The 55,928-nt window shown below is 56.4% G+C and carries 56 protein-coding genes and 1 tRNA gene (1 of these 57 running past the window's edge); 33 read left to right on the top strand and 24 right to left on the bottom strand.

All coding sequences use genetic code 11. The annotated features are described in order from the left end of the window. The 3 genes in view from ACR0B8_RS05475 to ACR0B8_RS05465 are tightly spaced (each overlapping or abutting the next) and all read right to left on the bottom strand, a layout consistent with a single transcriptional unit that may run on beyond the window. Positions 1–516, bottom strand: partial view of a lipocalin-like domain-containing protein gene (locus ACR0B8_RS05475; protein WP_170358588.1) — the 5' portion only. The gene continues 525 nt to the left of window position 1, outside the view; the window shows 516 of its 1,041 coding nt (coding positions 1–516); its start codon is at positions 514–516; its stop codon lies beyond the left edge, outside the window. Then, a complete protein-coding gene (locus ACR0B8_RS05470) occupies positions 506–2,920 on the bottom strand; it encodes an FtsX-like permease family protein (protein ID WP_480658200.1) in 2,415 nt (804 codons plus the stop codon). The genes ACR0B8_RS05475 and ACR0B8_RS05470 overlap by 11 nt, the downstream gene beginning before the upstream one ends. Further along, positions 2,917–3,564 carry an ABC transporter ATP-binding protein gene (locus ACR0B8_RS05465; protein WP_226688416.1) on the bottom strand — a complete coding sequence of 216 codons (648 nt, stop codon included), beginning with the start codon at positions 3,562–3,564 and terminating at the stop codon, positions 2,917–2,919. Before ACR0B8_RS05465 ends, ACR0B8_RS05470 begins: the two co-directional genes overlap by 4 nt. A gap of 151 nt (positions 3,565–3,715) precedes the next feature. On the opposite strand from ACR0B8_RS05465, the gene ACR0B8_RS05460 reads away from it, so the two are divergent. Beyond that, positions 3,716–4,150 (top strand): ion channel, encoded by a 435-nt coding sequence (locus tag ACR0B8_RS05460; protein ID WP_170348790.1) that lies wholly within the window; start codon positions 3,716–3,718, stop codon positions 4,148–4,150. On the opposite strand, the gene cls is transcribed toward ACR0B8_RS05460, so the two are convergent. The 3 genes from cls to ACR0B8_RS05445 all read right to left on the bottom strand — a co-directional run bounded on the left by cls (position 4,147) and on the right by ACR0B8_RS05445 (position 8,237). Next, positions 4,147–5,559, bottom strand: a complete 1,413-nt coding sequence (gene cls, locus ACR0B8_RS05455) for a cardiolipin synthase (protein WP_226688417.1) — start codon at positions 5,557–5,559, stop codon at positions 4,147–4,149. The genes ACR0B8_RS05460 and cls overlap by 4 nt on opposite strands. A gap of 23 nt (positions 5,560–5,582) precedes the next feature. After that, complete coding sequence (locus ACR0B8_RS05450; RefSeq protein WP_226688418.1) at positions 5,583–6,557, bottom strand: HAD family hydrolase; 975 nt, start codon at positions 6,555–6,557, stop codon at positions 5,583–5,585. A gap of 69 nt (positions 6,558–6,626) precedes the next feature. Next, positions 6,627–8,237 (bottom strand): arylsulfatase, encoded by a 1,611-nt coding sequence (locus ACR0B8_RS05445; RefSeq protein WP_174820415.1) that lies wholly within the window; start codon positions 8,235–8,237, stop codon positions 6,627–6,629. Positions 8,238–8,456: 219 nt separating this feature from the next. On the opposite strand from ACR0B8_RS05445, the gene ACR0B8_RS05440 reads away from it, so the two are divergent. After that, a complete protein-coding gene (locus tag ACR0B8_RS05440) occupies positions 8,457–9,116 on the top strand; it encodes a Crp/Fnr family transcriptional regulator (protein ID WP_480658202.1) in 660 nt (219 codons plus the stop codon). A 3-nt stretch (positions 9,117–9,119) separates the two neighbouring features. Here the strand turns inward: ACR0B8_RS05440 and ACR0B8_RS05435 are convergent, their stop codons facing one another. The 8 genes from ACR0B8_RS05435 to ACR0B8_RS05400 form a co-directional block, all read right to left on the bottom strand. Continuing rightward, complete coding sequence (locus ACR0B8_RS05435; protein WP_480658204.1) at positions 9,120–10,349, bottom strand: hypothetical protein; 1,230 nt, start codon at positions 10,347–10,349, stop codon at positions 9,120–9,122. Next, on the bottom strand, positions 10,346–11,851 hold the full coding sequence (locus ACR0B8_RS05430) for a VWA domain-containing protein (protein ID WP_226688421.1): 1,506 nt from the start codon (positions 11,849–11,851) through the stop codon (positions 10,346–10,348). Before ACR0B8_RS05430 ends, ACR0B8_RS05435 begins: the two co-directional genes overlap by 4 nt. Continuing rightward, complete coding sequence (locus tag ACR0B8_RS05425) at positions 11,848–12,831, bottom strand: vWA domain-containing protein (RefSeq protein ID WP_480658206.1); 984 nt, start codon at positions 12,829–12,831, stop codon at positions 11,848–11,850. The genes ACR0B8_RS05430 and ACR0B8_RS05425 overlap by 4 nt, the downstream gene beginning before the upstream one ends. Beyond that, complete coding sequence (locus tag ACR0B8_RS05420; protein WP_480658208.1) at positions 12,828–13,304, bottom strand: DUF4381 domain-containing protein; 477 nt, start codon at positions 13,302–13,304, stop codon at positions 12,828–12,830. Before ACR0B8_RS05420 ends, ACR0B8_RS05425 begins: the two co-directional genes overlap by 4 nt. Beyond that, positions 13,301–14,248, bottom strand: coding sequence for a DUF58 domain-containing protein (locus ACR0B8_RS05415; protein WP_226688424.1), 948 nt, complete (start codon positions 14,246–14,248; stop codon positions 13,301–13,303). Before ACR0B8_RS05415 ends, ACR0B8_RS05420 begins: the two co-directional genes overlap by 4 nt. Before the next feature lie 18 nt (positions 14,249–14,266). Continuing rightward, a complete protein-coding gene (locus ACR0B8_RS05410; protein ID WP_170358568.1) occupies positions 14,267–15,244 on the bottom strand; it encodes an AAA family ATPase in 978 nt (325 codons plus the stop codon). Between the two features lie 119 nt (positions 15,245–15,363). Next, positions 15,364–16,473 (bottom strand): acetoin utilization protein AcuC, encoded by a 1,110-nt coding sequence (locus ACR0B8_RS05405; protein WP_170358566.1) that lies wholly within the window; start codon positions 16,471–16,473, stop codon positions 15,364–15,366. Positions 16,474–16,476: 3 nt separating this feature from the next. Next, positions 16,477–17,562: an AI-2E family transporter gene (locus tag ACR0B8_RS05400; protein ID WP_170348779.1), complete on the bottom strand. Its 1,086-nt coding sequence runs from the start codon at positions 17,560–17,562 to the stop codon at positions 16,477–16,479. 156 nt (positions 17,563–17,718) lie between these two features. Between ACR0B8_RS05400 and ACR0B8_RS05395 the strand changes: the two genes are divergently transcribed. The 3 genes from ACR0B8_RS05395 (at position 17,719) to ACR0B8_RS05385 (ending at position 20,769) form a co-directional block, all read left to right on the top strand. Next, positions 17,719–18,585 (top strand): YihY/virulence factor BrkB family protein, encoded by an 867-nt coding sequence (locus ACR0B8_RS05395; RefSeq protein ID WP_170358564.1) that lies wholly within the window; start codon positions 17,719–17,721, stop codon positions 18,583–18,585. Further along, entirely contained in the window at positions 18,582–20,483 is a 1,902-nt protein-coding gene (locus tag ACR0B8_RS05390) for a multiheme c-type cytochrome (RefSeq protein WP_480658211.1), read from the top strand. Before ACR0B8_RS05395 ends, ACR0B8_RS05390 begins: the two co-directional genes overlap by 4 nt. A 97-nt stretch (positions 20,484–20,580) precedes the next feature. Beyond that, complete coding sequence (locus ACR0B8_RS05385; RefSeq protein WP_170348776.1) at positions 20,581–20,769, top strand: hypothetical protein; 189 nt, start codon at positions 20,581–20,583, stop codon at positions 20,767–20,769. A gap of 1 nt (position 20,770) precedes the next feature. On the opposite strand, the gene ACR0B8_RS05380 is transcribed toward ACR0B8_RS05385, so the two are convergent. Together ACR0B8_RS05380 and ACR0B8_RS05375 are read right to left on the bottom strand one after the other, a co-directional pair. Continuing rightward, complete coding sequence (locus tag ACR0B8_RS05380; protein WP_170348775.1) at positions 20,771–21,487, bottom strand: RlmE family RNA methyltransferase; 717 nt, start codon at positions 21,485–21,487, stop codon at positions 20,771–20,773. Next, positions 21,487–22,599, bottom strand: a complete 1,113-nt coding sequence (locus ACR0B8_RS05375) for a Ppx/GppA phosphatase family protein (protein WP_170358558.1) — start codon at positions 22,597–22,599, stop codon at positions 21,487–21,489. Before ACR0B8_RS05375 ends, ACR0B8_RS05380 begins: the two co-directional genes overlap by 1 nt. 241 nt (positions 22,600–22,840) lie before the next feature. Between ACR0B8_RS05375 and ACR0B8_RS05370 the strand changes: the two genes are divergently transcribed. From ACR0B8_RS05370 to ACR0B8_RS05270, 21 genes are all read left to right on the top strand, one after another. Next, a complete protein-coding gene (locus ACR0B8_RS05370) occupies positions 22,841–23,137 on the top strand; it encodes a virulence factor (protein ID WP_170324990.1) in 297 nt (98 codons plus the stop codon). Between the two features lie 26 nt (positions 23,138–23,163). Then, the gene (locus ACR0B8_RS05365; protein WP_170409947.1) at positions 23,164–24,090 is read left to right on the top strand and encodes a methylenetetrahydrofolate reductase; all 927 of its coding nucleotides are present in this window, start codon (positions 23,164–23,166) and stop codon (positions 24,088–24,090) included. 9 nt (positions 24,091–24,099) lie between these two features. After that, entirely contained in the window at positions 24,100–25,164 is a 1,065-nt protein-coding gene (locus ACR0B8_RS05360) for a methyltetrahydrofolate cobalamin methyltransferase (protein WP_170348771.1), read from the top strand. A gap of 130 nt (positions 25,165–25,294) precedes the next feature. Then, complete coding sequence (locus ACR0B8_RS05355) at positions 25,295–26,122, top strand: polyphosphate kinase 2 family protein (RefSeq protein WP_226688426.1); 828 nt, start codon at positions 25,295–25,297, stop codon at positions 26,120–26,122. A 65-nt stretch (positions 26,123–26,187) separates the two neighbouring features. Then, a tRNA-Gly gene (locus ACR0B8_RS05350) sits at positions 26,188–26,261 on the top strand. Between the two features lie 129 nt (positions 26,262–26,390). Beyond that, a complete protein-coding gene (locus ACR0B8_RS05345) occupies positions 26,391–26,747 on the top strand; it encodes a hypothetical protein (RefSeq protein ID WP_480658214.1) in 357 nt (118 codons plus the stop codon). After that, on the top strand, positions 26,735–27,805 hold the full coding sequence (locus ACR0B8_RS05340; protein ID WP_480658215.1) for a tyrosine-type recombinase/integrase: 1,071 nt from the start codon (positions 26,735–26,737) through the stop codon (positions 27,803–27,805). The genes ACR0B8_RS05345 and ACR0B8_RS05340 overlap by 13 nt, the downstream gene beginning before the upstream one ends. A 175-nt stretch (positions 27,806–27,980) precedes the next feature. Beyond that, positions 27,981–28,178 carry a hypothetical protein gene (locus ACR0B8_RS05335; RefSeq protein ID WP_480658217.1) on the top strand — a complete coding sequence of 66 codons (198 nt, stop codon included), beginning with the start codon at positions 27,981–27,983 and terminating at the stop codon, positions 28,176–28,178. After that, positions 28,171–28,464: a helix-turn-helix domain-containing protein gene (locus ACR0B8_RS05330; protein ID WP_480658218.1), complete on the top strand. Its 294-nt coding sequence runs from the start codon at positions 28,171–28,173 to the stop codon at positions 28,462–28,464. The genes ACR0B8_RS05335 and ACR0B8_RS05330 overlap by 8 nt, the downstream gene beginning before the upstream one ends. A 158-nt stretch (positions 28,465–28,622) precedes the next feature. Next, complete coding sequence (locus ACR0B8_RS05325; RefSeq protein WP_480658220.1) at positions 28,623–30,986, top strand: VapE domain-containing protein; 2,364 nt, start codon at positions 28,623–28,625, stop codon at positions 30,984–30,986. A gap of 766 nt (positions 30,987–31,752) precedes the next feature. Further along, on the top strand, positions 31,753–32,250 hold the full coding sequence (locus ACR0B8_RS05320) for a hypothetical protein (protein ID WP_480658222.1): 498 nt from the start codon (positions 31,753–31,755) through the stop codon (positions 32,248–32,250). Beyond that, complete coding sequence (locus tag ACR0B8_RS05315; RefSeq protein WP_480658224.1) at positions 32,237–32,581, top strand: hypothetical protein; 345 nt, start codon at positions 32,237–32,239, stop codon at positions 32,579–32,581. The genes ACR0B8_RS05320 and ACR0B8_RS05315 overlap by 14 nt, the downstream gene beginning before the upstream one ends. A gap of 190 nt (positions 32,582–32,771) precedes the next feature. After that, on the top strand, positions 32,772–33,347 hold the full coding sequence (locus tag ACR0B8_RS05310) for a hypothetical protein (RefSeq protein WP_480658226.1): 576 nt from the start codon (positions 32,772–32,774) through the stop codon (positions 33,345–33,347). Between the two features lie 120 nt (positions 33,348–33,467). Next, complete coding sequence (locus ACR0B8_RS05305) at positions 33,468–34,022, top strand: hypothetical protein (RefSeq protein WP_480658228.1); 555 nt, start codon at positions 33,468–33,470, stop codon at positions 34,020–34,022. Next, positions 34,019–34,309 (top strand): hypothetical protein, encoded by a 291-nt coding sequence (locus ACR0B8_RS05300; RefSeq protein ID WP_480658230.1) that lies wholly within the window; start codon positions 34,019–34,021, stop codon positions 34,307–34,309. The genes ACR0B8_RS05305 and ACR0B8_RS05300 overlap by 4 nt, the downstream gene beginning before the upstream one ends. Further along, positions 34,306–34,563: a hypothetical protein gene (locus ACR0B8_RS05295; RefSeq protein ID WP_480658232.1), complete on the top strand. Its 258-nt coding sequence runs from the start codon at positions 34,306–34,308 to the stop codon at positions 34,561–34,563. The genes ACR0B8_RS05300 and ACR0B8_RS05295 overlap by 4 nt, the downstream gene beginning before the upstream one ends. Beyond that, positions 34,556–35,875, top strand: a complete 1,320-nt coding sequence (locus ACR0B8_RS05290; RefSeq protein WP_480658234.1) for a phage major capsid protein — start codon at positions 34,556–34,558, stop codon at positions 35,873–35,875. Before ACR0B8_RS05295 ends, ACR0B8_RS05290 begins: the two co-directional genes overlap by 8 nt. Then, positions 35,875–36,084, top strand: coding sequence for a hypothetical protein (locus tag ACR0B8_RS05285; protein WP_480658236.1), 210 nt, complete (start codon positions 35,875–35,877; stop codon positions 36,082–36,084). Before ACR0B8_RS05290 ends, ACR0B8_RS05285 begins: the two co-directional genes overlap by 1 nt. After that, entirely contained in the window at positions 36,081–36,410 is a 330-nt protein-coding gene (locus ACR0B8_RS05280; protein WP_480658238.1) for a hypothetical protein, read from the top strand. The genes ACR0B8_RS05285 and ACR0B8_RS05280 overlap by 4 nt, the downstream gene beginning before the upstream one ends. Continuing rightward, positions 36,410–36,586: a hypothetical protein gene (locus ACR0B8_RS05275; protein ID WP_480658240.1), complete on the top strand. Its 177-nt coding sequence runs from the start codon at positions 36,410–36,412 to the stop codon at positions 36,584–36,586. The genes ACR0B8_RS05280 and ACR0B8_RS05275 overlap by 1 nt, the downstream gene beginning before the upstream one ends. Further along, positions 36,579–36,911: a hypothetical protein gene (locus ACR0B8_RS05270; RefSeq protein ID WP_480658242.1), complete on the top strand. Its 333-nt coding sequence runs from the start codon at positions 36,579–36,581 to the stop codon at positions 36,909–36,911. Before ACR0B8_RS05275 ends, ACR0B8_RS05270 begins: the two co-directional genes overlap by 8 nt. 66 nt (positions 36,912–36,977) lie before the next feature. On the opposite strand, the gene ACR0B8_RS05265 is transcribed toward ACR0B8_RS05270, so the two are convergent. From ACR0B8_RS05265 to ACR0B8_RS05240, 6 genes are all read right to left on the bottom strand, one after another. Beyond that, complete coding sequence (locus ACR0B8_RS05265; RefSeq protein WP_480658243.1) at positions 36,978–37,181, bottom strand: hypothetical protein; 204 nt, start codon at positions 37,179–37,181, stop codon at positions 36,978–36,980. Between the two features lie 25 nt (positions 37,182–37,206). After that, on the bottom strand, positions 37,207–37,782 hold the full coding sequence (locus ACR0B8_RS05260; RefSeq protein ID WP_480658245.1) for a super-infection exclusion protein B: 576 nt from the start codon (positions 37,780–37,782) through the stop codon (positions 37,207–37,209). 179 nt (positions 37,783–37,961) lie between these two features. Beyond that, entirely contained in the window at positions 37,962–39,320 is a 1,359-nt protein-coding gene (locus tag ACR0B8_RS05255) for a hypothetical protein (RefSeq protein ID WP_480658247.1), read from the bottom strand. Positions 39,321–39,427: 107 nt separating this feature from the next. Beyond that, positions 39,428–39,841 (bottom strand): thermonuclease family protein, encoded by a 414-nt coding sequence (locus tag ACR0B8_RS05250; RefSeq protein ID WP_480658249.1) that lies wholly within the window; start codon positions 39,839–39,841, stop codon positions 39,428–39,430. 884 nt (positions 39,842–40,725) lie between these two features. Further along, the gene (locus ACR0B8_RS05245) at positions 40,726–41,583 is read right to left on the bottom strand and encodes a class I SAM-dependent methyltransferase (protein ID WP_170394160.1); all 858 of its coding nucleotides are present in this window, start codon (positions 41,581–41,583) and stop codon (positions 40,726–40,728) included. Positions 41,584–41,607: 24 nt separating this feature from the next. After that, positions 41,608–43,653, bottom strand: a complete 2,046-nt coding sequence (locus ACR0B8_RS05240) for an ASKHA domain-containing protein (protein ID WP_170394158.1) — start codon at positions 43,651–43,653, stop codon at positions 41,608–41,610. 216 nt (positions 43,654–43,869) lie between these two features. Here ACR0B8_RS05240 and guaB point away from each other — a divergent pair, with 216 nt between their 5' ends. From guaB to ACR0B8_RS05225, 3 genes are all read left to right on the top strand, one after another. Continuing rightward, positions 43,870–45,318 (top strand): IMP dehydrogenase, encoded by a 1,449-nt coding sequence (guaB, locus tag ACR0B8_RS05235; RefSeq protein WP_226688427.1) that lies wholly within the window; start codon positions 43,870–43,872, stop codon positions 45,316–45,318. A gap of 95 nt (positions 45,319–45,413) precedes the next feature. Beyond that, complete coding sequence (locus ACR0B8_RS05230) at positions 45,414–46,571, top strand: RsmB/NOP family class I SAM-dependent RNA methyltransferase (protein ID WP_226688428.1); 1,158 nt, start codon at positions 45,414–45,416, stop codon at positions 46,569–46,571. Between the two features lie 104 nt (positions 46,572–46,675). After that, positions 46,676–48,967 carry an ATP-binding protein gene (locus tag ACR0B8_RS05225; RefSeq protein ID WP_480658254.1) on the top strand — a complete coding sequence of 764 codons (2,292 nt, stop codon included), beginning with the start codon at positions 46,676–46,678 and terminating at the stop codon, positions 48,965–48,967. Between the two features lie 5 nt (positions 48,968–48,972). On the opposite strand, the gene ACR0B8_RS05220 is transcribed toward ACR0B8_RS05225, so the two are convergent. Continuing rightward, positions 48,973–49,566, bottom strand: coding sequence for a sulfotransferase family 2 domain-containing protein (locus tag ACR0B8_RS05220; RefSeq protein WP_226688430.1), 594 nt, complete (start codon positions 49,564–49,566; stop codon positions 48,973–48,975). Positions 49,567–49,758: 192 nt separating this feature from the next. Here ACR0B8_RS05220 and recA point away from each other — a divergent pair, with 192 nt between their 5' ends. From recA to ACR0B8_RS05200, 4 genes are all read left to right on the top strand, one after another. Then, positions 49,759–50,826, top strand: coding sequence for a recombinase RecA (gene recA / locus ACR0B8_RS05215; protein ID WP_170358541.1), 1,068 nt, complete (start codon positions 49,759–49,761; stop codon positions 50,824–50,826). Positions 50,827–51,006: 180 nt separating this feature from the next. Beyond that, on the top strand, positions 51,007–53,679 hold the full coding sequence (gene alaS / locus ACR0B8_RS05210) for an alanine--tRNA ligase (RefSeq protein ID WP_226688431.1): 2,673 nt from the start codon (positions 51,007–51,009) through the stop codon (positions 53,677–53,679). A gap of 1 nt (position 53,680) precedes the next feature. After that, on the top strand, positions 53,681–53,968 hold the full coding sequence (locus ACR0B8_RS05205) for a DUF1330 domain-containing protein (RefSeq protein ID WP_170348761.1): 288 nt from the start codon (positions 53,681–53,683) through the stop codon (positions 53,966–53,968). Between the two features lie 357 nt (positions 53,969–54,325). Beyond that, complete coding sequence (locus ACR0B8_RS05200; RefSeq protein ID WP_226688432.1) at positions 54,326–54,949, top strand: transglutaminase-like cysteine peptidase; 624 nt, start codon at positions 54,326–54,328, stop codon at positions 54,947–54,949. Positions 54,950–55,086: 137 nt separating this feature from the next. Here ACR0B8_RS05200 and ACR0B8_RS05195 read toward each other — a convergent pair. Then, positions 55,087–55,928: hypothetical protein (locus tag ACR0B8_RS05195; RefSeq protein ID WP_480686148.1), on the bottom strand; the 842-nt coding region annotated here is incomplete at its 5' end.

Raw genomic sequence — 55,928 nt, 5'->3', positions numbered from 1 at the left:
GTGAAACACCAGTGGACCTTGAGTTGTCAGGGTTAGGTCATAGGAAAATTCGGCGCCGCTCGCGGACAAGGACAAGGCGCGGGGATCAGGCCCGCGCATATGCCATTCGTCGATCCAGGCCTCGAATGGTTCGGCAGTCACCCCAGCCTGACCTATGCCGCCACGCGACAGGCGTTCGGCAAAATAATGCGCTTCCTCAGTCGTCACAGCAGCATGTCCCAACCACAGTTGAGGGCTTTGCCAACCTTCGGCCTCGGTCGGTTTCAGGGCGGATCGGAACAAGGTCCATTGAATGCCGTAGTCGCGCCCGTCTTCTCCGGTCAGGTTGGCAGTCAGATACCACCACTCGATCCGAAAGGACGGGTGCGGGCCGTGATCCCGCGGAAATTCGAACTGGTAGCCAGGCTTGGGGATGTCGAACCCGTCGGCTGACCCGCCCAGCCCGGCATAACCCTGCGCGTGCAAGGCAGAGGGCAGCAATAGGATCAGGACAAACAGCCAAGCTTTAACGTTCATTGGCAAATACCTTCAGAAGGTCGGCGGGTGGCAAACGCATCAAGCGCAATGCGGGCAAGGCTGCGGCGGCAAAGGCGGCAAACAGGGTCAGCACAAACAGATAGACCCAATCAGCAGGAAACAGAAACATCGGCAGTCGCCAGCCAAAAGCCTGTACGTTGATCACCACCAACAGCGCCCAGGCCAGAACCAACCCAAGTGGCAAGGCAAGCACGGCCGTCAACGCCGCCAGCAGCACACTGCGCAACACCTCTAGCCGTGCCAGGTGCGCGCGTGTCAGCCCCAACGCCCAAACCGGGGCAACCTGCGGCAGCCTCTGCGTCCACAATGTCAGCAAACTGGTCAGGATGGCAAATCCCGCCACCCCCAGTGTCAGTACGTTCAGTGCGGAAGTCACCACAAAGGTCTTGTCAAAGATCGCCAGCGATTGCGCTTTCATGGCGGCCTGTTGCACGACGGCCCGCCGAGGTAGGTCAAACTGGTCTCGCAACGCCTGCGTTACTTCGGTGGCGCGCTCGGGTGCAAGGCGGATACCGAACCGGCGGGTGTCAGCCCCCGGAGCAACTTGGTCAAGCTGCGGCATTGATACGATCGCCTGACCGGTCGGATTGCCGTAGTCCGAATAAACACCTGCCACGGTCAGCGCCTGCCCTGCATTCAGGGTCAGCGTATCCCCAGGCCATAAACCCGCACGGCGGGCGAGCTGTTCGTTGATTAAAACGGCCTCACCCGTCAGGACGCGATCCCAGACATCATCTGACGAGGCAATCAGAGGCCAGTGATCGCGGTAAGTCTGGTGGTCCACAATTCCGTATAAGAACAACGGCCCGGTCTCGTGGATCAGTTCAACGCTGCGGATTGGCAACACGGCGTCCACCTGCGGGCCTAGCCATTGGGCAATCTGTTGACCTTGTTGGTTGTCAGTGGCGGTCACGTAAACCTCGGACGTCAGGCGTTGATCCAACCAGCCAACAAAGGTGAGGCGAAAGCTTGAAACCATGGTTCCGACACCAATATTCGCGGCCAAAGCCAGCAGCAGTGCCATCAAAGCCAAAGACAGACCCGGTAATTGCGCCTGCATATCGGCCCAGACCCATTGTGCGATCGGCCCTCGGGCGCGCCGATGAAAACCCGACAGGGCGAGGGACAGAAGATAGGGCAGAGTCAGTGCCGCTCCGGTGAGAATGCCGCCGACCATCACAAACCCGGCAACCAACCCGTTAAAGGCAAGCCCTATGCCAAAGCCACCCCCGATCAGGGCCAGACCGATCAGGCCTGCGCTGCGTTGTCCCAAGGCTGAACCACGCCAAGCTTGAACTCCGGAACCAGTCAGCAAGGGCATGCGCGCCAATCGATACAAGGCGTGGCCACTGGCAAACATTGTGCCCGCTAATGCCATCGCCAACCCCGCCAGCGCCCATTGCGGTTGCAAGGACATTTGCCCGTCGACAGGTGCGCCGTAAAGCCCGCGCAAAGTGGCCGCGACGTCGGGCAGCAGCGCTCCGGCGAGAAAGAACCCAAGGATCAGGCCCAAGGTGCCGCCGATCAGGGCCAACGCGGTCAATTCAGCCATGATCACCCAGATCAAACGCCGCATTGAGACACCCAGAGCCCGTAGGGTGCGGATCATCGCCCTCCGTTGCGCAAAGGCCAGCCCGACGGTGCCATGAACAATAAAAAGACCGACGGCAAAGGACAGCAGTCCAAATGCGGTCAGGTTCAGGTGAAAACTATCTGTCAGACTGGCTGCATCCAACTGCGCCGAAGCTGCGATCCGTTCAAGTTCAGGTGCGATCTCGGATAGCGGAGGCACGCCAAGCGGCTGATCGGGCAGCACTATCATGCGCGAGATCTGCCCGGATTTGTCCAGAAGTGTCTCGGCAGCGCCGATATCGGTCAGGATCAGATCAGGCGGAACCGTGTCAGAGGTTAGAATCGGCGGCAGACCGCTTTGCCCGCGCAGCACCTGTGCAAGATCAGGCGCAGCCAGTAAGCGGCCCGGTGCGGTCAGCATGTCGGCCGGGTCGGGGGGCGTTTCGCTTTGCTCAATCTGGGTCACGGCGGGCAGGGCCGGGTAGGCGACCATGTCAACGCCCATCACCTGTACCGTGCGTCCCGAAATCTGCAGGGGGCCTTCCAAAACAGCTGCCACTTGCCAACCTGCACGGCGCAGCGCGACATAACGCTCAACCGGGATCGGGCCGGACGGGTCGCGCAGCTCATCAAACAGACCCAGCGCAAGCTGATCATTGGCCTGTTGATAGCTGGCGCGCGCCTCGGCATTGATGGCCTGCACCGCCGACCACAACCCGGTCGCCAACGCGATTCCAATCAACAGCGTTGCCAGTTGCAGCCAGTGACGTCGCCAATGCGACAGCAATGCCTGTATGATTGCCCCAGTCATGCGATATGGCCACCGGTCAGATGCGCCCGCCGATCCAGACGCGCCGCGATGTCTGGCGAGTGCGTAACTAACAGTAAGGCGGCACCTGTCTCGGCAACTAGCGAAAGCATCAAATCCAGCACGGTCGCGCTGGCGGTTTCGTCCAGATTGCCGGTTGGTTCATCCGCCAGCAACAGCTTTGGCCGGAGGGCCATGGCGCGGCCGATGGCTACGCGCTGTTGTTGACCGCCTGACAGGTTTTCAGGATAGCGCGTCAGCAAGTCGGACAAACCAAGCCGTTCAGCCAGTTGCGCGGTCCAGTCAGTGTCTTCACGGTTCGCCAATCGGGCGTGAAATGAGAGGTTCTGAGCGACCGTCAGCGATGGAATCAGATTGAATTGCTGAAACACCAACGACACGCTCTCACGGCGCACTGCGGCCCGACCACGGTCATCCAGCGAAGAAAGGGCGGTGCCGTCCAGCGTAATCTCACCGCCGTCAAAGCTGTCCAAAGCGGCAGCAAGGTTCAAAAGCGTGCTTTTGCCACTGCCGCTTTCACCGGTCAGAGCCAGCGTCTGACCTTGATCCAGCGTAAGCGACACATCCCGCAACACCGGCCGCCCGCCGGGATAGGATTTCTGGACCTTGTCGATATTCAGCAGCATGCAAACCCCTTGGACAGTGCCTGTCACAATGTGCAACGCCACCCCACAGAGTCCAGCGTCCGGGCGCAATCTTTTGCGATTGTCACAGCCTTGTTCTTTTTTGGTTAAGTCGCCATTGTGTCAGAACTTCTCCGGGCCGGGATACGAGTTTATGACACTAGCGCAGCAGATTGTTTGGGGCAGTATCTATCTGGGGATTTGCTTCCTAATCGAAATCATCCTTTTGACGTGGTGTACGCAGGTCATCCGGCACGCGGTACCCCGGCTTGAGAACACGAAACGGTTTCTTGCCATCGCCGGTCCCATCTGTATCGCGCTAGCATTCATCGTTGCAATTCACACGTTTCAAGTCTGGTTGTGGGCGATCGTCTGGGTGTTGGGGGATGTTCTGCCTGACTGGAATTCGGCCTTGTATTTCTCGTTGGTGACCTTCACCACCCTGGGGTACGGCGACATTGTGTTGGGTGAGCCACTGCGCATATTTGGCGCGTTTGCCTCGGTCACAGGTTTGCTGGCGTTTGGCCTGTCGACGGCCTTTATGGTTGCGCTGATGACCCAGGTTTTCAAAGAAGAGTTGATGTCCTAGAGGATGGGCGCGAACAAGCGCGCAAGTGGTGAGCCGAACCGAATATAGCCGGGTTGTTCGGGCAGTTTGCGGGTCAATTCATAACTGTTTTCAAAATCGTCGCGCAGCATTTTGTCCACTGCCTCAGCCGCGCGTTGGTCGAAAAACAGTGCCATGGCTTCGAAATTCAGCCGGAATGATCGGTTGTCCAGATTGGTCGTTCCCACAGCAGCCAGCGTGTCATCGACCACGAATGCCTTTTGATGCATGAACCCTTCGGTATACCGAAACACGCGCGCACCGCAGTCGCGGATTTCGTCGAAATAAGCGAAGGCAGCCAGCCAGGGCAGGCGGTGGTCAATCACCTCGGGTACAAGGATGCGCACATCGACACCTCGAAGGGCAGCGTGCTGCAGGGCCGTCATGACGTCGATATCAGGCACAAAATAGGGTGAAGCGATCCATATCCTTTCCTTGGCTGCGGTGATGGCCGAGAAAAACATCATCGCACCAGTTTCCGTGTCGTCCCCCGGACCGGTGGCGACCAGCAGGGCATTCATGTCCTGTTCGGATTCTGATCCGGCCCAGTTGAGCTGATCAATCAGATCTTCTTCGTGGGCCCAGTGCCAATCCTCGACAAAGATCAACTGTAATTGGCGGACGATATGGCCGGTCATTTTCAGATGTGTGTCGCGCCAATGGCCGAAATGTTTGCTCTGGCCTAGATACTCGACCCCTACATTGTGACCGCCAATAAAGCCCGTTTCACCATCAATGATTACGGTCTTGCGGTGGTTGCGATAGTTCAGCTGAAAGCGATATTGCGGTCCGCGCCGGTCGCGCGGGTTGGCAATCTCGATCCCGGCGGCGCGCAAGGTGTCAAGGTAGGCGGTTGGCAGACCATAACTGCCCACGGAATCGGTCATAAAGCGGACCGAGACACCACGCTCGGCTGCGGCAATCAGTTTGGACTGCAGCTGTTTGCCCAGGTCGTCATCGCGGACAATGTAGAACTGGATCAGGATATAATTTTGCGCGGCGTCGATTGCCTCGAAAATGGCATCGAACGTGGCCTTGCCGTCGATCAGCAAATTGGCACCGTTTCCACGCGATACTGGCAGATGCGCCAGAACCTCGAATGGCCGTGCGTTGAACGGCATCGAGCCGGGCTCGGGCATTGAAAAATCTGCAAAGCTTTTGATGCCTTCGACGACGCGTTCGCTGTGTTTTCGCGCAATGCGATACCCGCGAAATCGGTGGTGGCCCAAAAACAAATACATGGGTACGCCGAGCATCGGGGCTGAGATCAGAAACACCACCCAGCCAACCGCGCCCTGCGGTGTTCGGGCGGTCTGCGCCGCCCGTATGGCAAAGACCACAGCCGTCACGTACAGGACGAGGACGGCAGCGGAAACAAGTAATGTCCACATGAGGTTATCGTTCTCTGAGTGCCTTATTCCGACCCAGTGTAGATGCGATTCCAGTCTTGCGCCATATCCACGATGACCCAGCCCATATCGGGGCCTTTGTCCAACCCGTCGACCAGTTTTCCGATCGGGCTTTCACGGTCATAGGCCCATTCTCTTTCAGCGTCGGTGTGATGGATCAGGACGCCCAAACGCGGTCCGTGCCCGGCGGTTGTCCACTCGAGCATGGCAAAGTCCCCGTCCGAATTTCCACCGGCCAGAATGGGGCGCCTGCCAAGGGTGCGTTCGATATTGATCGGCTTGCCTTCCTTGTCGTCTATAAAAGCAATGCCGGGTGCCTTGATGATCGTGGGTTTGCCTTCGGCCGTTTCATAAGTGGTGGCAGTATAGGTGCCCAGTACCTGCTCTGGCGGCACGCCATAGGCGTCCTCGGCAAACACGCGCATGAAATGCAGCCCGCCGCCCGAAACGATGTAAGTGCGGAACCCTTCATCCCTGAGATAGCGTAGCAGTTCCACCATTGGCTGATAAGTCATCTGGTCATAGGGCAGCCCGGTATCGGGGTGACGCGCGGTGTCCAGCCATTTGGTGACCGAGGCCTGAAACTCTTCGACGCTGACCCCGGAATGCGAGGCATTCAGGACTTCGATCAAGGCCTCATGGCCGCCTTCCGCGATGGCCTCCATATCCCCCTTGGCCGCAGCTTCCAGTGTTGGGCTGGTCAGGATCGAAGGATCAACCGCGGCCATTTCGGCAAGGCGGTCCATGGCGAAGGTCAGTTGGAAATACACCGGCTGTTCCGCCCAAAGCGTCCCGTCATTATCGAACACGGCGATCCGGTCTGCTGGTGTCACGTAATCGGGATTGTCCGGATCGGTGACGGCGTCAACAAAAGCAACAATCTGATCCTTCGACGCAGAGGTTCCCCAACTGGGCAGCGGGTCGGCCAGGGCAATCGACGGGGCCATGAAAACGGCAGCAGCGAGAAGGGCGGTCTTCATGAGAAATTCCTTTTTCTTCAACGTGAAAAGGGCCGCCGTTGAACCGGCGACCCTAAGCTTGCGAGGGGCTTAGTTGTTGGTCGGCGTGACCAGTTTCTCCATCACCTGATCCAGATTAAAGCTTGCCGCTTTCTGGCGTGGCGGGAACTCCTGGAAGGTTTCCAAGAAAGACCCGACATATTGCTGTGCTGGCACCAGGAAATAAGCCCGGTCCAACAGCCAGTCATAGTAGGTGTTGGAGGTCCGATACGCGCGCTCATACGGATCACGGCGCAGGTTCACAATTAGCGGAATACGCAGTTCAGTCCAAGGCTCGATCCAGGCGCGCAGGGTGGCCCAGGCCTTCTGCTCTAGGAAGATCAACTTCCAATCGTCAAAACGCAGCGCGGTCAGGTCACCGTCATCCGAGAAATAGAAAATTTCACGTCGAGGGCTTTCCGTGGCCTCACCAGTCAGCAAAGGCAGGATGTTGTAGCCGTCCAGATGCACCTTGTAATCTCGGCCCATGCCGGAGGAGCTATAGCCAGCCTTCAGCTTTTCCTTGATCTCTGGATCACCAGCGACGGCCAGATAGGTCGGCAGCCAGTCCATGTGATGCACGATCTCATTGGTGACCGATCCAGCCTCGATCTGACCGGGCCAGCGCACCATCGATGGAACGCGCCATCCGCCTTCCCAATTGGTGTTCTTTTCGCCCCAGAACGGTGTCATGGCAGCATCCGGCCATGTGTTCATGTGCGGTCCGTTGTCGGTGGAATAGTGGACGATCGTGTTGTCTGCGATTCCAAGCTCATCCAGCAGGTCCAGCAACTGCCCTACATGCATGTCATGTTCAATCATGCCCGCAGTGTATTCGTCTGCAACGCCACCAATGATATCGTTCGCTTGCGCGCGCATCTCATCCTTGACGTGGGTGCGGAAATGCATCCGAGTGCCGTTCCACCAGACATAGAAGGGCTGGCCTTGCTCATGGGCTCGCTTGATGAAGTCAATTGCAGCGGCAACGGTCTCTTCGTCTACCGTCTCCATGCGCTTGCGGGTCAGGGGGCCGGTGTCTTCTATGGTGCCGTCCGCCTTGGATTTGATTACACCGCGCGGGCCATACGCTTCGCGGAAGGTGCGCCCATCGGCCAGAACCGCGTCGCCGGGATAGTCTTCATTTTCCGGTTCTTCCTCGGCATTCAGGTGATACAGGTTTCCGAAAAATTCATCAAATCCGTGATTTGTCGGAAGATGCTCATCCTTGTCACCCAGGTGGTTTTTACCAAATTGACCAGTGGCATAGCCGTGGTCCTTCAACAAGCCCGCGATGGTTGGATCTTCGACCTGCATACCCAGATCGGCACCCGGCAATCCAACCTTGGACAACCCGGTCCGGAATACTGATTGCCCCATGATATAGGATGACCGGCCCGCGGTGCAGGATTGCTCGCCATAATAGTCGGTGAAGATCATCCCTTCCTTGGCGACGCGATCGATATTGGGCGTCTGATACCCCATTAAACCCATCGTGTAGGCCGAAATATTGGACTGTCCAATATCGTCCCCCCAGATGACCAGGATGTTGGGTTTCTGTTCCTGCGCCCAGGCGGGAATTGCCAACGCTACGGCGAATGTAGCCACAGCAACCCGGCGCAAGCCTCTGCGCCAACTGTATGCAATCGAACGTGGTGGTGACATGATGTACTCCTGATTTGAAAGGGTCGAAAAAACCCGGAGGTGAAAATTAGTTGGAGGCTGGCTGTTTCAGCCAATAAGCTGCCAAGAAATGGTCGATTTCTGAACGGCGTTACATCACCCGTAGGGGAATCGAGCGTGCTCAGGTTAGGCGATCAATGAGATTGAAAACTCATCATATGATGATATTGAAAAATTCTAATGTTTGACAAAGCGAATAATATGAAACTCTTGCAGGGCGGAGGCTGGTTCAGCAGACGTTCGGCCGCATTTCAGCGTGATTTGTTGGAGTGCGGGGTCCCGAAAACCTATGAAGCCTGGGAAACGCTGTATCACCATGGCGATCCGTCCAACGGGGTCTTTGCTGTCCTCAGCGGTGGGGTGCAGATCACCGCTCCGGCGGATGACGGGCAGGAATTCGTTCTGCATCGCGAAGGCGCGGGGTTTTGGGTCGGGGATCTGGCGTTGTTTGCGGATGAAACGCGACTGGTCAGTGTCGTAACGACGCAAGAGACGCACGCATTGTATTTCCCAAATGGTCGCGTGACCAAGTTGGTTCAGTCCAAGCCTGACTACCTCCGGGACTTTTACGCGCTGACCCACGAGAATATGCAAACCGCCCTTCGGATCATGGCAAACCTGGCGGTCACGGGCAGCGAAAAGAGGTTAGTTCTTAGGCTGCTGCATCTGGATGAAGGCACCTCGAAATGTGATGGATGGATCGTCGTGTCACAGGAAGAATTGGCCGAGATGATCGCTGTGTCACAACCTACTTTGCATCGCAGCCTGCACCGCCTTGCTGATTTGGACTTGATTGAACTCGGTTATGGACGGGTGCGGTTGAAGAACAGACAGGCGCTGATCGCGAACTGCCAGACCTAAGCGTTAAGGGTTCAGCGGTGGAAGCGGTTGAGCCTGCGATTGTGGTGTTTCTGCAAGTTCCTTCATGGCCGAAATTGCAGCGGACCAATCCGGTGTTTTCTGATTGGTATCAGATGCATACCGTGCACAGCCAATCCTTGCCAACTGTGCCTCAAGTTCCCGATACCCTTGTGGATCACTGCTGCGAGTTTTCCAGGTTTCCAGCGCTGAATAAGCTGCGGACAAATCATGGGCCTTTAGCGCGCGTTGCAATTCCGCCAGAGCAAATGCAGGCGATGCGCGATATGCTTGGTGCCGCGCGTCTTTCCAAGTGCGAAAGCGCGGTGCGCACCAACGCAAAGTCGCCCAAATAACAATTGCCGCCAATCCCAACCAAAGCGCATATTCAACCATCCTGTCCGTCGTCAGAGGGTTCGACCTAGGCGCGGTGAGCGTCAGATCCACGCCCGGTACTTCCACGGTTTCGACCGCGTCAGTTGACAGATTGAACCACTGAAAAGACACGGGCGGCAGCTGCGCTTGGCCGCCATCTTGGGCAAGGTACACTACCTCTTCGACCCGTTGGCCGGACAGAATACCTCGATCCTCGGTTTCAGTTAAGCGTGGGTCCTTGGGGTAAGGGCGCAGCAGAGGTTCTTGATATTCAGGAATAAGTTTCGGAATAAGGATCGGGCTGGTGCCGGTGATACGTGCTGTTAACCGCCGTGTAATCGCATCTCCGGCCTGCATCTCAGTCACGCCCTCAACCTCTTGCTCCAATTCAAAACCCGTCGCGATGATCAGAGGGTTCAGATTGGCTGCACCGTCTGGGACAACAGCATTGATTGCGATCGGTGAAAGCGGGACCGAGACTTGTATTGGAGCATTCGTTTCAGGGTCGGCAAACGTCACCTTTATGTCGGTGACGCCAAGGCTGATTTGCCCGGCAAGCAGAGGGTAAATGCGATAGCTGCGCTGAACCCCGGACCAGGTTTCACCGTTCACGGGCTCACTGACGGGACCTGATGCGCGTTCAGGAAGCCGGACCAACAGGTTTTCCTGTTCCAGTGACGGGAAGACGGGAGGAGACGGCATGAACGTAGGAACCAGTACCTTGATGCGCACGATCCCCGGTTGCCCCACGATCACGTCTTCGGTCGGCGTCTCCACCGTCACTTGAGGTTGGATTGCAGTTGTTCCTTGCGAAAGCACTGCGCTGGGTAACAAAAGCAGCAGGAGGAGAAGGCGCTTCATTGCGTTCGCTCCTTATTTTCCAGCAAGAACCGATTGCGCAGAAAGTCCTGCATGTCTGTGTCGATGGCGCTGATCCATTGATCCGCGGAAAGAGGCTGGCTGCCGTCGGTTTGGGTTTGAATGGTTGTGTTTTCGCCCCGACCTGCGTCGTTGTCGAATACAGTGTCATCCGCGCCGATACCTGCCTCTTCACCGGTATCAGATTGTTCGCGAGTGGTTTCAACATAGTCCAAAATGGCTGTGGCAACTTCAAGATTATGTTGCGCATCCGGCCAGTTAGGGCGACGCACTAACGCAGTTTCAAAGGCCGAAATAGCTGGTCTGTATTCCCGGTTTCGGATGCGTGCCATTCCCTCGGCGAAGGCTGCTTCAGGTGTTTTAAGTTCCGCAAAGATCGCCGCGGCCTCGGGGTATTGGCCTGTTTTTAGACGAGCGTAACCTTCGTGATATGGGTCTTCGAACAACTCTGCCGCATCAGCAAAGCGCTTTTGGTTCATGGCGATCTGGCCTTGTTGGTCGGGGGTCAGGAACCAATCGCGCCATCCGTCGGCATTGGCCGGGCCAAACGGTTGAACAAGGAATAGCCCCAGCATGGCCCACCGAATGACCCAACCCCGCCTGAACCAAAGAAGGGACAACAGCGCAGCTGGCCAGGCCAGAATCCACCCTCGGTCTTGCCAATCAAGCCGGTCCTCGTCATCCAAAGCATCGACATAAGCTGTCTGTATTTGCCTCAGCAGTCGCGTGACATCCCGGTCATCAGTTGAAAACGGGACCACTTCGGCGTTTTTCAGGGTGTTGAGCTGAACGATTTCCTGGCTGTCAGGCAACATTGTCAGAAAAAACATCTGCGATGACGCGGTTTCGAATTCTGGAATCTGCGAGGGGTCTAGATCATCCAGAACAAACAGCACTGCGCCTGGTGTCTGACTTTCATCCAAGATGCTTTGCGCCAGTACTAAAGCGTCTCCTGCGGCATCTCCGGACTTTGGCATCACGGCAGGGGTCAGGCCCTCCAGCAATGGACGCAAGATGTTCGCATCCTCGGTCAGGGGTGCAACCCGGTGCGATGAGCCTGCATAGGCAATCAAAGCGGTCTGTGCGCCAGCCCGTGCGTTGATGATATCGGTGATCTTGAATTTCGCCCGTTGCAGCCGCGACGGGGTCAGATCGGTCTCTTCCATGCTGTCGGTAACTTTCAAGGCAATCACCAGGGGGGCCGTATCCGCGATCAGGGGGTTGGCCGCCCGCGTCCAGGTCGGACCAGCAGCGGCCAGCGTGAGTAGAACGGCGACGGTCATGGCAACGTCGATCGGATAGATCCGGCGGTTTGCTTCGGCACCTAACAAAAGTGCTTTAGCCAAATGTGGAGCTATACCAGCAGGCAGGTCAGATAGCCCCTTGCGTTTCGGGCGGATCGCCCACCACAGCCCTGCGATTGGGATTAGGAATAGAAGGTAAATTATTCTGAAAAAATGAAATTCAGTCACAGCGTCGATCATGTCGCTCTCCTGTGACGTTGTGCGAAATGAAAGCCGGTCGAACTGCAAAGAAAAACGATCAACGCCATCAGCAACGGGTAATGCGTCAGGCTTTCGCGTGGGCGGTAGCTTTGGGTTTCGACAATTCTGGGGTTTTGTTCATCAATTCGCTGGTATGTGTCGCTCAGCGCGGCCTGATCGTTGGCAAAGAAATACTGGCCACCAGTACGATCCGCGATGGCTTGCAGCGCGTCCAGATCCACACGGTCTTCGCCAGTGGCGTCAGGATCACCAACGCCGATGGTATAAATGACCACACCATTATCCGCAGCGATGGCTGCAGCGTTGGCGGGCGTCATGCGGCTGGACGTATCCGCGCCGTCGCTGAGTACAATCATCAAACGCTGATCTACCTCGCTTGAGTCAAAGGTACGTATTCCAAGCCCGATCGCATCACCCAAAGCCGTATTCGGACCCGCCATGCCGACTTGAGTTTGATCCAGGAACCCATTCAAACTATTAAGATCTTCGGTAAATGGTGCCTGTACGAAGGCGCGGGTACCAAAGATAATAAGCGCCATCCGGTCTCCCTGACGCTCGGCAATAAATGCGCGCAACACGTCTTTGACAGCAGCAAGGCGCTGCTTGGGCGCCCCATCTGTGGATTGGAAATCGCGCTGATCCATCGACCCTGAGATGTCGAGAGCCAACACAACGTCCCGCGCAGATTTTTCGACGACAATAGGATCAGCCAGTTTTTCAGGACGAGCAAGGGCTGTAACAAGCAGCAGCCAGATCAAGGTTGCCACGAATGCTTGCAGCATTGACCGCTGTGAGATCATAGACCCCGATTGCGGATCAGCCCCTGCAGCCTTGGCGACATGGCGGAAAAACGGGATGCGAATTGCGCTGGTCTGTTCGCGATGCGGTGGAACAAACCAATAGACCAACAGCGGCAAGGGCAACATCAGAAAAACCCAGGGCGCGGCGAATGAAATCATCTGCGCCCTCCTTCAGGTTTGTGGCTTTGTATCCAGACCCGTGCCATATGTGACAGTTCCGGACTTGATGGGCTTATTCTGTAGGGCCCTTCGAGTAGTAGGCGAGATGTCGGAGAGGAAACTGGCATTTTTTCAGCAGTTTGCTGTAGAAAGTTTAGCCACTCTTGCCCATGCAAACTGGCAACCTTCGCGCGTGGATATGCAACAAGTGCCGTACGGCGTAAAATCTCTGCGACTTTTGCAGGGTCATCGTTCGCGGCTTGTAGATCGGCAAGTGCGGCGCGTCGGTATGCGTTGGATCGCTGATGTCCGCGAAACAAATGAAGTCCCACAACAATGACTGCCACTACAATGACTGCAAGAGCCAGCCAACCCCAGGTCTGCGGTGTCATTGGAATTGGTTCGGGCACGGGCGCGGGCACCAGCATGTCGAGCAGCTCGACGAGGGATTTGCCGTCCACCTCGACGCTCATGTCCGTCCTCCGGTATGGCCGAACAATTTCAGCAATTGATCAAGGGCCGGCTCGGACGTTGTCAGCGGGACAATCGGGAAGCCATAGCGCCGTGACCAGAGTTGCAATTGCGCCAACCTATTATCCATTGCAGCCTTGATACGGCTGGACAGGTCCGGGTCGGAACTGTCGAGCTCGATTTGTTTCGTCCCATCCGAAACTGTCATCTTCAAGCCTGCGGTCAGTTGATGCGCACTAGGGTCGGAAATATTGAACAGAATAAGGTCGTTGGATTGCGCTAAGCGGCTCAGCAGGCGTTCTGATGCCCTGTCCAGACCATCGAAATCCGAAAACACACAGATCAACGCGTTGGTATGTGCAATACCGACTGCCTGTCTCAGCACGTCATTCAGCGCGATGGTCGGTTTGGGACGCAAGGACGCGTTCAAATCGCCATTCAACGCAGCGACCGACGATAAGAACCGCGTTAAGGCAGCAGCGCGGCGTTGCGGGCGGTGTTCGGCCAGATCAGTGTCGCCGAAGACGATGCCGCCGACACGGTCACCTTGCGACAGGACGCGATGGGCCGCAATCGCGGCGGCCTCGGCGGCGATGACTGATTTCATATACACTTCGGTACCGAAAAACATCGAAACGCGTTGATCAACCAGCAGCAGGGCAGGGCGATCCCGTTCTTCGGTATAGACCCTAACATGAGGTTTTCCGGTGCGCGCCGTCACTTTCCAGTCGATAGTCCTTATGTCATCGCCGGGGAGATAGCCGCGCAATTCTTCGAAATTCAGACCGCGCCCTCGCAGCCGCGACGCATGACGGCCATTCAGGATTGAACGCGCAGGTTGTCTCGGCAAAAGGCTGAGCGCGCGCGACTTCGCGCCAAGCCGCAACAGGTGTTGGGCATCCACATGAATGCGTGGGTCATTAGGATATGTGGCGGTCTGGGCCACGAACTTCTCTCCGATCAATCAGGGCAGCGCCACTAGGCGCAGGATTTCCGTTATCACGTCATCCGGTGTTTTGGCGCTTCCTTGCGCTTCAAAGCTAAGCGTGATGCGGTGGCGGAACACGTCGTGGGCAACGGCGCGAATATCCGCGGGGTCCACATAATCGCGTTCATTCATCCAGGCATGCGCGCGTCCGCACTTGTCCAGCGCAAGCGAGGCGCGCGGACTGGCGCCAATTTCAATCCAACTGGCCAACTCATCGCTGAACTTCTCGGGTGTGCGGGTCGCCTGCACCAAATCAGCCATGTATCGATCCATTGCGTCGGACACATGAATTTGCCCTATCTCGAGCCGTGCCTGAAAAACGGCGTCTTGCGGGATCGGGGTTCGGGTCTTTCTGAAAACGCCGGTCCCGGCGGCGACCTCTTCACCGCGCACCAGCCGTATAACCTCTACCTCGTCTTCGACCGGGGGGTAGGTGATCTGAACGTGCATCAGGAACCGATCCATCTGCGCTTCGGGCAGGGGATAAGTGCCCTCTTGCTCAATCGGGTTTTGCGTAGCCATCACGATGAACAAAGGCTCCATTTTGTGTGTGGTGCCTGAAACGGTGACTTGCCGTTCCTCCATCGCCTCCAACAGCGCGGCTTGGACTTTGGCAGGCGCGCGGTTGATTTCATCGGCCAGCACGATGTTGGCAAAGATCGGGCCAGGATCGAACCGGAACGTGCCGCCGTCACTGGTTTGTTGGAATACTTCGGTGCCGGTTACGTCGGATGGCAGCAGATCTGGTGTGAATTGAATCCGGCTGAATTCTGCATCAAGATTGCGCGCCATGGCTTTGACCGCACGAGTTTTTGCCAGACCCGGCAGACCTTCGATCAATAGGTTTCCGTTCGCCAGCAATCCAATTAGCAGCCGGTCAATTACCTCGACTTGCCCGATAATTGACTTGCCCATGCGAGCTTTGAGATCATTTATCTGATTAAGTGCATTCATTTATTTGGTCCAATCGTGGCCAGATGTCAGAAAAAGACATATCAGGTCTGCGCCGAAGCGGAATGGTCAGGAATATTTAATAATGATCGAAGGTTAGCAGCGTTATCGCCACCAATCCACTATGAAATCCGGGCCGCTAATTGTTGCAGGTCGTTCTGCAATTCGGGGCGAATATCGCCGTGGTTCGGCGTGTCGCACAAGGTTTCGAACCAGTGTCGCGGAGGGCGTTTTCCAGCCGCGCGGCTCCAGGTCAGGTCACCCAGCACCGATCGCGCTTTGGCATTCAGTGTCTCGGGTATGTCGATCTTGTTCAGGGTCGCCCAAACGCCGCTCCACAGCCGTGCGACGGACCAGGGGTTATATCCGCCGCCGCCCAGGACCAACAGTCGGGGCGCCATTTCGCGCAGGTTGGCAACAGCCCGCCAGTGGGCGTTGTTCGTTAAAGTCAGACGCGACAGCGGGTCCTCGGCCACGGCATCCGCGCCGCATTGCATTACGATGGCCTGTGGTCGAAATGATGCGGTCGCGGGTAGGATAAGTTGATCAAGAATGGCATCGAATTCGTCATCATTGAGATTTCGCCCAACTGGAAGGTTGAACGCGGCCCCACCTGCGTTGTCGGTCAAAGTTCCGCTGAACGGCCAACGCCGCGCTTCGTGAACCGAGATCACGCGAACCTTAGTTGAACCGTGAAAGGCGGCCTCGACCCCGTCGCAATGATGCGCATCGATATCAACATAGACAATCCGGTCGAGGCCGTTCTTCAGCAAGGTCAGGATCGCCAAAACCGGGTCGTTCAGATAACAAAACCCGTTGGCGCGGTTCGGCAGGCCGTGATGTGTGCCGCCGGCCGGGCTGTAGATGATGCCTCCATCACGGATCAGCTCTGCGCCCAACATTGACCCACCAGCGGCGGTGGCGGGACGTCTATACATTTCTGTGAATACTGGGTTCGACAATGTGCCCAGCGCGTATTTCGCCCGCGTTTCATCTGATACGGCCTGATCCCGCTCAGCCTGTTGCAACGCTTCGATATAATCGGGTGTATGAAATGCGTGAAGTGCAGCAGGTTTTGCGCACGGGCTGACGCGATAGTTCGAACTCGTCAACCACCCTAGCGCCCGGCACAGATCCATTACAGTAGACACGCGCGGAATGGCCAGCGGGTGTTTTGAACCATAGGTCGAGCTGCGATAGATCTCGGATCCGATGAACAGGGGCGCAGGCATCGTCTAGCTAGCGACACCATGGCGGATGTCTTCCCCCAGCCTTCCGTCCAGAGACATCAGGATCGCAATCGGACGCAGGGCCGGAATATGGCTAAAGACGATCAGGATGCAAACGGTGAGCGGCACGCTGAGGAACGCCCCGATCAAACCCCAGATCGTGGTCCAGAACATCAGCGCCAGAATGACCAGAAAAGTGGACATGTTCAGCGAACGTCCCAGCAGCGCGGGGTCCAGAAAGTTGCCGATCAGGAATTGAAGCGTGCCGCAGCCCAAGATGATCATCAGGAATGGTCCGATGCTTTCAAACTGCACTAACGCGATCAGGGATGGGAAGATCACCGCGATGATCGAGCCGATGGACGGGATGAAGTTCAGCGCGAAGGTCAGGACGGCCCAGGTCTCGGCGAATTCCAGTCCAAGTATCTTGAAGACTGAGTAGCTGATGCTTGCTGTGATCAGGCTGATCAGTGTTTTCACCCCGACATAGCGTTGCAGGCTGAACGAGATCGCATCCAGAATGGCAGCGAATTCGATACCCGTTTTGGGATCGCCCGCGGCCAGTTGAATCTTTTTGCGAAAGGCCAATCGTTCGGCCATCAGGAAGGCGACATAAAGGCTGATCAGGAAAAACTGGTTCAGCAGGGATGTAGCGCTGCCCAACAGAACGCGCGCGATATAAGACATGTCGATGTTGATCAGGTTGTCGCGGATAAATGTGGTCACGTCATTGCCAACCCAACCGGTGACGCGGTTGACCGTCTCGTCGAATTGGTTTTCGTAAGTGCCGATCGTGCGGGCGAATTGGGTGGCCTGACTGCCCAAAATATACATGATCACGAACAACCCGGCCAAAACGACGGTGACACCGGCCACATTGGCCAACCACACCGGCATGCGGGTCAGTGCGATGATCCGGTCGCTCAGTGCGATGATCAGGACATTGACCAGCAAGGCCATTGTCAGCGGGATCAGAAACGCGGAACCAGCGTATAGCCCCAGCACCAGCAGCGTTGCCACAATCGACACGTCGCGCACAACGGAAAGCTTCAGCTTTGTCGGTGTTGTGGTTTCGTCATTGTCCAGTGTCATAGCTTGGCCTGTCTCGGGAACTGTCCTTAGCGCGTATAGCGATCCTGCACAGCAGAGCCGGATTATGCAATGCGTCCAAACCTTTGTCTGAGATTATTTGGGTAGTTCGCGGGATTGCCGGTTCTTTGGGTGCCACAGGCAGGTTAGGCTTTGGGAATGAACGCGCGTGTGATTCCTTATTTGAGCCGACCGGTTCGGGCACTTTGGGTGGCTATTGTCCGCTTTGACGCCAAGAACGGCTTCGTCATGAGCAGCCATGTCGCCATGTCTCTAATGTTGGCGCTTTTTCCGTTTGCCCTGTTTACCGTGGCTTTGGCAGGTTCACTGTCACAGGATTACGTCACTGACGAATTGATCGAGCTGATTTTTGGTGCCTGGCCAAAAGATGTGGCCGGGCCGATTGTGGCTGAACTGCGCTCGGTCCTGACGGAATCTGGTTCAGGGGTAATCACTTTGGGCGGTTTGCTGGCGGTGTTTTTTGCCTCAAACGGGGTATTGGCCGTGCGCAAGGCCATGAATCAAGCCTATCACGACCACGACAGCTGGCCGTTTTGGAAAACGCGGCTGTTATGTCTGGTGCTGGTGATTGTTGGTGGTCTTACAATCATGATCATAGCGGCGGTCGAAGTGGTTCTGCCAGTCTATACGCAGTTGGTGTCCGAGAAGACGGATGTGAACGTGTCCGATTGGTTGTCGGTGGATCGTCTGCGCTGGACTTTCACGGTAGCCGTTCCCGCAGGTGTTGTTGTCCTGGCACATCTGGTCTTGCCAACGGGACGGCACAAGCTGCGCCAGATTCTGCCGGGCGTTGTGCTGACGCTTGCCCTTTGGGCTGCGGGAGGTTGGGGGTTTTCGGTTTATATCGCGCAGTTCGCCTCGTACAGCGCCACTTACGCAGGTTTGGCCGGGGCGATGGCCGCGCTGATCTTTCTGTATCTGTGTGCCGCGATGCTGATCCTGGGCGCCGAATACAACGGGGCGTTAATGGATATGCAGGATGAACTGGGCGGGCAGGCGGCGTGAGAACAGCAATTTTTCTTTTCGGGCTGCTGGCACCGGTTTACGCATTTGCTCAGTCGCCCGAGTATGTCGGCTCGGACCAATGTATCGCGTGCCACAAGGCTGAGGCCGAGGCCTGGTCTGCATCCCATCACGCTTTGGCCTGGACCAAAGTAGAAGACGGGCACGTCGCGGCTGATTTTGATGGAACGCGGTTTGATCATGACGACATGTCTGTCGAGTTCAGCCAGACAGGCGATATGGTGCAGGCCCGTGTGACCGAAAAGGATGGCACTACAACCCTTTACGATCTGCATTCGGTGGTCGGTATTGAACCGTTGCAGCAATACCTGTTCGAAACCGAATCCGGTCGTTTGCAGAGTTTCGATGTGGTTTGGGATACGGACGAACAACGCTGGTATCACCTCTATCCCGATCAGGATCTTCCGCCGGATGATGGGTTGCACTGGACCGGACCATATAAAAATTGGAATGCCCGGTGCGCCGAATGCCACGCGACAGGGTTTGAAAAGAACTACGATGGGCAGACCCGCAATTACAGCTCAGTTCAGGCTGAGATTGGGGTCGGGTGCGAGGCCTGCCATGGCCCATCCTCGGCCCATATCGACTGGACGCAAGGAGAAAACATCAGCGCTGATCTGAGCGCGTTTGGGTTCACCATGGATTGGGGAAAAGGCCAGACTGAGGCGGAAATCCAGCAATGCGCCGGTTGTCATTCCCGGCGTGAAGCACACGGCGATGGAAACCCGGTGCCGGGAACGCCCTATCATGACGCTTATAACCTGTCGGTGCTACGCCCAGGTCTCTATCACCCTGACGGCCAGATTTTGGACGAGGTCTACGTCTACGGTTCATTCCTGCAGTCCAAGATGTATGCGCAGGGCGTCGGTTGTATGAATTGCCACGACCCGCACAGCGCCGAGCTGAAGGCCGAGGGAAATGGCGTGTGTACCCAGTGCCATTCCCCGGCGGGAAATCCAGTTTTCCCGACCCTGACGGCCAAAGATTACGATACACCGGCGCATCATCATCACCCGGACGACAGCGCAGGCGCCCAGTGCGTATCCTGTCATATGATCGAGCGGGTATATATGGGTGTCGATTGGCGACGCGATCACAGCTTTCGCATCCCGCGCCCTGATCTGGGGTTGGGGCAGGACGCCTGTACCGATTGCCACCAATCCGAAGATCAAGCCTGGGCCGCGGGACAAATCCAAGGGTGGTTTCCTGACTCCACCCAACGTCGTGAGCATTTCGGGACGACGTTTCAGGTGGCTCTGACCGGGCAGGCTGACGGGCCAGAGGCTTTGCTGGAAATAGCGACTGACCCGAACATGGCTGGCATCGTGCGCGCCACGGCGGCGTATCTATTGCAGCCCTTCGCCTCGCCCGAGGTTGCGGCAAAAACGGCACCATTGTTGTCGGACACTAACCCCTTAGTGCGCGCCAACGCAGCACCGTTGCAACGTGAGGCAGCGCTGCCAAACCGGGTGGGGCGGTTGGAACCGTTGCTTTCTGACCCGATGCGCAACGTGCGTATTTCGGCAGCCAAAGAGTTCCTGAACATCCCAGCTCAGGCGCTGACGCCAGATCAGCAAACACAAGTTGCGCAGAGCATGGCCGAATGGCAGGGTGCAATCGGGAACCGGCTGGATTTCCCTGAAACCCATCTTGTTTTAGGTGGAATGGCGTTGACGTTCCGCAACGCACCTGCGGCTGAGCTAGCCTTTCGCGAAGTTGTCACCCTGGACCCACAGCGCGCCGAGGCCTGGCCAATGTTGGTGCAGTTGGCGCAGATTAATCGTGGGCTACAGGCCGCGCGCACCGTACTGCAAGAGGGGCTAGACATACTGCCCGAAGATCCGGGATTGCTGCAGCTCAAGGCTCAGCTGACCCCGTAAACCGGCATGGCGTGGCCCGGATTTTGCCACGTTCCCGACTAATTATTGGGTTAACCATGGGTCAAGGTAGAAACGCCGCCAGACCCTAAGGTGACCCATGTCTGACAAACCGGTTCACACATCGCAGCTGCAAAATCCTTTGTCCCTGGGCCAGAGGATCGCTGAACTGCAGGCGAGAAAGCCAGAATATATCAACCATGGCGAAGCCCTGCTGTTGCAAAGCACAGCTGCCGCGTCGCTGCGCGAGCAATTCCTGACCGGTGATCGAAGCTGGCTTGATGATTAAGTCAGCCGCGGAATCCCGTGGCGACAACAAATTTCTCGGAACTGTCAGACCGTGACGCAGGGGGCTTTACGTTTGCCACCTTTTCGAACTTTTGCTTCAACAACTTTTGCAGATCGCCCTCGGCCCCCCCGGCCAGAACCTTGGCGACAAACGTGCCGCCTTCTTCCAGCACGTCGAAGGCAAAATAGGCCGCGGTTTCGCACAGGGCCATGATCCGTAGGTGATCGGTTTGCTTATGCCCGGACGACGACGCCGCCATATCGGACATCACGACATCTGCCTTGCCGCCCAGCCAGGCTTTGACCATTTCGTCGGCATCGTCTTCCATGAAGTCCAGCACATGCGCCTCGGCACCTGCGACCGGTTCAACCTCTTGTAAGTCGACGCCCAGAACGGTTCCAATCCGTTTGCCAGATCGCTCGCCCAGCGCATTGACGCGTTTAACGGCTACCTGCAGCCAGCCACCGGGCGCACAACCCAGATCGACCACGCGCGCACCGGGAACGAGAAAGCGGAACTTGTCATCCAGTTCCAAAATCTTATAGGCCGCACGTCCGCGATAGCCATCCGCTTGCGCGCGCTTCACATACGGGTCGTTCAACTGCCGCTCAAGCCAACGGGTCGAGCTGAGCTTGCGCCCGCGCGCAGTCTTGACCTTGACCTTCAGGTCGCGCTGTCCGCGGCCCGAGTTGTTTTTGCCACTTGGTGTCTTCGCCATTAGAACGGTCCGTCTTCCAATACACCGTCCGCACTCATCTGCGCATAAAGCAGGCCTTCGCGCAGCCCACGATCCGCCACGGAAAGGCGGTCAGTGGGCCAGCAGCGAAGCAATGCCTGCAAAATGGCTGAGCCGGACATGATCAGGGCCTGCCGGTCATCGCCGATACGCGGATCTCGCCGCCGCCCCAGTGGGCCGAGTTCTAAGTATCCCCGTATGACTTTGTCAATCTGATCGCTGGTCATACGCAAACCGTCCACTTTGGTCCGGTCATAACGCTTTAGCCCCAGATGCGAGGCGGCCACGGTCGTTACCGTGCCGCTAGTACCGACAATCTGAAACCCTTCGCGGGCCTGTTCGTCCTTATAGGGGGCAAAATCGGCCAGGTTTTCTTCAAAAAACCAGCTCATCAGCGCGAAACGAGCCGAGTCGTCTTCGACATCATTGAACTGGTCACGCAGAGTGGCCACCCCCAACGGAACGCTGATCCAATCCACCACTTTTGCTGCCGGGAAAGGGCTATCGGCTGTATGAAACCCGTGGTGCAGCCGCATAATCGCCGCCGGACGGTCCCGACGCGGTACGGAAGAGACGTCGATCCACACCAACTCGGTCGAACCGCCGCCGATATCTACGACCAATAGCTGTTCGGTCTTGGTCGACACCAGCGGCGCGCACGAGATCACGGCCAGGCGGGCCTCTTCCTCGGGCTGGATGATTTCCAGAGTCAGGCCAGTCTCGCGTTTTACCTGCCGGATGAAGTCGCGAGAATTCTTGGCGCGCCGACAGGCCTCGGTCGCGACCAGGCGCATCCGTTTGACCTTGTTTCGCTTCAGTTTCTGCTGACAGATGCGCAGTGCCTGAATGGTGCGCGCCATCGACGACCGAGACAGCCGTCCGGTCCGTTCCAGCCCCGCGCCCAGTTGCACGGATTTGGAAAAGCTGTCTACCACATGAAACCCGCTACCCTTGGGTTGGGCTATCAACATGCGGCAGCTATTTGTTCCCAGATCCAGCGCCGCATATAACGCATCTGGATCGGGTCTTGCCGGCGCGGGGCTTTCGACCGCCTTGGGGAACGCGCCCGCACCTTTGGGACGCTTGGGCGCCATCTTCAACGCCCTCCGATTTTCGAGTTACCCCGACCATAGGTCGGCCAAATGTTTCGTGCAAGACGCTCATTAAAGTGATGAGTATTTTGATGTGCGCATTTGCGCGAGAATTGAGTACAAGCGCCGTATCCTGTGGGGGACAAAAACGTCGTTTGAAAGACTGCTTGTGTCGAAAATCGACCGACTTTGACCCATATAGAAGTCTAGAACCGATCCATCTGGTTAGGAGGAATCAACGGCAATGCCTGACGTCACCATCGTATACTGGCGCGATATTCCCGCCCAAGTCATCGTCGGCAAAGGCCGTCGTGGCGCAAAGCGGCAGTTGGAGGAGCGGTTCGAACAAGCCATCGACCGGGCTGCGATGAAAGTGAACGCCAAGGACAGCGATGCCTATCTGGCCGAGTGGCGCAAGGCCGAACCCTTTGCTGTCGAGGGCGACCCGTCCGAGATTGCCGAGGCCGAGGCCGTGCGTTTGGAAACGGAATACGATCAGGACCGCATCAAGGCTCTGATCGCCAATGACGGTTGGGCATGAGCCCAAAATCTATATGGGAGGCCGCAATGGCTTTGCTGAACTTCAAGAAACGTGATGCGGTCGAAAACGGCCCTGTGAATCCGACCGTCGAAGCCTTTTTGCAAGGCTATTCGATCGAGGTGATGCCGCGCACCGCCGAAAAAGTCGAAGATTTCCGCGCGCTGTTGCCCGAAGGCACCCGCGTTTACATCGCCCATATTGAGGGCACGCCCATCGAAGATATGGTCAAGACCGCCAAGCGGATCGCCGACGAAGGTTATCCGGTGATGCCCCATTTCCCGGCGCGGATCATCAAGGATGCCGCCACGCTGGAAAACTGGATCTCGATGTATCAGGGCGAAGCGGGCGTTGATCAAGCGCTGTTGCTGGCCGGTGGTGTCGCCAATCCGCACGGTGATTTCGACAGCTCGATGCAACTGCTGGAATCCGGCCTGTTCGACAAGGCAGGCTTCAAGCGTCTGCACGTGGCGGGCCACCCCGAGGGCAACAAGGACATCGACCCGGACGGCTCGACCAAGAATGTCGACGACGCGCTGCGTTGGAAGCAGAAATTCTCGGAAACCACCGATGCGGAAATGGCTCTGGCAACCCAGTTTGCTTTCGATGCTAAGCCGATCATCGCATGGGCCGACAGCCTGAAAGAAGCGGGCATCGATCTGCCGATCCATATCGGCATCGCGGGCCCGGCCAAGCTGCAGACCTTGATCAAATTCGCCATCGCCTGCGGTGTTGGCCCGTCGCTGAAGGTTCTGCAAAAACGCGCTATGGATGTCTCGAAGCTCTTGCTGCCGTATGAACCGACCGATGTTGTGACTGAGCTGGCCAACCACAAAGCGGCCAACCCGGATTTCAACATCACCAACGTACACTTCTTCCCACTTGGCGGCATCAAGACCAACGCCAACTGGGCGATCAATAACGGCGGCGCTTCGGCAAAGCCTGCAAACGCTTAAGGAACGGACATGACCCGTACAGTCGTAGAATCAAAAACAAAAACAGCCGTCCTGGGATTTGACGAACCGTTTTGCGTCATCGGAGAGCGGATCAACCCGACCGGTCGTAAAAAGCTGGCTGCAGAGCTGGAAGCGGGCGATTTCTCAACCGTTGAGAAAGACGCCATCGCACAGGTCGCCGCAGGGGCCACCGTGTTGGATATCAACGCAGGCGTTGTCTACAACTCGAACCCCAACCCGAACGAGACCGAGCCGCCGCTGATGCGCAAGATTGTCGAGCTGGTACAGGGGCTGGTCGATGTGCCGCTGTGCGTTGACTCCTCAGTTCCCGGCGCTTTGGAAGCGGGTTTGGAAGCCGCGGAAGGTCGTCCACTGCTGAACTCGGTCACCGGCGAAGAAGAGCGGTTGGAAATGGTTCTGCCGCTGGTCAAAAAGTACAACGTTCCAGTCGTTGCGATCTCGAACGACGACACCGGTATTTCCGAAGATCCCGATGTGCGGTTCGAGGTTGCCAAAAAGATCGTCGAGCGTGCCGCTGATTTCGGCATCCCGGCCCATGACATCGTCGTTGACCCGCTGGTTATGCCCATCGGTGCGATGGCAACCGCAGGCCAGCAGGTGTTCGCTCTGGTCCGTCGCCTGCGCGAGGAACTGGGCGTGAACACCACTTGCGGTGCGTCCAACATCTCGTTCGGTCTGCCGAACCGTCACGGCATCAATAACGCGTTCCTGCCGATGGCAATGGGCGCTGGCATGACCTCGGCGATTATGAACCCGGTCGCCTTGCCGGTGACGCAGAAAAAGATTGCCGAGAAGAAAGAGGCCGTCACAGCCGCTGGCATCATCCTGCCCGAAGGCATGGATGACGAGGCTTTCGTCCAGATGTTTGGCCTGGGTTCGACCAAACCGCGCGCTGGCAAGGAAATGGAGGCCATTCGTGCCGCCAACCTGCTGACCAATAACGACCCGCATGGCGGTGAGTGGATCAGGTTCAACAAAGCGCCGGACGAAGCTGGGGCCGCAGGCGCTGCTGGTGGCCGTCGCGGTGGTGGTCGTCGTCGCCGCGCGTCCTGAACCGGACACTATATACAGTGAAAAGGCTGGGCCTCGCGCCCAGCCTTTTTCGTTCTTGATACCAATCAAGGCTAAGGCGAGGGTGGCGGGTCAGACTGACTGGGACAGATGACGAAGGACCAGCGCAATCATGACCCGACATCACCCCCCAAAGCTCGCCGAAGCGGACTTGAACCTGAAATTGGGCAAGCAGAGCTATTTCAAGAAACTGGCCGAGTTGCAGGCGCAATTGGCGCTGATCCAACAGGCGTTTCTGTTTCACGGAACCAAGGGCGTGCTGGTCTTTGAAGGATGGGACGCGGCAGGCAAGGGCGGCACGATCCGACGGATCAGTCAGGCTCTGGATCCACGCAGTTTCAAAGTGTGGCCGATTGGGGCACCCCGGAACTATTATCTGAACCGTCACTACCTGTTGCGGTTTTGGGAGAGGTTGCCACCTCAAGGCGCGATCTCTGCCTTTGATCGCAGTTGGTATGGCCGGGTGCTGGTCGAACGGATCGAGAAGTTCACCCCGGAAGAGCGCTGGCGCGGAGCCTATCGCGAGATCAACGATTTCGAACGCATGCTGGTGGATGACGGCACCCGCATCGTAAAGCTGTTCTTTCACATTTCTCAGCAAGAACAGATGGAGCGGTTCACCGAACGCCTACGCAACCCGATGAAGCGGTGGAAACTGACCTATGAGGACTTTCGCAATCGCGAACGATGGGCCGAAGCAGAAGTTGCCGTAGATGAAATGTTGGCCCGTACCTCAACCGATGTCGCGCCATGGTGTGTGATCCCTGCCAACAACAAGAAATATGCAAGAATCAAAGCAATGCAGGCAATTGTTGACGCGTTTTCGAAAGATATCGACCTGAACCCGCAGCATCTGGATCAGCGCACGCTGGATGCGGCATGCGAGGCGCTGGATGTGGATCAATCCCTGATCGACGACCTGCGTGCCCGGACCGAGTAAAATGGGAGCTGAGATGGAAAGACGCTTGCGGTTAATCAATCGCCGGTGCTATTCAGCGCCACGCGGCGGGTATGATGTAATGGTAGCCTGTCAGCTTCCCAAGCTGAACGCGCGGGTTCGATTCCCGCTACCCGCTCCATAAAGCGCATACAAAAACCCCTTACTTTACGGGGCTATTTTCCGCATCAGTCCAGAGCCCTTGATTTTTAGTCCGGCGGCGTTCAGAACTATTTTTGAACAAATTTTGAACAAGGTAGGTGGATTTAGAATGAAGCTAAGTATTCTGGTTCCCGCCGCTGTAGTGTCCTTTTTGTCAACAGCGGCGTTCAGCGAGATTGTAACGAACGACCTAATCGCAAATCTGAAAAGTAACTCTGAAGAAATTCGAAACTCTTACAACCTCTATCTGAGAGGAACAAAGGAAGGTCTAATTTGGGCAAACTCTGATCTACAGTTTGCGGGGCGTCAGAAGTTGTTTTGCCAGCCGAGAAACCTTGCCCTTACCGACGAACAAGCTGCTTCAATTTTGGAACGGAAGGTAAACGAAATCCCTCAATTTGGGGAGATGTATGTGGGTGTTGTGTTGCTGCTTGCATTAAAGGACGTGTTCCCTTGTCCAGAATAGACCTGTCTAACAGAGCCAAACGTGATGCGCTAAAGCCCCGCACCAGCTACTATTCACACCCTTTGGGGTCCAAGTGTTATGTTCTGTTGCGGGTTGGCAAGCTGGGTCGCACATGGGGTGCACGGGTGCCGGGACAGCCCGACAAGGCACTTGGCCCGACGGAGGCTATGACGTTCGATGAAGTGGCCGCCACGGTCCGTAAAATGGCCTCAGACGGCCCGGAACAAATAGAGACGGCTAAGGCGACTATTGGGGACGCTCTGGACGCGTATGAACGCGCCTGCGGGATTACAAAGGGTACGCGTCCCATGGCGACGATCCGTAGTCACCTGAAACACATGAAAAGCCTTCGGTCACACCCGATCAGTCGGACGAGGCTTGCGACCCTGAACAAGTGGCGCGACGAACTGGTGGAACCGGGCAGGGGCATTGTGACCGTGAACAAGATTCGCGGAACGCTGGTTGCAGCGCTGTCGGCCTATGCGGTGGACGGGGAATGGCAGAAACTGCGCAAGCTGAAAGAGCCGGAAAAACCCGTGGACGAACAGGCGGCCATGTTTGAGCCGGAACAAGTGCGCGCGATCCTGTCCCATCTGGGTGAAGGCGATTTTCATGATTTTGTCAAAGGTCTGTGGTTGACCGGTGCACGACCCGGCGAATTGCGGGCCGCCAAGCGAACGGCGCTACGTGGGAAGGTGCTGACCCTTTCCGGCAAGACGGGACGGCGTGACATTGTCCTAACGCCCGGCGTTGCGGCGTTTTTTGTGGCCCGGCTGAAAAACGCAAAGACGCACCTGTTTGAGATAGATGGCAAGCCGATCAGTTCCGACATGTATCTGCGGCGCTGGGAAGACCTGCCGAACGATCTGACGGGCGGTGCTACCACCTATGCTCTGCGGCACGGTTTCATCACTCTAGCGCTGTACAGAAACGTTCCGATTTTTGCCGTTGCCAGCCACTGCGGAACTAGCCCGGAAATGATCCAGCAGACCTACGGTCACGTCATTGCGCACCTGCAAGCCAAGGCATTTGGGGCGTTAGAAAGCGATTTGCTGTAAATCCCTGGTATCGTCAAAATTTTTTTGAGAGCGGGTTTCGACGTTAACCCGCTCTTTTTTATGCATTTTAGCATATATGAAAAAAACCTATATGAAAATAGAGTAAAAACAATGGCTTGCGAGTCGTGCTTAACGGATGTTAACGATTCGTTATGGCGAAAAGGAGGCTATGAAAATGAACTGGGATTGGACGGAACAACCGACGCTGACGCAGTCGGAAAAAGCCGCCCAACTGGGGGTGCAACCACAGACATTGGCGTACCACCGGCGGCGCGGAACTGGCCCGGCATTCATCACGTTCGGTACGAACGCGCGCCGTTACTGGCCAGACCATCGGACACGGGCCGAACAATTGGAACAGTGCAATGATTGATACCGAGGCGCTGAACAAACAACTGGCCGCGACGGTCCGTCAGGCAGTGGTGGATCAAGCGAACCGGCTGCGGAATGAAATCGACCAGAACGAATTAGTCACGTCGATCCTGTGCAAGCCAGTAATGAACTTCCCAGAAGATGTGATTGCAGTTTTGGGAACTAGCAAATCCACGGCGTACGAATTGGCAAAGGCGGACGACTGGCCCGCCATGTCGGAGATTGCGCGCAAACGGTACGTGCGAACCGACGCATTCCTTTCATGGATGGATGGTCGGACCAAATGAATACTGCGGGCTAGGCGGGTCGGTAATCACATACCGGTCTGCACAGAACCCGGATCAGTTGTTGGCGCTCCTGATCCGACCGTCTGGGGACAAAAAAACAACCCGGCAGCGCGTGGGGCGCTAACCGGGTGAAACTATAACCTTACGAGGTCAGGTATATGAATACCCCAATTGCGTCTTTGACTGCAACCCCCGGCCATTTGGCCGAGGCATGGAATGCAGGCTTTCACGAAACCATCCCGGTCATTCCACCGGGGGCGGAACTTCACGAACACAGCCTTGTCGATCCAAAATCGACCGGCAAGGTTCCCGGCGAATTCTACCACGGGAAATGGGACGGCATGGGAAGCTGGCCTCAATACGTGATGAGCAAATACGCTCTGGAACGGTGGGACCGTCTTGGTGCGAATGTCGGACTGAAAATGGGCTACCGATGGGTGGGTCTGGACGTAGACGTGACCGACCCGGAACTTGCCGCTGCGATGCGCGCGCAGATCGACTTGTGGGGCGATGGTAACTATTTCGTCCGTGTGGGTGCCGCGCCTAAATTCATGGTCCTGTTCCGTATCCCGGCTGGTGAGACAGTCAAACGCCAGCGACAGCAATTCACTAAGGAAGGATGTGACACTCAACTGATCGAAGTTATGGGCGCTACGTCCAAGGGTCGACCATCGCAAGCCGTCATTCTAGGTACGCACCCATCAGGCAACCAGTACGAATGGTCACGTCAACTCATCGCGGATCAGGTGCCGGAATGCAGTCAGGAACAGGTCACATTCATGGCCGAAGAACTGGCCGCGATTGCAGAGGCCCGTGGCTGGACCAAAGGCAAGCTGCGCACTGTCAACCCATCCGACGGAACTGGTTCAAATCTGGGACCGAAGCCACATGACCCGACCCTTGTCGAACCCATCGCGGACCTGATCAAGAACGATAACCTGACGTGGGAAGATTGGAAGTTTCTGGGTATCGCAATCAAGAATGCAGCCGGATCGGCTGGGTGGTCCGCGTTCGCCCGGTTTTCGGAACGCTGCCCTGAAAAATACGACGCGGCAGTGACCAAGCGGGAATGGGATGGGATCGACCCGGACGGCGGCAATGGCTTCGGCAAGCTGGTCTATTGGGCACGGCAGTCCTGCGGGGGTCAGCTACCCGGCGATCTGGACGGGCGTGTGCGGACCGGTATGCGGCTGCAACAGGCAGAAATCGCCGGTATGCCGCAGGACGCCCCAGTGATGGCTCTACCACCCGGCGTGACGCTACCGGCACCTAATGCCCCTGTCATGCCTCAGACGACTGCTGCGGTGCCTCAGGGCGCACTGGTGCCGGGCATCGACCACACGTACAACGCTGACGGCGATCTGGTGCCGAACCAAGCGAACGTCGTATCGCTTTTAAACAACATGGACATGTGGGCCGGTGCGTTTGCCTTCAACACGTTCACGGGTCGAACGGTCATTACAAAGCAGCTACCTGGTATTGCCCGTGCGAACGACATGGGGCGCGAACTGGAAGACAGCGATTACAACCGCGTCCATTGGTGGTTCCAAACCTACATGTTCGCCAAGATCGGCATCGGTGACGTCATCCGTGCGGTTGACCTTGTTGCTTCCATGAACCGAATGGACCCGTTACGCGACTATCTGGACGGCCTGCAATGGGACGGTACGCCCCGCATTGGGTCGTGGCTGACGACCTATTGTAAGCCCGAACGGATGGACCCGGAACATCTGCATTACCTGTCCCAGATCGGGCGCAAGTGGATGATCGGCGCGGTTGCCAGAGGATTACAGCCCGGCTGTAAAATGGACAATTCGCTGCTGTTCGAAGGTCCGCAGGGTGTCGGCAAATCATCCGCTCTGGCCGCACTCTGCCCAAACCCGAAATGGTTCGGTGACAGTCTGCCCGACTTCCACACCAAAGACGCATCGGACTACCTGCGCGGCAGGTGGATCATTGAAATGGCCGAACTGACGCAAGTACATCGCGGTCAGCTAGAAGCCATGCGGTCGTTTCTGACACGTCAGGTGGAAAGGTTCCGGCCGCCGTACGGTCGGACGGAAATAGAGTATGAGCGCCAATGCGTGTTCGCAGGATCGACGAACCGGGACGACTACCTGAAAGACCCGGCAGGCGAACGCCGGTTCTGGATTGTTCGAACGTCCGGCCAGCAATTCGATATTGAAGGACTGAAAGCCGTCCGCGATCAGCTATGGGCCGAAGCGGTCCACGCGTACCGTCAGGACGAACGCTGGACGCTGGATGTGCAGGCGAACGCTGTGGCGCTGGCAGAGCAACAGAAACGTGTTGAGCGCGACCCATGGGCGGAATTGCTGGAACTAAACCTGTCGAGCTATCCAGAAGTGACGACCCTGCGGTGTTTCGAAATTCTGTCCATCTCGCCAGAGAAACAGACGACAGCGGTAGCCCGGCGCGTGTCCACCGTGTTGAAGTCCATCGGCTTCAAACCCGGCGGACGTGTAAGAGCGGGCAGCGGAAAGACCACCAAGTTCGTACGCTGAACATATAGAAGTGCTAGCTATATGAGACGGGCCGTTTTGGCCCGTTTTTTTGTGGGACAGATGGGTGGGACAGATGGGTCCGATTTTAGCACATATATCCGATTACCCATATCTCAGGACAGATGGGACAGATAAATATGACATAGGGAACTTTATGTACTTTTTGTTATTAAATTACGGGTGGTTAACCATATACTAAAATGCCTATAACCCCCATCTGTCCCACCCATCTGTCCCACTATCTGTCCCACCATCTGTCCCACTGCTGTAGAGTCTATAGGATTCATCTGTCCCATCTGTCCCATCCGGCTAAATGAGGGGTACATTTAAACTGAATTCATATATCTTTTATTCCTATAAGTTGTATATAATTCATGGATGGGAATTGCGGTACATGCGGAGCAATTACGGACCGCTTCGGACCGAATTAGAACGTCGCATTTTGATACGCTAACGCGTGGCAATCCTGCTGATGACAGCACACGTCCCGGCCCACGCGTCAGTTCAGAGATTTAGCATAAATGTATGACACATATATGCTTTCACGCCACCACCCCGCCAACAACTGCCGCAGGTTGCACCAATTAGGGGCGGGGTGTGTCGAAACATTGCATTAGGGGTCCGCACCGATCTGGGGACGCGATCTTAAAGGCTAATTGCAAAAATACCCTACGTTACCGCATATAGAAAACCGCGCTTGATTTGCGGTTACTTCGACGCGAAAATGGTCCGTAACAAGACCGAATAATTCGGAATATGGGCAGCCATGACGAATAAAGACAGAAAACAAAGAAGTGACAGTATTGCGGGCCAATTACAGGCGACGCGATCTGCGGCTGCACCGGAAAAGGGTTGCCCGGAATTGCCGGGAATTGAGTTGCTAGGGACTTATGGTCGAGAAAGCCTTGAACGCCTCTACAATGTCCGGCCAGACGGATGGTCACAGGCCGATCTGCTGTTGTTGGTCGATCTGGCCGTGACCGAAGAACAGTTACGCACACAGCGCATGGTGGCCCAGATGGTGCCGACGGTTGTGACGCTTTCAAACGGCGTCACGGCCCGGCACCCGATCCACGCCGTTGTGGCTGATCTGCAAAAACAGAAGCGTGACCTATGCCGTGACCTTGGCATCCGGTCGAAGGATGGCGCACCGGCGGCACTGGCACACACCACACCCGCAACCGAAGCCACACCTGCAACGGATCGATCCGGTGGGTTTGAAGCATGGCTGGACGCACAGATGGAGTCGCATGGTGGACACTGACATTACACAGGCTGAACTGGAACGGGCCATGGGCGGTCCGATCCGCTGGCCGTCCTGCCCGATCAAGAGTATGGCGCTGGCCTGTTTTCTGAACGACCGACTGGCCGCTTTTGTCGATCCAGAACGGTTGCGTATGGCGTGGCTGATGGGATCGTTCGGCAATTCCGAGACAGACACCAAGTTTCAGGCTGCCAGCAGATGGCTGGCCGACCTGAACGGGCGGCACCGGGCGCTTGACGCACCGCAAGGCATGCCCGGCGTCATGCAGATACTGCGTGGCGACTGGCCGACAGACAGAAGGGATTACAGGTTTGCGAAAGAGGCCGCCTAAACATGTCCGGGCTGCAAAAGATGTTGGAAAAGGCACAGCAAGTCCGGCACCGGTTCCGAAAAGCTATGACAGAACCGGCATTCCGTCGGTAAAACAAGCTTCAATACAACGTCGGGGACTGACCGATAGAGGACAGTGATATGGGGTGTCAGTTTGCCCCGATCACGTGGCTTTTGAGATTGAATAACGGATGGCAACGGAAATCACAGTGACTCATGAGAATACCGTGATCAGTTTGCGAGATTTGAAAGAGGCGGTTGGAACGCATTTCTTCGTCTGGTCGATGCTGGAAAGGCGAATGAAGCAGGTGTTGTGTGAACTTGATGCGGACGGCACATCGCAGCCGGTGCACGGTGTTTCACGAACACTCGACCGATGGAGGCAGTTACACAAAGCGGTGACAGCAAGTAATCCTGAGCATCTCGAATTTGTCGACGAAGTTTTCGCCATTATGGCCGACGGTTTACTCATGCGGAACCGTATCGCACATGGAATTTCAGGTTTTAACGCAGAAGGCGGAACCGCATCAAACGTGTTCATCAGAACCGAGTTGAACGGCAAGGTACACGAAATTACCTACGAAGCCTTGGAGTCGACCAACAATCTGCTGGGTTACATCGCATCCCATTTGGATCGCATTTCAAGTGCAGTGCTCAACCAAAATGCCTCAGGAGCCGCGAATATTTACGCAGACGTTCGTAACAGTCTTCGTAAATATCGAGTTCTAGTGTCCGCAATTCCAGATCGTAAACCACCTGGTATCTGAATTTCGAGCATACAATATATTGTGTAAATGTATGCGCGAAACGATTGCATATACTATATATAGACGAATCACTTTGTCCGTCGTAGCGTTGTCTCACCTTGAATAGTGGGACCGGACGACATGACCGCATTAACTTTAAAGACCGCGCCAACCCGAGCGCGTAAGCTGGTCAAAGCTTCCGGGTTTATCCGGGCAACTCTCAACAAATGTAGCCACGCTGAACAGGACGGCACACAGGGCGCGACACGCGAACGGGAAACCGTAACCGCTGAATTCGCCCGTGACATTGCAGCCTGTGAGCGCGCGATTGCGGATACAGAAGCCAAGGCGGACGCGTTCGACCGTGCCGCCTTGGTGCTGCGATCCGGCCACGTGACCTTGGAACGGACCGGCCCCGTTGGGCTGGCCTGTAAGCTGGTCCGTTGGGGTGCGTCCGATGAGACCCGGCAGGCATTGGCTGAAAAACTGTCACACGCCGCACAGCGCGCCCGTCAGAGCGCCGAAAAGGCGCAAGACCGGCTGGATGACAACAACGCCGATCTGGCCGCTACGGCGTCCCTTGGTGCGTATCTGGCTGAACTGAAATCAGCGCGGTTCAAACCGACCCGTAAGACCGAACGGCTCCGCAAGTCCTACAACACATGGCGCGGAGTCGCCGGGAAGGTGAAGCAATGAAGAACCCCTTTAGAAGTGCCACCGAACAGCGGGCAGCACCGGCACCAGCCTCGTCAGGCCGCATGCCGCATAAGCAGTTAGACATGATTGCGCGTGTGATCGCCAAGACGGTTGTCCCGCTGGAAAAGCGCATTTTTGAACTGGAAAAGGCATTGGAAGTCGAAATTGCTAAGGACGCCAAAGCTCTGTCCGACGATGTAGGCGCGTTTCTGGATGACCTGACACCCGGCGAACGCCGCGCCATGGAAGCCACCAAGGCATTCCATGCAAAAGGCGGTACCGAATGAAACCGCAGACCGTAATAGGCGCAATCATCGGCACCATGCCCGGCGCAATCAAGTCGCTGCGCACCAAATACAAGGCCGATCTGATCGTTGGCGGTGTACCGGCTGACCGTGTGGACGATCTGGCCGAACGCATGCTGGCCGACCACTTCCACGAAACATTCGCACAGTTCGAAGCCGACCACGGCGAACACATGGCGAAACGCTATCGCGCACAGGCCGCGAAGCTGATCCAAGGAGTTTACGACTATGAATAAACCGCTTTTGAAACAGTCGAGTCCTTTGCATGACGACGCACTGGAACAGAAAGGTTTGCGGGCGCTAAAAGAGCAGGCATACGCCGAAGCCTTCGATGTCCGCGCGAAGGCATTGCAAGACGACATTCAGAACTTGCCCAGCCTGAAAGATCAGGTAGCAACCCTGACCGGCCAGATCGCGGGCATGGAACGTGCCATGGCCCGTCCGCTGGCCGTCACCGCGACCACCAAGACACCAGCCAAACCCAAAGGCACTGTGGCCCGTCCAGACCTGATCAAGTGTTTGTCTGCGGGCATGACGGCAGAGTTCATGCACAAGGTCAAACGCCGCAGCGTGGACAAGACGCTGGCAACCCTGCTGCCCGGCGATCACCACAAGTTCAGTCGAGAAGTCGCCAAGGCGGCAACCGATCCGGCCACTACGACCAGCCCCGGATGGGCGGCGGAACTGGTGCAGAACGACGTTCTGGCATTCTGGAAAGCAATGGAACCGGTCAGCGTGATCGGTGCGCTTGTGGCGCGTGGTCTGGTTACCCCGTTCGGCTTCAATGACGCCGGGTCCGTATCCGTGCCGAAGCGGGCCGAAGGCGACCGTGGATTGACGCCGCAATGGATCAGTGAAGCCCAGCCTATCCCGGTTCTGGAAGGGTCGCTGACGAGCCAGAGCCTGACACCGCACAAGCTGGCTGCGATCACGATATTCAGCAACGAACTGGCGAACACCAGCGTTCCGAATATCGCTGGTCTGGCAGAACAATTCATCAAAGACGATTTGTCCGTGGCTCTGGATGGCAAGCTGTTGTCTGCGGACGTTGCGGTGGCCGGTGTGTCGCCTGTCGGGCTACTGAACGGCGTAACGCCCATCACACCCGGCACCGGGCCGCTGGACGACCTGAAAGCGCTGCTGGCTGCCATGGTGGCGATCCGGGCCAAGCGTCCCGTGTTCCTGCTGGATACGATGACCGCAATCGCGCTGGAATACTACGTGGACCACGGCCTGTTCCTGTTCCGCGATGAAATGCGGGCCGGTCGTCTAATGGGCTTGCCATTCATTGTGTCCGACAATGTGACCGGCATCGTCGCGCTGGATGCCGCATCGCTCATCCTCGCACCGGGTTTGCCCGAGACGGACAGCAGCGGGACGGCATCGGTCGTGATGGACGATCAGCCCGGCCAAGTGTCGGACGGGCAAGAGGTCCGCAGCACTTACCAGGTAAACGGAACCGCCCTGCGTGTGATCCAGCACGGCATTGGTTGGGCGCTGCTGCAAACAGGTGCGATTGCCACTGTAACCGCGCCGAGTTGGCTCTGATGTTTGAACAGGTCGCAAATACCGGTTTGAAACTGGCCGTCGAAAAGGACGATCAGAACCGGCCAATCGCAACCGTAATGGACTATCGCGGCAACGTCGTGGCGACAGCTACCCGGCAGTGCGTGACGCATTACGGCAATCCAACACTGGACCTGATCGCACGCATTCAGACCGCGCTGGTCCCCTATGAAGAAAGGATCAAGACATGACCCCGAAACACGTGGAAGACCTCCTGCGGGCGATAATCGAAAAAAAGGCTGGTCGCCAGTTCACCGACGAGCAATGGGAAAAAGAAAAGGCGGAAATGTTCGCGGTACTGAACGGTCCTAACGCCGAAGCCGAACTGCGTGAAAAGGTCAGCGCCGAACTGGACCGTCTTGCCGTGTTGGACGGCAAGATCAGGGATGCGACTGAAAAGGCGGGCGTTCGCGCCAAGCTGGAAGACCGAATTGGACAACCCCTGACCGACGAGCAATGGGAAAAAGCAAAGTTCGAACTGGTCCGTGCGGTCCGTGCAAAGTTGGAGGCAGCCTGATGGCCTATAAGGAACTCGGCGGCAACCCGCAGGGGCGTTTGCGCGCGACCCGTGCCAGCTTGGACGACCGCCTGCCGACAGAGCAAATCGAAGCCCGCATTGAAAGTTTACGGTCTGCTGGTCTGCACACGGCTGCTGCCAGCCTGCAACGTTCGCTGGACGCGCGTCATGGATGATCCAACCGTTGAATATCTGGCCGCTGAACTGGAAGAAGCCCTGCAACCGTTCGCGGATGCAGGGTGGCACGTGTCGATCTGTGGCAATTGGATCGACGCAAATCACGTCGGCCTTATTGCAGTCGTGGACGCTGTGCCGGTGCTGAACCTGCGGGTGTTTGCGTCCTGTGACGGTTCACGTGAATTTCTGATGCAGGAACTGTGGAACCATCGGTTTGATCTGGTCCGGTGGCTGCGACACTTTCGAGCCAACGCGCAAAGTCTCGGGCGGTTTCTGGCCGTGCGTCGTCCGTCATGGGTGGAACCTCTTACTGTGGTGGATTAGCGGAAACGACTAATGGCATTAGTGCCAAAATCTCAGTTGCCTATATTTGACGTTGAATAAGACCTCTTAGTGAGGGAACCAGAATACCGTGTTCTCAGGCAATGAGGCATCGTCTTGTGCAACGAACTTAAAATCCGCCCTCATATCGTCTCCCATAGCAGCCGTAACCTCGTCAATGGCAGCGCTTTCGGATTTTGCCCTAACAATTGCTCTGCGGTATGGAAGTTCGTCGTCTTTGCCAGCATAGATATCCACTTGCCAAGTATACATTTTTTACTCCTTTGAAGTTGACTTTCTACCATGGACCGCCCCGCCATGGGGGACGCCCGCCTTTTGGAAACCCGGTTGGGAATTGCTCTCGGTTTTTTACTAGAATTTCCCAAAGGTGGTCGGGAACATGGAAAGGCACGGCCAACGGATCTACTGCCTGCGCGGTTTTCATAGCCATTCGCACAAAGCGACGCGCATAAAGTGTGCTGGCCAAGCTCGCGTCTGTTTCAGCCGTGAACATTTTTTGGTTCTTTTCCAATAGGTATCCAAGAATTTGCTTTTCCCTTTCGGTCATGAAGGGAATGTATTCTTGCAGCTCAGTTTGCTCTCGCTTAACCGCAACGTCTCGATCTAGCTTCTGTCTTCTCTTTTTTAGAGCTTCTGCCGCGAACTTAGAAAGATGCTCAAACAACCCCGCTGCAGACATTCCACCGGTTATAAGAAACGCTAAAGGGACTCCATAGATAGCCCATGGGCTTTCAATTGGTGGCAGAACTTCCAACTTGAGCATTAGCCAGAAAGCGGCAAGCGCACCAGCTATACCACCAAGTTGCCAGCTACTCGCCTTCAGTATTTCTAACCACCTTGGGTCTGGTGTCATGTTCTGTCCTGCCTTAATCCACGCACTCAACCAGCGGTGCGATTACTCGGTTTTTTGGCCAACGATCTGCTGCGCATGCCGCAAACTTCTGGCTCTAATTTTCAGCTTTCTTGAGTGCTTCACGTCGGGACGATGGTCGCAACCTGCCAGATGGTCAATACTCGCCACGCCGGGTCGTTCTACCGCTGCTTTAATTCCTGTATGAAAAGTGGAAGCTCTTGCTCCATTGCGCGAAAATAGCTTCCATGCCCAGTGTACGGGAGTTCATGATCCATTGTGTTTAGGTGGTTGTGTTTAGCAAGCAACCAATGCGAAAAGTGAACAAATCCTTCAATACACACGTCAGTCAAGTACTTGCCTGTATGCGCTGTACTCGAATGTTCTGCAGCAACAGGCATTACATCGCCATGAACGATATCACTACGTTTCGAATAGAAATCTCCAACTTTTTCGTTCAAGTTCTGGTTCCACCCGGAGTATTCGAGAAGATATCGCGATCTTGTTTCTAGTTGCGTTTTCTTGTTGCCCTTTTTTGTGACAAAAATTGCTTCTAGACAGTTTGAGAACGCAACAACTCTTTCAGCATTGCTGATTGGACTATTTCCTATGTCCAACCAAACTAGCGCGGTTACAATTTTTGATTCCAGGTAACTCCATTGCCCAAGACAAGTGATCTGTTCGAGAAAGGCACCGAACAAGGTGAACCAAGTCCGGGACGAAACAGCCACCAAGCTTTCAACTTGACTGTTGCTACCATTGAGAATGAACTGACGCCCCCATCCTAAATTGATCGTTCGCGGATCGGGCCCATCTGGCTCTGATGTTAGAGAATAGTAGGTCAAACCGGGCATAGACTGTTTTTCAGTACCCAACCACTGGGCAAGAGGAAGCTCTAACCTTGCCTTAATAGACGCTATCGCCAGGCGAACAATTAGGAAGGCTCGTTCTTCAGCTCTTTCCTTGTCAAACCCGTCGACTCTAACGTGCGCGACCCAGTTCTGAACCGCGTAGAATTCCTGAAAGTTATCGAACTTAGATGTTTGAATTCTATCAGTGTATTTCTTGACGAAATGAGGTTTGGCGATGAAGGTAACTGGCCCAATCCGGAATTGGGTCATTCCTTGGTAATAAGGGGCGATACAAGGGATATAGTATTCTCTAGGTTTGAGATTCTTCGAAATTGTCAATTCCACACAAGTTTCTATGAACTCGCGTTCCTTGACTTCCTTCCGTTCCCAGATCGCAGTTCCAAGCTCTTCTGATAGGATTTGAAAAAAGGTATTTGGGTGGACTCTTCCCGTCAGCCTTTCATCAGTAGCTACAATCGTTCGCGCTAGGCTTGCCAGCCGTTCATGTGCATCTTTCCCGATCATTCTCCGATGACCGTCTGGAAATGGTAACTCGCGGGGCCAGCCGTCTTCTTGGATCACTTGCCTGAACTTTTCAATGTCCTCAGTGATTTCTAAATGACGGATTAACTCATCTAGAACGAAGTTGAATGTTTTTTCTATTTCGTTCTTCGTTGGACGCTTCTTCATTTGTTCTTTACTCTTTTGCCTCACTAGCAGCGTAACAATATCAAAAATGCAAATGTTCTAGCGCGCAACGGGCGGTCTCCATATCGCTGTGTCACGATGGTCACTACCTAGCAATATCCGGCCCGCACTATCCTTGCTCTGGCTTCCTGTGTCTCAAGGCGACGGTAGCGACCACCTGAGTACCGGCGGCAGTCCAGCGCATGCCCGGCAGCGATTGAGGCCGCGCCGATGTCTTCCCCATCCACATAGCAAACACCTACCCAGCGGTCGTATGTGCGTTCCCCATTCAGTTCGCAGGTGACCGTCTTGCCGCGCAGGTGATCCGCCATCCACTGCTTTGCAGCCATCCCGGCGCTTGTACTCAGTTCTGGCCCGTCGATGCCGTTCAGCCTCACAGCAACGCCTTGAACAACCACAGTGTCCACATCCCGAATACGGGCGGGGCCTTCCACTGTGCGTCGGTCGGTTGGGTTTGAACCGAAGCTGGTAAGAAATAGAGCGACGCCGATTAGTGCTGCCATCCAGACAATCACAGGCCGCTTAGGTGACAGTGAGCGCGGCAGCCTGACTATTGATCTGCGGCGGAACGGAATGACGTTGCCGGTTGGACGGCGTGAAGTCAGGTAAAACCGTGCAGAACCCAGCAGCGAAATGACCAGTATCAGTCCGGTTGCTACGGCCAGTGTTTGGAGTGGGTTTTCGAACAACTGCAAGATTGACCTTCCGACTAGCGGTAATTCAGCTTGATTATCGTTCGCTCCCAATTCCTCATGACCGGATGTTCCTAGTCTGTTTCTTCGTCGCTATCTTTCTTATCCTTTCGCTTGTCCGCGAACCGGCTAATCTCTTGTGAGACATATTCTAACGCTGCTTCGGGACCCATTCTGACCCCATGCTCAACGGCTTTTGCGTGGGTCATGCTGTTCGGTTTAGGTTTCGGCTGCTCTGTTTCTTGCTCTTCTGGCTTCGGCTTCGGCTGTGTTTTTGACTTCGCCGCAGTTGGTGGGGTGTAGCGAGGGCCGCCAATTGAATTTATCATGTTTCTCTTGCCTGTATTGATGAGTTAACAATGATTTAGCGTCGGGTGAGATTGGCTTAAAGTGCCTCCGTAAAAAAAATCTGATTACGTGGACTTTGAAAAATTCTGCGTGGGACGTTCACTGGCTGCCTTGTTCTGAACGGGGATTTCCTGTCAATTTGCCTCAACTAGCAATCAGGTTCTATGTGTATTGCGCGAGGCAGAAAAGCATCGAACTTGTCCGTGCCAGTCCGGCCCAGTACGAATAGTTTTGAACAAGTATTTGAACAAAACTGGCGGAAAGCTATAAAAATAAGGCGAATCGTCAGGTATATGTCCAGCTTCCCAAGCTGAACGCGCGGGTTCGATTCCCGCTACCCGCTCCAATTACTCAGATTTTCGCGCCTGAAACAGGTTGATCAAAGCCGGGATTTCGACCGTGTTTTCAGACGCATACGGTTGAAATGCCTTTGTAATTCCTTGCTGGATATTCAATACGTCCTCGGCGTCCCCTTCAAAATAGGCGATCAGACGGGCCGCCGGACCGATACGTGTACACAAGGTTGCGCAATCCTCGATCGTTCCGCGAATGCGCAGTAAGACAGGTACTTGTTCGACACGAATATCGGTCAGGCCAGCCTGGTCCAGTAGGCCAGAGACCCGTTCGTGGTCATGAAAGGCCAATGGGCCGGGGGCGTTTCGATCCATTACAGGTGGGTTGCCCAGTCGGGCACATGCGATGATATGCGGTGTCTTGAACCAGGGATTTCCGTCTAATGGTCCCCAGGCGGCAAAGGTCATCTGACCACCCGGCTTCAACGCACGTGCCATGTTGGCAAAGGCAGCGACCGTGTCTTCAAAAAACATCACCCCAAAACGCGAGATCATTGCGTCGCGATCTGCCTCGACAAACCGGTGGGTCTGAGCATCGGCATGTTGGAGGTCGATGTTTAACAACCCTTTTTCGATGGCCCGTTGCCCCGCGCGGTCCAGAAATGGCTGCGAGAAGTCCGCCGCCAGTACGTGACCGCTTTCGCCTACGAACTCTGCCGCCCTGACGCTGCTTGCACCGGTGCCGCAGCCGATATCCAGCACCCGCATGCCGGGTTGTAGCCTGGCTCGGTCTAGGACCAGATCAAGAACCGGGGCCAACATTTCATCCATCTGCTCTTCAAAGGTGAGCCAATTGGCGCCAGAGGGAGAATTGCTCCAGAATTCGGCCTGTTCTTCGTTCGCTGCTTGCATGATCGCCTCCCTCAGGTGACGCGACTATGACCGGCGTCGGCGTCGGCGACCAGACTTTTCATCGGCCCCTCCGGCCGAGTTGAAGGTAGGTGAGGGCAGGTTGACCACCTGCGACAGCTCCGGGAACGGATCGGTTTTGTGCGGGATAGCGTTTGCGGCGACGAAATGATCCTGGAACTTGGGTTCAATTGCGGTTTCAACCTTGGTGATCTCACGCACGACGCGCTCGATTTCCGACCGGGCGGTGATGTTACACAGCGCAATCCGCGCACCGGTGCCCGCCGCATTGCCCGCGCTTGAGACCTTGTCCAGCGGCGCGTCGGGGATCATGCCCAGAACCATCGCGTGTTTGGTCGAAATATGCGCACCGAAGGCTCCGGCCAGTACCACGCGATCCACTTTATCGACCTCCATGACATCCATCAGAAGGCGCGCACCGGCATAAAGCGCGGATTTGGCCAGCTGGATGGCACGGATGTCGCCTTGGGTCACGGTTATGCGCGGGCCGCCCTCGGCGCTGGCGTCATGGATCAGGTAGGCATGGGTGCGGCCTTCGGGCACGCAGCGCGTGGTGCCAGTTTGTTCGGCCGACCCAATTAGACCGCTTTCATCCAGCAACCCGGCGATGCGCATTTCAGCGACCGCCTCGATGATGCCCGAACCACAGATGCCGGTGATACCGGTGGTGGCAACGTCCTGATCGAAGCCATCTTCGTCAGACCATTTCTCGGAACCAATAATGCGGAAGCGGGGTTCCTTGGTAACGGGGTCGATCTCGATCCTTTCAATGGCTCCGGGGGCGGCCCTTTGGCCGGAACTGATCTGCGCGCCCTCGAATGCAGGACCCGTGGGCGATGAACAAGCCAGAACGCGGCTGGTGTTGCCCAGCAGAATCTCGGCGTTGGTGCCGACATCGACGATCAGAACGAGGTCTTCGGATTTTCCGGGCTCCTCGGACAGGGCAACGGCGGCACAGTCGGCGCCGACATGACCCGCGATGCAGGGCAGGATATAGACCTGCGCGCGTGGGTTCATTTTCGTCAGGTCCATCTCACGCGCGGGCAGAGACATGCTTTCCGACGTGGCCAGAGCAAACGGCGCCTGACCAAGTTCAACCGGGTCCAGCCCCAGCAGTAGATGGTGCATGACCGGGTTGCAGACGAATACGGTTTCGACGATCAGGTCCGCGTCAATCCCGGCCTCTTCGGCAATCGAGGTGGACAGGTCATTGATCGCCTCGCGCACGGCTTTTGTCATTTCCTGATCGCCGCCGGGGTTCATCATCGAATATGATACGCGGCTCATCAGATCTTCGCCAAAGCGGATCTGTGGATTCATCAGACCCGATGATGCCTTGACCTCACCTGTTTCCAGATCGGTCAGGTGGGCGGCAATGGTGGTTGAGCCAAGGTCAATAGCCAGCCCATACAACCCGCTTTCATGGAGGCCGGGCCAGATTTCAACGACCTTCGCGACCGAATCCTTGTGCCCTTTGTGAACAGCAACGGTAACTTCCCATTTACCTTTGCGCAGAACCGGCTGCAGCTTGGACATCAGCGACAGATCGGCTGTGACGGCATCGATGTGCCACTGTTCGCGCAAGGCACGCTCCAGCCGCTCCAGATCGCCGGTGGGTGAGTGCATATCGGGCTCTTCCACCACCACAAAATACAGCCGGGTTGCCGGGTCCATGGTGATGGCGCGCGCGGTGGCAGCCTTGCGGACGACCTGCCGGTGTACCTGGCTTTCAGGTGGTACGTCGATCACGATGTCGCCCTGAACCGTCGCCTGACAGCCCAGACGGCGACCGGTTTTCAACCCGCGCTTGTCGTCGTAACGCTGTTCGACCGCGTTCCATTCGCTCAGCGCGTCGTCGGATACAGTCACGCCGTGCTTGGGAAACTCTCCATAGCTGGGCGTGATCTGGCATTTCGAACAGATCCCGCGCCCGCCACAGACCGAATCCAGGTCGACGCCCAACTGCCGGGCAGCGGTCAGAACCGGGGTGCCGACGGGGAAATGCCCGCGTTTGCCCGAGGGGGTAAAGACAACAAGGGGATCGGTGGTCATATCTGGCCTGCCTTTTTGTATTCGCGCGTTTGCCGGCAAGATATGGGTTTGTGCGCAAAGGGAAAGGGCATTCCGCGGCACGTTTTGGATAATGAACGTCGTTTTTTACTGTGGTAGCGGCTTGCGGGGGAAACTAGTTTAGGTCAGGGGCTTTTCCTTGGGATGAATCCATGTAATAGGGTCACCGCCAAACGGGCTTTTGCATGAGGTTAGCAGATGCAGATTCGTGAGGCACTTACCTTTGACGACGTACTCTTGGTTCCGGGGGCATCGACGGTGCTGCCTGCGACGGCGGACACGACCACGCGCGTGACCCGTGAGATTACCATGAACATCCCGCTGCTCAGCTCGGCCATGGACACGGTGACCGAGGCGCGCATGGCCATTGCCATGGCGCAGGCCGGTGGCATTGGCGTTATTCATAAGAACCTGACAACCGAAGAACAGGCCCGCGAAGTGCGGCGGGTCAAGCGGTTTGAATCCGGCATTGTGTATAATCCGGTGACCCTGAGTGCGGATCAGACGCTGGCAGATGCGCAGGCGCTGGTGCAGCGTTACAACTTTACTGGCTTTCCGGTGATTGATGACCAAGGTCGCGTCGTTGGCATCGTGACCAACCGCGACATGCGTTTTGCGACCTCGGATGACACGCCGATCAAGGCGATGATGACCTCGGACAATCTGGCGATGCTGAAAGAGCCCGCCGATCTGGAAGAGGCCAAAAGCCTGATGCGAGCCCGTCGGATCGAAAAGCTGCTGGTGGTCGATGGCGAGGGCAAGCTGACCGGCCTGCTGACGTTGAAGGACACCGAACAAGCGGTGCTGAATCCAACGGCCTGCAAGGACCGCCTGGGCCGTTTGCGTGTGGCTGCGGCGACCTCGGTCGGGGATGCCGGGTTTGAACGGTCTGAGCAACTGGTGGATTCCGGTGTCGACATCATCGTGGTCGATACCGCGCATGGTCATTCGCAAGGGGTTCTGGACGCAGTGAAGCGTGTCAAGACGCTGTCAAATGAGGTTCAGATCATTGCGGGTAACGTGGCAACGGGTGAAGCGACCAAGGCACTTATCGATGCCGGCGCGGATGCGATCAAGGTTGGTATCGGGCCGGGGTCGATCTGCACCACGCGGATGGTTGCCGGGGTCGGGGTGCCTCAGCTGACAGCGATCATGGATTGCGCTTCGGCCGCCGGAGATGTTCCGGTGATTGCGGATGGTGGCATCAAATTCTCGGGCGATTTCGCCAAGGCGATTGCGGCGGGCGCATCCTGTGCGATGGTCGGCTCGATGATCGCGGGCACCGATGAAAGCCCGGGAGAAGTGATCCTGTATCAGGGCCGTTCATTCAAATCCTATCGCGGCATGGGCAGCCTGGGCGCGATGGCGCGCGGCTCGGCAGATCGGTATTTCCAGAAGGATGCGGCCAACGACAAACTGGTGCCCGAAGGGATCGAAGGGCAGGTGCCTTACAAAGGGTCGGCCAGCGCGGTGGTCCACCAATTGGTTGGCGGTTTGCGCGCGGCGATGGGCTATACCGGTTGTGCGACAGTTGAAGAAATGCGCAAGAACTGCAATTTCGTCAAAATCACTGGTGCAGGCCTGAAAGAAAGCCACGTGCATGACGTGCAGATCACCCGTGAAAGCCCGAACTACCGGGTGATGTAATTGTATCCAATGCGTAATGCGGCGTCCGGATCAGGGCGCCGTTTTGCATTTTCAGCGCATCTTTACGCGCCAAGACAACAGCATCGGAAAACACTATGACCCCGGCCGCTCGTATTCAGGCATCGATTGAAATCCTTGACCAGATTCTGTCGGGTATGCCCGTCGAGAAGTCTCTGACCAACTGGGCGCGACGCAGCCGGTTTGCCGGGTCCAAGGATCGTGCTGCGGTTCGTGATCATGTGTTTGATGCGTTGCGGTGTCAGCGGTCCTATGCGGCGCTGGGTGGTGCTGACACTGGCCGAGGTTTGATGATCGGTGCGCTTCGCGCCTCTGGCGAACGGCCGGAGGATTTGTTCACAGGCGCCCGTCACGCGCCCGCGGTTTTATCTGAGTGTGAGGTCAGGCGTGATTTTCATTCGGATGCCGAGTCTTTGGACATTCCCGAATGGCTCTGGCCCAGATTTCAGTCCTCACTGGGAGATCAGGCAGTTGCCGTCGCGCGGGCGCTGCAACACCGCGCGCCGGTGCATCTGCGGGTTAATCTGGTCAAAACGGATGTAGCTTTCGCAAGCAAATCGCTAGCGGCTGAAGACATAACAGCCGCCCCGCATCCAACTTGCGAAACAGCCTTGGAAGTGACCCAAGGCGCGCGCAAGATCGCCCAAAGCCGGACCTATGCAATGGGGTTGGTCGAACTTCAGGATGCCGCCAGTCAGGCCGTTGTGGCCGCTTTGAATCTGCGCCCGGGGATGCGGGTTCTGGACTATTGCGCAGGTGGGGGTGGTAAGTCGTTGGCCCTGGCCGCGCATCAGGGGGTCGAGGTGTTTGCCCATGATGTAAACGCAGGCCGGATGCGCGACCTGCCTGCGCGCGCGGAACGTGCGGGGGTGCGGATTCAGATCGTGTCCACGGATAAACTCGAACAGCAAAAGCCGTTTGATGTCATTCTCGCGGATGCGCCATGTTCGGGCAGCGGGTCGTGGCGACGTGCGCCTGCGGGCAAGTGGGCACTAACCGAAAGTCGCTTGCAGGAGCTTACCGGAATTCAATCGAACATTCTGGATAAGTTATCGACAATGGTCGCGCCGGGCGGTGTCTTGGCCTATGCGACGTGTTCTATGTTGGAGGACGAAAACGGCGCTGTCGTCGCCTCCTTTCTGCGCGCCAATCCAGAGTGGTCCGAGGAATTTCGCAAAACGTGGTTTGTTTCGCACGGAGCTGATGGTTTCTTCACTGCACACTTGACGCGATAGTGCGTCAGGGCATAGCAACTTTAGGGAGAGTATCCGGTTTCGCTTAATCGGACATTAACCTTATTTGGGCTGACTACGCCAAAGCCCATCGACTTGAGTTGTTTATGACTGACACTACGGAAGTATTCGCCGATCCGTCTGACCACAAAACCCCATCCGGCCTGCGACTTGCCTCTTTGGTTGTCATCGGTGCGCTTCTAAGCCTGACGCCGGTTTTAGGGCTGTTGCCCGACGTTTGGCATACAGGCTTCATGGTTGCGGGCGTATCTCTTCTGGCCGCTTCGTTTCTGGTGGTTCTTCGGGGGAAGATCACGGACTATTTGGCGCAGCAGGCGGTGAAAACCATGGCCGTTTTTGCAGAGCAAGATCTGTTTCCCTGCGTGATTGCGAATGCCCAAGGCGAAATTCTGGCCGCCAACCCCGAGGCACGCGCGCAGTTTCAGGCCTTTGCAGGCAGTCGGTTAGAGCAATGCCTGAAATCCCTGTTCGCGAACCCTCCGGCTATTTTGCTTCGACTGCAGTCATCGGCTGAAATTTATGGCAAAGCCCGCGAAGACATTGTGACCGTTGGGTCAACGATCCCGGTTTCAGTGTTCAACGTTGGTCAGGGTCGGTTTTGCTGGCGTTTTCATCTGGATACGCCAGGACAGTGGGACGAGGTCAACATCCCGGTCCTGACCGAGGGGCGCAACGGCACTTTGCTGCGGGTGAATGACGCAGCGGCGCATATGCTGGGGCAGAGGCCGGACGCGCTGAACGAAGTGCTCACGAGCGATTCTCTTACGCAGGGTGAAATTGTACAGGTTCAGACAACAAGGGGTGCGGTTTCAGCCATTGTATGCGAACTCGGCTGGTCCGGCTCTGTGCGAAACCTGCTTGTGTTGCCTGTGGCGCAGGACCGGCAAGCCAGCAGTGGTACATCCTTTGCCGATTTGCCAGTGCCGATCATGCGCCTTGCCCCCGATGGTCGTATTCTCGAGGCCAACCGGCTGGCGGTAAAGTTGATCGGTGAGATCGAGCCCGACGAAACCAATGTCGATCAGATCATGCAAGGGCTGGGGCATCCAATCTTGGATTGGTTGGGGCGGACCGCCGCACAAGAACCCACGATGCGGTCCGAGTTTCTGCGTCTGACCCGCCAGGACAAAGAGATTTTTGTTCAGGTCACCTTAAACCGTGTGTTGAACAACGGGCAGGTCTGCCTGATTGCGGTGTTGAATGACGCTACTGAACTCAAAACGCTTGAGGCACAGTTCGTGCAGGGTCAGAAAATGCAGGCGGTGGGCCAGTTGGCCGGTGGCGTTGCCCATGATTTCAACAATTTGCTGACAGCCATTTCCGGGCATTGCGACCTGCTGCTTTTGCGGCACGACCAAAATGACCCGAACTACGGCGATCTGGTTCAGATCAACCAGAATGCCAACAGGGCTGCGGCTCTGGTCAGTCAGCTGCTGGCGTTTTCGCGCAAACAAACCTTGCAGCCCGAGGTGCTGGACCTGCGCGATACGATCTCGGATCTGATCCACCTGCTGAACCGGTTGGTGGGCGAAAAAGTGCGCCTGATACTCAGCCATGATCCGGTTCTGAAACCCGTCCGGGCGGACAAAAGACAGCTAGAGCAGGTGCTGATGAACCTAGTTGTGAACGCGCGCGACGCCATGCCGGATGGCGGCGAGATTCGGATTGAGACCGAGGTGGTCGTGCTGAGCCAACCCTTCACACGCGACCGTGCCACGGTTCAGCCGGGGGAATACGTGACCGTCAAGGTAATCGACAGCGGCACTGGTATCCCGGCAGACAAGCTGCAAAAGGTATTTGAGCCGTTCTATACGACCAAGCGCACTGGCGAAGGTACGGGGTTGGGCTTGTCCACGGTCTATGGAATCGTCAAGCAAACGGGCGGGTTCATTTTTGTCGACAGCCTTCCGGGACATGGAACTGAGTTCATTGTCTACCTTCCGGTGTCCGCCGCGCCTCAGGAAGTTCAGCAAGAGTTGTTGCCCGCGGTCGAAATGCAAAGCGCTCGGCAGGGTGAGGGTGTTGTGCTGTTGGTTGAAGACGAGGCCCCGGTGCGTGCCTTTGCAACACGCGCATTAAGGTTGAAGGGCTATACCGTTCTTGAGGCCGGGTCGGCAGAAGAGGCACTGCGCTTGCTTGAGGACGGGGCGTTGAATGTCGATGTTTTTGTCACCGATGTGGTCATGCCCGGGATGGATGGGCCAACCTGGGTGCGTCAGGCGATGAAAACGCGTCCGGATGTACGGGTGATCTTCATGTCTGGCTATACCGAAGGGGCCTTTGGTGATTCCGGGCCGGAAATCGCGCATTCGGCCTTCTTGCCGAAACCATTCTCATTGAATGAGCTGACCGAAGCGGTGTTTCAACAAATTAACTGACCAAATCAAAGTGCAGCGTCGTGGCATATGAACTCGGCGTTGTGGCGTTTTCGAAATTTTCGCTCGGTTTCAGGTGACAGGGCAAGCTCACGTCGGGGTGAGACATTTTCCTGCTGCAGGTTAATCTGCATGTTCAGACGATCCTGAAGGAAGTTCAAAATCTTATCCTGATTTTCGTATTTGAAGACATGGCTTGCACCAAAACCGTTGCTTCGGGTGCGGAAAAACTGACTTTGGCTGCCGACATCCGCGAAATCGGGGCGCGGAGATTTCATATAGGCCTGCACAAAATCGTCAAAGGATATGTCACGAGTTGAATGTGGATGCCCGACCCGGCCATCGCGGCTGCGGAAACGGTACCAACTGCCCAGCCAGTCGATCGGTTCGCGTACGACGGCCATGATCTCCATTTCGGCGTCGTACATTTTCCGAAAAATGTTCTGAAAAAAGCGGTCATAGCGCCGTACAGGAGCGTGTTTCAGATCCGGTGGACCGGTTACGACAAAATCGGCGCGCTCGCGCAGGGCTGAGTGATAGGCCGTGCTGCCGGTCTTTGGAACAGCCAGAAACGCAAGGCGTTCCTTATAGAAAACAAGCATTTATTTGCCTTTTGCCGATCTTTGTTACGGGTGCAGATTGGCGTAAACGACTCTTTAACACAATTGCCCAACAGTAAGTATTGTAAGTTTTAGTTGAAATGTTCTCTTTTTGGTCCCATAAGGAACAAGAGGCGAACAAAGCAGCGATTGCCGCCCGTTCAAGGGTGTGACAAAAGGGAAGGCGACAGGACAATGGCGGATCTTCTGACGATGAGCGACAAGAAAAACGCAGACAAGCAAAAGGCGCTCGACAGCGCGCTGGCCCAGATCGAACGCCAGTTCGGCAAGGGCTCGATCATGAAGTTGGGCGAGGATTCCAAGCAGGACATCGAGGCCAGCTCGACCGGATCTCTGGGTCTGGATATTGCTCTGGGGATTGGCGGCCTACCGATGGGTCGGATCGTTGAAATTTACGGGCCAGAAAGCTCTGGTAAGACGACGCTGACATTGCACTGCATTGCCGAACAGCAAAAGCGTGGTGGTGTTTGCGCTTTTGTTGACGCGGAACATGCGCTGGACCCGCAATATGCGCGCAAGCTGGGCGTCGATCTGGACGAGTTGCTGATCTCACAGCCCGACACCGGCGAACAGGCGCTTGAGATTACCGATACGTTGGTGCGCTCGGGTGCGGTGAACATGGTTGTCGTCGACTCTGTTGCGGCTTTGACGCCGAAATCCGAGTTGGAAGGCGACATGGGTGACAGCAATGTCGGCGTTCAGGCCCGTTTGATGAGCCAGGCGATGCGTAAACTGACCGGTTCGATCAGCCGCTCGAACTGCATGGTAATCTTCATCAACCAGATTCGGATGAAAATCGGCGTGATGTTCGGCAGCCCGGAAACCACGACCGGTGGTAACGCGCTAAAATTCTACAGCTCGGTCCGCCTGGACATCCGCCGCATCGGTGCAATCAAGGATCGCGATGAGGTTGTGGGCAACCAGACCCGCGTCAAAGTGGTCAAGAACAAGGTGGCGCCGCCCTTCAAGCAGGTGGAATTCGACATCATGTATGGCGAAGGCATCAGCAAGATGGGCGAATTGCTGGATCTGGGTGTCAAGGCCGGCGTGGTCGAGAAGTCGGGCTCGTGGTTCAGCTATGGCGATGAACGGATCGGGCAGGGGCGTGAGAATGCCAAGCAATACCTGCGCGACAACAGCCGCGCCGCGCTTGAGATTGAAGACAAGATTCGCGCAGCACATGGTCTGGATTTCGACATGCCGCCCGGCGCGACTGAGGATGATGATATCCTCGAGGCGTAAACGATGGCTGACGGGAACGGAAAAAATTCCACGTCACACTGCCAGTGCTTAGAAAATCCGAAACAAGGCGGTCCATTGGGGCCGCCTTGTTTCGTTCTGCGAGTCCAACGCTGTGGACTATCCGCAGGGACAGGGATAAACCCGTTTTGACACAATATGATTGCGCGCCGAGAGAGCCTTATGCCCACGCTGAATGATATCCGATCAACATTTCTGAACTACTTTGACAAACAGGGGCACGAAGTGGTGCCGTCCAGCCCTCTGGTCCCGCGCAACGACCCGACGCTGATGTTCGTGAACTCGGGGATGGTGCAGTTCAAAAACCTGTTTACCGGTGTGGAAACCCGCGACTATCAGCGTGCGACCACCGCTCAGAAATGTGTGCGCGCGGGCGGCAAGCACAACGATCTGGACAATGTGGGCTATACCGCACGGCACCACACGTTCTTTGAAATGCTAGGGAATTTCTCGTTCGGTGATTATTTCAAACCCGAGGCAATCCCGTTTGCCTGGGAGTTGATCACTAAGGAATTCGGTGTCGACAAGAACCGCCTGCTGACCACTGTCTATCACACCGATGATGAGGCGTTTGAAATCTGGAAGAAGGTTGGTGTGCCAGAAGACCGGATCATCCGTATCGCCACCAATGACAACTTCTGGCAGATGGGCCCCACCGGCCCGTGCGGTCCGTGTACCGAGATTTTCTATGATCATGGCGATCACATATGGGGTGGCCCTCCCGGATCGGCCGAGGAAGACGGCGACCGGTTCATTGAAATCTGGAACATCGTTTTCATGCAGAACGAGCAGTTCGAAGACGGCTCGATGGTCGAGCTCGACATGCAGTCGATCGACACCGGCATGGGGCTGGAGCGGATTGGGGCGCTGCTGCAAGGAAGCCATGACAACTATGACACGGACTTGTTCAAAACCCTGATCGAGGCGTCGGCGGACGCCACAGGTGTTGACCCTTATGGTGATCAGAACGTGCATCACCGGGTGATTGCAGATCACCTGCGTTCGACGTCGTTCCTGATCGCAGATGGTGTGATGCCGTCGAATGACGGACGAGGCTACGTTCTGCGGCGTATCATGCGCCGCGCCATGCGTCACGCGCATTTGCTGGGCGCGAAAGACCCGGTCATGCACCGGTTGGTGCCCGCGCTGGTGCAACTGATGGGCGCGCAATATACCGAGCTTGGTCAGGCGCAAGCCCTGATCGAAGAGACGCTGCTGCTGGAAGAAACCCGCTTTAAACAGACGCTGGATCGCGGTCTGAAGCTGTTGGATGATGAGGTTTCTGGCTTGCCTGAAGGCAGTGCATTGTCTGGTGAAGCGGCGTTCAAGCTGTATGACACTTACGGTTTCCCACTGGATTTAACGCAAGATGCATTGCGTGAAAAAGGCCGGACAGTGGATACGGACGGGTTCGATGCGGCCATGGCCGAGCAAAAAGCCAAGGCCCGCGCCGCTTGGGCCGGGTCCGGTGAGTCAGCGGATCAGGCCGTTTGGTTTGACGTTCTGGATGCAGCGGGCGCCACCGATTTTCTGGGTTACGACGCCGAAAAAGCCGAAGGGCAGGTGGCAGCTCTGGTGGTTGACGGCGCTTTGGTCGACAAGATTGAAAAGGGCGGCTCGGGATGGGTTGTCGTGAACCAGACGCCTTTCTATGGCGAAGCTGGTGGTCAGGTTGGGGACACCGGGGAAATTCGGCGTCTTGAGAACCTGCAAGACGTGGCGCAGGTCGAAGACACGCGCAAGTTTGCAGAAGGTAAGGTTTATGCGCATCGGGTCACGGTAAGTCAGGGTACTTTGTCGAAGGGCGATGCTGTTGAGCTTGAGGTTGATCATGCCCGTCGAACAGCGATCCGGGCCAACCATTCGGCCACGCACTTGCTGCACGAGGCGCTCCGCGACACGCTGGGTGATCACGTGGCACAGCGCGGTTCGCTGAATGCCTCAGACCGGCTGCGTTTCGATTTCAGCCATTCCAAGGCGCTCAGCCCCGATGAGATTCAAAAGGTTGAACGTGAGGTGAATGAATTCATCCGCCAGAACTCGACTGTTGAAACAAGGATCATGACGCCCGACGATGCGCGCGAACTAGGTGCGCAGGCGCTGTTTGGTGAGAAATACGGTGACGAAGTCCGGGTTGTGTCGATGGGCAAAGCTCAGACAGGCAAGGGTCACGACGGCGATACATGGTCCATCGAACTGTGTGGGGGCACGCATGTGCGTCAGACCGGTGATATCGGCACGTTTGTTGTACTGGGTGACAGTGCCAGCAGTGCCGGTGTGCGCCGGATCGAGGCGCTGACCGGGGATGAGGCATTCCGGCATCTGTCCGCGCAAGATCAGCGTCTGGGTCAGATTGCTTCGGAATTGAAAGCGCAGCCGGATGATGTGGTCACCCGGGTCAAGTCTCTGCTGGATGAACGCAAAGCTTTGCAAAACGAGGTTGCTCAGTTGCGTCGTGATCTGGCGATGGCCGGTGGTGCAGGGCAGGGCGGCGGAGCCGAAGCACGTGACGTGAACGGTGTGCCTTTCCTGGCGCAGGCGTTAAGCGGGGTTTCAGGTAAGGATCTACCTGCACTGATCGACGAACACAAAAGCCGTCTGGGCTCGGGCGCGGTGCTGTTGATTGCGGATGCCGGTGGCAAGGCTGCCGTGGCTGCTGGTGTAACATCGGACCTGACCGACAAGGTTTCAGCCGTTGATTTGGTACGGGCTGCAGTGGTCGAACTGGGTGGCAAGGGTGGCGGCGGACGCCCGGACATGGCGCAGGGCGGTGGCCGGGATGCGTCAAATTCAGAAGCGGCAATCAAAGCCGCAGAACAAGTTTTGGGAGGATAAAATGCCGGCACTTTGGATTGCCCACGTGACCGTGACAGACAACGAGGCCTATGGCAAATATGCTGAACTGGCAGGACCGGCGCTTGCCAAGCACGGGGGCTCGTTCATCGCACGTGCTGGACGGTATGTGCAGCTTGAAGGGAAAGAGCGCCCACGCAATGTTGTTGCCCGTTTCCCCTCGGTCGAGGCCGCAGTGGAATGCTACAATTCACCCGAATATCAACAGGCGCTGGACCATGCACGCGGGGCTAGTGAACGTGAATTGCTGATTGTCGAGACCACTGAATAGAATTCGACTGTCAAAGTTAGGCCAACTTCTGGTTGTGTAAGCGGAATTTAGCCAATGGATAAGTCAGGCAACTTGATGAGTCGCCTGACTTTTTTGATATCGCAATATTTATATATATAACAGTTATTTGCCTTTAATAACTTGCGCTAAGTTAACCTAACGTAACTTTTGGATTGTGGCCAAGCCCTCACAATTCTTGCCTGAAATGGTCAAAATGCGGAACGAATTTCCGCCTCTTTTTCCTTGCAACTTCACCTCAGATTGCGCAAACGGTACCGTCTACTGATAGTTAAGCTAAACGATCTACGGTCCTGTTTGTCCGCAATTGCGAGGATGAATAATGGTCGAGGAACAGGCATGAAGCTGTTGAGCAATGAACTCAGAGATGTATCTGCACGGTTGACTTCATCAATTGGTCGACTGGTTGCTGTATCCGCATTGGCGTTAGGAACTTTGGGTGTTGGCACCGATGCACGAGCAACCGAGGGACGCTTTATCCAGATTGCAGCCGTGTCGCCGCCGCCGTCAGGCGCTCGGCAATTGTGCCGTCAATACAGATGGGCGTGTTCGACCAAAGCAACTGTGTCCATGTCCAGCCAGAAAGAGATGCAGATTATTCAACGGGTAAATCGTCAGGTGAATGCGACGACACGCGCGGTAACGGATCGGTCGCAATATCGAACTGCGGAACGATGGGCCTTGCCGACCTCTCGTGGGGGAGATTGCGAAGATTTTGCGCTGCTTAAGAAACGCGATTTAATTCGGGCCGGGGTTGATCCCAGTAAATTGCTGATCGCGACTGTGTTAGATGCAAAGCGCAATTCACATGCCGTGCTTGTCTATCGCTCGGCAGCCGGGGATTTGGTTTTGGATAACCTAACCAATCAGATCAAACCGTGGGCCGCCACGCAATATCTATTCCTTCGCATGCAAAACCCCAGGAAACCCAGCGGTTGGGTCGGCGTTTACGGTCGTAGCTGAGACTTTTTCCATTTCCCCTCGGGCTTGAGGGAAAAAAGGGCGGCCCTGAGGTCGCCCTTTGTGCATTCCATAGGTTTTGGCTTGGTCTGACCATTCAAATCCGAATCTAAGGACGCAAGTCAGATGCAGCTGTTCGGTTAAAACGTTCCACCACTGCCGGGGCCGCCAGCGTTCCCACCAGAAGCGCCGCCTGTGCTGCCGCCATTACCGTTGCCGCCGCCGCCGCCACCTTGTCCGTTGTTGCTGCCGCCATTGCCGGTGCCCGGTCCTGAACCACCGTTGTTGCCGCCGCCATTACCGCTGTTTCCGGCGTTCCCGTTCCCATTGCCCGGGCCACCATTATTGCCGCCGTTGCCACTGCCGCCATCGGTGCCGCCGCCATTGCTGCCGCCGTTCCCGGAACCGCCACCGCCATTGCCGCTACCGCCGCCTTGGCCATTATTGCTGCCGCCATTGCCGGTGCCCGGTCCTGAACCACCGTTGTTGCCGCCGCCATTACCGCTGTTTCCGGCGTTCCCGTTCCCATTGCCCGGGCCACCATTATTGCCGCCGTTGCCACTGCCGCCATCGGTGCCGCCGCCATTGCTGCCGCCGTTCCCGGAACCGCCACCGCCATTGCCGCTACCGCCGCCTTGGCCATTATTGCTGCCGCCATTGCCGGTGCCCGGTCCTGAGCCACCGTTGTTGCCGCCGCCATTACCGCTGTTTCCGGCGTTCCCGTTTCCATTGCCCGGGCCACCGTTATTGCCGCCGTTGCCGTTACCGGAATTGCCACCGCCGCCGTTGTTGCCGCCGTTGCCGTTGCCGGAATTGCCACCGCCGCCGTTGTTGCCGCCGTTGCCGTTGCCGGAATTGCCACCGCCGCCGTTGTTGCCGCCGTTGCCGTTACCGGAATTGCCACCGCCGCCATTGTTGCCGCCGTTGCCGTTGCCGGAATTGCCACCGCCGCCATTGTTGCCGCCGTTGCCGTTGCCGGAAT

Source organism: Ruegeria sp. BH6 (assembly GCF_056538105.1).
Note: the sequence above shows the minus strand (reverse complement) of the source record. Positions and strands in the feature narration are given on the sequence as shown.

Coding starts and splice junctions, on each gene's coding strand:
- ACR0B8_RS05470 (WP_480658200.1), bottom strand. CDS start 2,920: ATGACTGGGGCAATCATACAGGCATTGCTGTCGCATTGGCGACGTCAC.
- ACR0B8_RS05465 (WP_226688416.1), bottom strand. CDS start 3,564: ATGCTGCTGAATATCGACAAGGTCCAGAAATCCTATCCCGGCGGGCGG.
- ACR0B8_RS05460 (WP_170348790.1), top strand. CDS start 3,716: ATGACACTAGCGCAGCAGATTGTTTGGGGCAGTATCTATCTGGGGATT.
- cls (WP_226688417.1), bottom strand. CDS start 5,559: ATGTGGACATTACTTGTTTCCGCTGCCGTCCTCGTCCTGTACGTGACG.
- ACR0B8_RS05450 (WP_226688418.1), bottom strand. CDS start 6,557: ATGAAGACCGCCCTTCTCGCTGCTGCCGTTTTCATGGCCCCGTCGATT.
- ACR0B8_RS05445 (WP_174820415.1), bottom strand. CDS start 8,237: ATGTCACCACCACGTTCGATTGCATACAGTTGGCGCAGAGGCTTGCGC.
- ACR0B8_RS05440 (WP_480658202.1), top strand. CDS start 8,457: ATGAAACTCTTGCAGGGCGGAGGCTGGTTCAGCAGACGTTCGGCCGCA.
- ACR0B8_RS05435 (WP_480658204.1), bottom strand. CDS start 10,349: ATGAAGCGCCTTCTCCTCCTGCTGCTTTTGTTACCCAGCGCAGTGCTT.
- ACR0B8_RS05430 (WP_226688421.1), bottom strand. CDS start 11,851: ATGATCGACGCTGTGACTGAATTTCATTTTTTCAGAATAATTTACCTT.
- ACR0B8_RS05425 (WP_480658206.1), bottom strand. CDS start 12,831: ATGATTTCATTCGCCGCGCCCTGGGTTTTTCTGATGTTGCCCTTGCCG.
- ACR0B8_RS05420 (WP_480658208.1), bottom strand. CDS start 13,304: ATGAGCGTCGAGGTGGACGGCAAATCCCTCGTCGAGCTGCTCGACATG.
- ACR0B8_RS05410 (WP_170358568.1), bottom strand. CDS start 15,244: ATGAATGCACTTAATCAGATAAATGATCTCAAAGCTCGCATGGGCAAG.
- ACR0B8_RS05405 (WP_170358566.1), bottom strand. CDS start 16,473: ATGCCTGCGCCCCTGTTCATCGGATCCGAGATCTATCGCAGCTCGACC.
- ACR0B8_RS05400 (WP_170348779.1), bottom strand. CDS start 17,562: ATGACACTGGACAATGACGAAACCACAACACCGACAAAGCTGAAGCTT.
- ACR0B8_RS05395 (WP_170358564.1), top strand. CDS start 17,719: ATGAACGCGCGTGTGATTCCTTATTTGAGCCGACCGGTTCGGGCACTT.
- ACR0B8_RS05385 (WP_170348776.1), top strand. CDS start 20,581: ATGTCTGACAAACCGGTTCACACATCGCAGCTGCAAAATCCTTTGTCC.
- ACR0B8_RS05380 (WP_170348775.1), bottom strand. CDS start 21,487: ATGGCGAAGACACCAAGTGGCAAAAACAACTCGGGCCGCGGACAGCGC.
- ACR0B8_RS05375 (WP_170358558.1), bottom strand. CDS start 22,599: ATGGCGCCCAAGCGTCCCAAAGGTGCGGGCGCGTTCCCCAAGGCGGTC.
- ACR0B8_RS05370 (WP_170324990.1), top strand. CDS start 22,841: ATGCCTGACGTCACCATCGTATACTGGCGCGATATTCCCGCCCAAGTC.
- ACR0B8_RS05365 (WP_170409947.1), top strand. CDS start 23,164: ATGGCTTTGCTGAACTTCAAGAAACGTGATGCGGTCGAAAACGGCCCT.
- ACR0B8_RS05360 (WP_170348771.1), top strand. CDS start 24,100: ATGACCCGTACAGTCGTAGAATCAAAAACAAAAACAGCCGTCCTGGGA.
- ACR0B8_RS05355 (WP_226688426.1), top strand. CDS start 25,295: ATGACCCGACATCACCCCCCAAAGCTCGCCGAAGCGGACTTGAACCTG.
- ACR0B8_RS05345 (WP_480658214.1), top strand. CDS start 26,391: ATGAAGCTAAGTATTCTGGTTCCCGCCGCTGTAGTGTCCTTTTTGTCA.
- ACR0B8_RS05335 (WP_480658217.1), top strand. CDS start 27,981: ATGAACTGGGATTGGACGGAACAACCGACGCTGACGCAGTCGGAAAAA.
- ACR0B8_RS05330 (WP_480658218.1), top strand. CDS start 28,171: ATGATTGATACCGAGGCGCTGAACAAACAACTGGCCGCGACGGTCCGT.
- ACR0B8_RS05325 (WP_480658220.1), top strand. CDS start 28,623: ATGAATACCCCAATTGCGTCTTTGACTGCAACCCCCGGCCATTTGGCC.
- ACR0B8_RS05320 (WP_480658222.1), top strand. CDS start 31,753: ATGACGAATAAAGACAGAAAACAAAGAAGTGACAGTATTGCGGGCCAA.
- ACR0B8_RS05315 (WP_480658224.1), top strand. CDS start 32,237: ATGGTGGACACTGACATTACACAGGCTGAACTGGAACGGGCCATGGGC.
- ACR0B8_RS05310 (WP_480658226.1), top strand. CDS start 32,772: ATGGCAACGGAAATCACAGTGACTCATGAGAATACCGTGATCAGTTTG.
- ACR0B8_RS05305 (WP_480658228.1), top strand. CDS start 33,468: ATGACCGCATTAACTTTAAAGACCGCGCCAACCCGAGCGCGTAAGCTG.
- ACR0B8_RS05300 (WP_480658230.1), top strand. CDS start 34,019: ATGAAGAACCCCTTTAGAAGTGCCACCGAACAGCGGGCAGCACCGGCA.
- ACR0B8_RS05295 (WP_480658232.1), top strand. CDS start 34,306: ATGAAACCGCAGACCGTAATAGGCGCAATCATCGGCACCATGCCCGGC.
- ACR0B8_RS05290 (WP_480658234.1), top strand. CDS start 34,556: ATGAATAAACCGCTTTTGAAACAGTCGAGTCCTTTGCATGACGACGCA.
- ACR0B8_RS05285 (WP_480658236.1), top strand. CDS start 35,875: ATGTTTGAACAGGTCGCAAATACCGGTTTGAAACTGGCCGTCGAAAAG.
- ACR0B8_RS05280 (WP_480658238.1), top strand. CDS start 36,081: ATGACCCCGAAACACGTGGAAGACCTCCTGCGGGCGATAATCGAAAAA.
- ACR0B8_RS05275 (WP_480658240.1), top strand. CDS start 36,410: ATGGCCTATAAGGAACTCGGCGGCAACCCGCAGGGGCGTTTGCGCGCG.
- ACR0B8_RS05270 (WP_480658242.1), top strand. CDS start 36,579: ATGGATGATCCAACCGTTGAATATCTGGCCGCTGAACTGGAAGAAGCC.
- ACR0B8_RS05265 (WP_480658243.1), bottom strand. CDS start 37,181: ATGTATACTTGGCAAGTGGATATCTATGCTGGCAAAGACGACGAACTT.
- ACR0B8_RS05260 (WP_480658245.1), bottom strand. CDS start 37,782: ATGACACCAGACCCAAGGTGGTTAGAAATACTGAAGGCGAGTAGCTGG.
- ACR0B8_RS05255 (WP_480658247.1), bottom strand. CDS start 39,320: ATGAAGAAGCGTCCAACGAAGAACGAAATAGAAAAAACATTCAACTTC.
- ACR0B8_RS05250 (WP_480658249.1), bottom strand. CDS start 39,841: ATGGCAGCACTAATCGGCGTCGCTCTATTTCTTACCAGCTTCGGTTCA.
- ACR0B8_RS05245 (WP_170394160.1), bottom strand. CDS start 41,583: ATGCAAGCAGCGAACGAAGAACAGGCCGAATTCTGGAGCAATTCTCCC.
- ACR0B8_RS05240 (WP_170394158.1), bottom strand. CDS start 43,653: ATGACCACCGATCCCCTTGTTGTCTTTACCCCCTCGGGCAAACGCGGG.
- guaB (WP_226688427.1), top strand. CDS start 43,870: ATGCAGATTCGTGAGGCACTTACCTTTGACGACGTACTCTTGGTTCCG.
- ACR0B8_RS05230 (WP_226688428.1), top strand. CDS start 45,414: ATGACCCCGGCCGCTCGTATTCAGGCATCGATTGAAATCCTTGACCAG.
- ACR0B8_RS05225 (WP_480658254.1), top strand. CDS start 46,676: ATGACTGACACTACGGAAGTATTCGCCGATCCGTCTGACCACAAAACC.
- ACR0B8_RS05220 (WP_226688430.1), bottom strand. CDS start 49,566: ATGCTTGTTTTCTATAAGGAACGCCTTGCGTTTCTGGCTGTTCCAAAG.
- recA (WP_170358541.1), top strand. CDS start 49,759: ATGGCGGATCTTCTGACGATGAGCGACAAGAAAAACGCAGACAAGCAA.
- alaS (WP_226688431.1), top strand. CDS start 51,007: ATGCCCACGCTGAATGATATCCGATCAACATTTCTGAACTACTTTGAC.
- ACR0B8_RS05205 (WP_170348761.1), top strand. CDS start 53,681: ATGCCGGCACTTTGGATTGCCCACGTGACCGTGACAGACAACGAGGCC.
- ACR0B8_RS05200 (WP_226688432.1), top strand. CDS start 54,326: ATGAAGCTGTTGAGCAATGAACTCAGAGATGTATCTGCACGGTTGACT.